Annotated in this window: 46 protein-coding genes and 1 tRNA gene (1 of these 47 cut by a window edge); 27 read left to right on the forward strand and 20 right to left on the reverse strand. The window is 45.6% G+C overall.

Going from position 1 to position 57671, the window contains the following annotated elements:
- The first annotated feature begins 101 nt into the window (after positions 1-101).
- The 6 genes from QUA34_RS05450 (at position 102) to QUA34_RS05475 (ending at position 9301) form a co-directional block, all read left to right on the forward strand.
- Entirely contained in the window at positions 102-2564 is a 2463-nt protein-coding gene (locus QUA34_RS05450; protein WP_333325115.1) for a peptidoglycan DD-metalloendopeptidase family protein, read from the forward strand.
- A gap of 138 nt (positions 2565-2702) precedes the next feature.
- Positions 2703-2775: transfer RNA gene (locus tag QUA34_RS05455), tRNA-Met, on the forward strand.
- Positions 2776-2901: 126 nt separating this feature from the next.
- A complete protein-coding gene (locus QUA34_RS05460; protein WP_015178160.1) occupies positions 2902-3501 on the forward strand; it encodes a peroxiredoxin in 600 nt (199 codons plus the stop codon).
- A 105-nt stretch (positions 3502-3606) separates the two neighbouring features.
- Entirely contained in the window at positions 3607-4146 is a 540-nt protein-coding gene (locus tag QUA34_RS05465) for a redoxin domain-containing protein (protein ID WP_333325118.1), read from the forward strand.
- Between the two features lie 214 nt (positions 4147-4360).
- Positions 4361-8410 carry a hypothetical protein gene (locus QUA34_RS05470; protein WP_333384650.1) on the forward strand — a complete coding sequence of 1350 codons (4050 nt, stop codon included), beginning with the start codon at positions 4361-4363 and terminating at the stop codon, positions 8408-8410.
- Between the two features lie 330 nt (positions 8411-8740).
- The gene (locus QUA34_RS05475) at positions 8741-9301 is read left to right on the forward strand and encodes a Uma2 family endonuclease (RefSeq protein WP_333325234.1); all 561 of its coding nucleotides are present in this window, start codon (positions 8741-8743) and stop codon (positions 9299-9301) included.
- Positions 9302-9478: 177 nt separating this feature from the next.
- Here QUA34_RS05475 and QUA34_RS05480 read toward each other — a convergent pair whose 3' ends face one another.
- Positions 9479-11947 (reverse strand): ATP-dependent Clp protease ATP-binding subunit, encoded by a 2469-nt coding sequence (locus QUA34_RS05480; RefSeq protein WP_333325123.1) that lies wholly within the window; start codon positions 11945-11947, stop codon positions 9479-9481.
- A gap of 436 nt (positions 11948-12383) precedes the next feature.
- Between QUA34_RS05480 and QUA34_RS05485 the strand changes: the two genes are divergently transcribed.
- The gene (locus QUA34_RS05485) at positions 12384-17729 is read left to right on the forward strand and encodes an AAA family ATPase (RefSeq protein WP_333384652.1); all 5346 of its coding nucleotides are present in this window, start codon (positions 12384-12386) and stop codon (positions 17727-17729) included.
- Positions 17730-17733: 4 nt separating this feature from the next.
- Here QUA34_RS05485 and QUA34_RS05490 read toward each other — a convergent pair whose 3' ends face one another.
- Complete coding sequence (locus tag QUA34_RS05490; protein WP_333210154.1) at positions 17734-18300, reverse strand: hypothetical protein; 567 nt, start codon at positions 18298-18300, stop codon at positions 17734-17736.
- Between the two features lie 122 nt (positions 18301-18422).
- Here QUA34_RS05490 and QUA34_RS05495 point away from each other — a divergent pair, with 122 nt between their 5' ends.
- The 3 genes from QUA34_RS05495 to QUA34_RS05505 all read left to right on the forward strand — a co-directional run bounded on the left by QUA34_RS05495 (position 18423) and on the right by QUA34_RS05505 (position 21214).
- Positions 18423-19436 carry a hypothetical protein gene (locus tag QUA34_RS05495; protein WP_333325129.1) on the forward strand — a complete coding sequence of 338 codons (1014 nt, stop codon included), beginning with the start codon at positions 18423-18425 and terminating at the stop codon, positions 19434-19436.
- A 157-nt stretch (positions 19437-19593) separates the two neighbouring features.
- Complete coding sequence (locus QUA34_RS05500) at positions 19594-20694, forward strand: glycosyl transferase (protein ID WP_333325131.1); 1101 nt, start codon at positions 19594-19596, stop codon at positions 20692-20694.
- A 103-nt stretch (positions 20695-20797) separates the two neighbouring features.
- Positions 20798-21214: a secondary thiamine-phosphate synthase enzyme YjbQ gene (locus QUA34_RS05505; protein ID WP_333325134.1), complete on the forward strand. Its 417-nt coding sequence runs from the start codon at positions 20798-20800 to the stop codon at positions 21212-21214.
- Here QUA34_RS05505 and QUA34_RS05510 read toward each other — a convergent pair.
- Positions 21201-21716, reverse strand: coding sequence for a heme-binding protein (locus QUA34_RS05510; protein ID WP_333384656.1), 516 nt, complete (start codon positions 21714-21716; stop codon positions 21201-21203). The two genes, QUA34_RS05505 and QUA34_RS05510, sit on opposite strands and share 14 nt — an antisense overlap.
- 421 nt (positions 21717-22137) lie before the next feature.
- Here QUA34_RS05510 and QUA34_RS05515 point away from each other — a divergent pair, with 421 nt between their 5' ends.
- Positions 22138-23340 (forward strand): EAL domain-containing response regulator, encoded by a 1203-nt coding sequence (locus QUA34_RS05515; RefSeq protein WP_333384659.1) that lies wholly within the window; start codon positions 22138-22140, stop codon positions 23338-23340.
- Positions 23341-23393: 53 nt separating this feature from the next.
- Positions 23394-24245, forward strand: a complete 852-nt coding sequence (locus QUA34_RS05520) for a prohibitin family protein (protein WP_333384661.1) — start codon at positions 23394-23396, stop codon at positions 24243-24245.
- A 360-nt stretch (positions 24246-24605) separates the two neighbouring features.
- Here QUA34_RS05520 and QUA34_RS05525 read toward each other — a convergent pair whose 3' ends face one another.
- Positions 24606-25559 (reverse strand): LysR family transcriptional regulator, encoded by a 954-nt coding sequence (locus QUA34_RS05525; protein ID WP_333384663.1) that lies wholly within the window; start codon positions 25557-25559, stop codon positions 24606-24608.
- 351 nt (positions 25560-25910) lie between these two features.
- Between QUA34_RS05525 and QUA34_RS05530 the strand changes: the two genes are divergently transcribed.
- The 9 genes from QUA34_RS05530 (at position 25911) to QUA34_RS05570 (ending at position 33280) form a co-directional block, all read left to right on the forward strand.
- Complete coding sequence (locus QUA34_RS05530) at positions 25911-27413, forward strand: APC family permease (RefSeq protein ID WP_333384666.1); 1503 nt, start codon at positions 25911-25913, stop codon at positions 27411-27413.
- A 214-nt stretch (positions 27414-27627) separates the two neighbouring features.
- On the forward strand, positions 27628-28332 hold the full coding sequence (locus QUA34_RS05535) for a cadmium resistance transporter (protein WP_333384668.1): 705 nt from the start codon (positions 27628-27630) through the stop codon (positions 28330-28332).
- 20 nt (positions 28333-28352) lie between these two features.
- The gene (locus QUA34_RS05540) at positions 28353-29015 is read left to right on the forward strand and encodes a cadmium resistance transporter (RefSeq protein ID WP_333384671.1); all 663 of its coding nucleotides are present in this window, start codon (positions 28353-28355) and stop codon (positions 29013-29015) included.
- Positions 29016-29555: 540 nt separating this feature from the next.
- A complete protein-coding gene (locus tag QUA34_RS05545) occupies positions 29556-30221 on the forward strand; it encodes a hypothetical protein (protein WP_333083968.1) in 666 nt (221 codons plus the stop codon).
- Positions 30222-30367: 146 nt separating this feature from the next.
- On the forward strand, positions 30368-30790 hold the full coding sequence (locus tag QUA34_RS05550) for a DUF202 domain-containing protein (RefSeq protein WP_333325157.1): 423 nt from the start codon (positions 30368-30370) through the stop codon (positions 30788-30790).
- Between the two features lie 15 nt (positions 30791-30805).
- Positions 30806-31252, forward strand: a complete 447-nt coding sequence (locus QUA34_RS05555) for a DUF202 domain-containing protein (RefSeq protein ID WP_333325159.1) — start codon at positions 30806-30808, stop codon at positions 31250-31252.
- A gap of 19 nt (positions 31253-31271) precedes the next feature.
- On the forward strand, positions 31272-31508 hold the full coding sequence (locus tag QUA34_RS05560) for a hypothetical protein (RefSeq protein WP_333325161.1): 237 nt from the start codon (positions 31272-31274) through the stop codon (positions 31506-31508).
- A gap of 172 nt (positions 31509-31680) precedes the next feature.
- Positions 31681-32184 carry a hypothetical protein gene (locus QUA34_RS05565; RefSeq protein WP_333384676.1) on the forward strand — a complete coding sequence of 168 codons (504 nt, stop codon included), beginning with the start codon at positions 31681-31683 and terminating at the stop codon, positions 32182-32184.
- 301 nt (positions 32185-32485) lie between these two features.
- Positions 32486-33280 (forward strand): sulfite exporter TauE/SafE family protein, encoded by a 795-nt coding sequence (locus tag QUA34_RS05570; RefSeq protein ID WP_333325167.1) that lies wholly within the window; start codon positions 32486-32488, stop codon positions 33278-33280.
- 229 nt (positions 33281-33509) lie between these two features.
- Here the strand turns inward: QUA34_RS05570 and cysK are convergent, their stop codons facing one another.
- The 9 genes from cysK to QUA34_RS05615 all read right to left on the reverse strand — a co-directional run bounded on the left by cysK (position 33510) and on the right by QUA34_RS05615 (position 44513).
- The gene (cysK, locus tag QUA34_RS05575) at positions 33510-34490 is read right to left on the reverse strand and encodes a cysteine synthase A (protein ID WP_333384679.1); all 981 of its coding nucleotides are present in this window, start codon (positions 34488-34490) and stop codon (positions 33510-33512) included.
- Between the two features lie 18 nt (positions 34491-34508).
- A complete protein-coding gene (locus QUA34_RS05580; RefSeq protein ID WP_333325173.1) occupies positions 34509-34946 on the reverse strand; it encodes an Rrf2 family transcriptional regulator in 438 nt (145 codons plus the stop codon).
- Between the two features lie 564 nt (positions 34947-35510).
- Positions 35511-36635, reverse strand: a complete 1125-nt coding sequence (locus QUA34_RS05585) for a sulfate ABC transporter substrate-binding protein (protein WP_333384682.1) — start codon at positions 36633-36635, stop codon at positions 35511-35513.
- Between the two features lie 380 nt (positions 36636-37015).
- Positions 37016-38326, reverse strand: a complete 1311-nt coding sequence (locus QUA34_RS05590; RefSeq protein WP_333384685.1) for a YeeE/YedE family protein — start codon at positions 38324-38326, stop codon at positions 37016-37018.
- Positions 38327-38508: 182 nt separating this feature from the next.
- On the reverse strand, positions 38509-39465 hold the full coding sequence (locus tag QUA34_RS05595) for a sulfurtransferase (protein ID WP_333384688.1): 957 nt from the start codon (positions 39463-39465) through the stop codon (positions 38509-38511).
- Positions 39466-39757: 292 nt separating this feature from the next.
- Entirely contained in the window at positions 39758-40342 is a 585-nt protein-coding gene (locus QUA34_RS05600) for a Crp/Fnr family transcriptional regulator (RefSeq protein WP_333083957.1), read from the reverse strand.
- A gap of 87 nt (positions 40343-40429) precedes the next feature.
- The gene (cysE, locus tag QUA34_RS05605) at positions 40430-41161 is read right to left on the reverse strand and encodes a serine O-acetyltransferase (protein WP_333325183.1); all 732 of its coding nucleotides are present in this window, start codon (positions 41159-41161) and stop codon (positions 40430-40432) included.
- Between the two features lie 156 nt (positions 41162-41317).
- Positions 41318-43261, reverse strand: coding sequence for an ATP-binding protein (locus QUA34_RS05610; protein ID WP_333325186.1), 1944 nt, complete (start codon positions 43259-43261; stop codon positions 41318-41320).
- Positions 43262-43481: 220 nt separating this feature from the next.
- Positions 43482-44513 carry a sulfate ABC transporter ATP-binding protein gene (locus QUA34_RS05615; RefSeq protein WP_333325188.1) on the reverse strand — a complete coding sequence of 344 codons (1032 nt, stop codon included), beginning with the start codon at positions 44511-44513 and terminating at the stop codon, positions 43482-43484.
- A 521-nt stretch (positions 44514-45034) separates the two neighbouring features.
- Between QUA34_RS05615 and gltD the strand changes: the two genes are divergently transcribed.
- Positions 45035-46519 (forward strand): glutamate synthase small subunit, encoded by a 1485-nt coding sequence (gltD, locus tag QUA34_RS05620; RefSeq protein WP_333253831.1) that lies wholly within the window; start codon positions 45035-45037, stop codon positions 46517-46519.
- Positions 46520-46809: 290 nt separating this feature from the next.
- Complete coding sequence (locus tag QUA34_RS05625) at positions 46810-47190, forward strand: tetratricopeptide repeat protein (protein WP_333384691.1); 381 nt, start codon at positions 46810-46812, stop codon at positions 47188-47190.
- 53 nt (positions 47191-47243) lie between these two features.
- Here QUA34_RS05625 and QUA34_RS05630 read toward each other — a convergent pair whose 3' ends face one another.
- From QUA34_RS05630 to QUA34_RS05645, 4 genes are all read right to left on the reverse strand, one after another.
- Positions 47244-47657 (reverse strand): transcriptional regulator, encoded by a 414-nt coding sequence (locus QUA34_RS05630; RefSeq protein ID WP_333325193.1) that lies wholly within the window; start codon positions 47655-47657, stop codon positions 47244-47246.
- Positions 47632-47940: a type II toxin-antitoxin system HigB family toxin gene (locus QUA34_RS05635; RefSeq protein WP_333310847.1), complete on the reverse strand. Its 309-nt coding sequence runs from the start codon at positions 47938-47940 to the stop codon at positions 47632-47634. Before QUA34_RS05635 ends, QUA34_RS05630 begins: the two co-directional genes overlap by 26 nt.
- Before the next feature lie 120 nt (positions 47941-48060).
- Positions 48061-50622 carry a primosomal protein N' gene (priA, locus tag QUA34_RS05640; protein ID WP_333384695.1) on the reverse strand — a complete coding sequence of 854 codons (2562 nt, stop codon included), beginning with the start codon at positions 50620-50622 and terminating at the stop codon, positions 48061-48063.
- A 79-nt stretch (positions 50623-50701) separates the two neighbouring features.
- A complete protein-coding gene (locus QUA34_RS05645) occupies positions 50702-51058 on the reverse strand; it encodes a sensor histidine kinase (RefSeq protein WP_445242802.1) in 357 nt (118 codons plus the stop codon).
- A 339-nt stretch (positions 51059-51397) separates the two neighbouring features.
- Here QUA34_RS05645 and QUA34_RS05650 point away from each other — a divergent pair, with 339 nt between their 5' ends.
- From QUA34_RS05650 to QUA34_RS05660, 3 genes are read left to right on the forward strand one after another with little or no spacing between them, the layout of a single operon-like run.
- Complete coding sequence (locus QUA34_RS05650) at positions 51398-51667, forward strand: hypothetical protein (protein WP_333325199.1); 270 nt, start codon at positions 51398-51400, stop codon at positions 51665-51667.
- Complete coding sequence (locus tag QUA34_RS05655; protein WP_333325201.1) at positions 51657-52601, forward strand: fused MFS/spermidine synthase; 945 nt, start codon at positions 51657-51659, stop codon at positions 52599-52601. Before QUA34_RS05650 ends, QUA34_RS05655 begins: the two co-directional genes overlap by 11 nt.
- A gap of 39 nt (positions 52602-52640) precedes the next feature.
- Positions 52641-52811, forward strand: coding sequence for a YqaE/Pmp3 family membrane protein (locus QUA34_RS05660; protein WP_333384698.1), 171 nt, complete (start codon positions 52641-52643; stop codon positions 52809-52811).
- Positions 52812-52953: 142 nt separating this feature from the next.
- Here the strand turns inward: QUA34_RS05660 and QUA34_RS05665 are convergent, their stop codons facing one another.
- Positions 52954-54234: a lipid-A-disaccharide synthase gene (locus QUA34_RS05665; protein WP_333384701.1), complete on the reverse strand. Its 1281-nt coding sequence runs from the start codon at positions 54232-54234 to the stop codon at positions 52954-52956.
- Between the two features lie 36 nt (positions 54235-54270).
- Between QUA34_RS05665 and QUA34_RS05670 the strand changes: the two genes are divergently transcribed.
- Positions 54271-54747, forward strand: a complete 477-nt coding sequence (locus QUA34_RS05670; protein WP_333384704.1) for an ankyrin repeat domain-containing protein — start codon at positions 54271-54273, stop codon at positions 54745-54747.
- A gap of 71 nt (positions 54748-54818) precedes the next feature.
- On the opposite strand, the gene QUA34_RS05675 is transcribed toward QUA34_RS05670, so the two are convergent.
- Together QUA34_RS05675 and QUA34_RS05680 are read right to left on the reverse strand one after the other, a co-directional pair.
- Positions 54819-56393 (reverse strand): hypothetical protein, encoded by a 1575-nt coding sequence (locus QUA34_RS05675; protein ID WP_333384707.1) that lies wholly within the window; start codon positions 56391-56393, stop codon positions 54819-54821.
- A gap of 208 nt (positions 56394-56601) precedes the next feature.
- A protein-coding gene (locus tag QUA34_RS05680; RefSeq protein ID WP_333325211.1) for a calcium-binding protein crosses the window boundary here: on the reverse strand, positions 56602-57671 show its 3' portion. Its footprint extends 1 nt past the window's final position; only the last 1070 of its 1071 coding nucleotides appear in the window; only part of the start codon is in view: it crosses the right edge, with 2 bases visible at positions 57670-57671; its stop codon occupies positions 56602-56604.

Genomic DNA, 57671 nt, shown 5'->3' on the forward strand with positions numbered 1-57671 from the left:
ACAATCAGAATATTTTTGCTTGTTGATTTAAACTCAGCGTCATGCGATCCCCTTGAGTGTTTCCAAGGACAGTTAGCGCTTCTCAGTAGGAGGTCGTTTTTTTGAAACGAACATATCCCCAAATTAAGCCTGTTCAGGCTAGTGAAATCGACAGAGACGGTTCTGCGGAACCATCCAAACAGACAACGCTCAGCACAGGCAGAGTTCGCTCTCTCGCCACGATCGGGCTGGCAATATCGGTAGGTGCTTCTGGCATCCTGCTACCGAGAAATGGAGACAGCGCTCGCGCGTCTGAACTCGCACCGACATCAGAATCCACCGCTGAAGTACAGCCAGTATCGGCCAACGGGCCCGCTACGTCGGCACAAGTTGACGGTTCCAGGGCCGAACAGCCCGGGTCACCTTATGAACCCGCGACGGTTAAGGTGCAGGAGGGGCAAAGCCTTTGGGAGCTTTCTCGGGATTATGAAGTTGAACCGTTGGCACTAGCAACTGCCAACGACATCCAACCCGATACCATACTCCAAGTTGGCCAACAGCTCAGAATTCCGACTGCGACGGAAGCCACACCACAACAGAACGCCGGCTATAGCACATCGGCTTCGCTAGATCGCGCAGCGACGGTCAATCCCGAACAAGAGTTAAATCTGACTGGCTCCGAGCCATTGGATAGTGCAGCCATGACAGCGCTGCCATCACCCGCAGCGACCCCGCTGGTCACGACGGTACCGGAACAAAGTTTGATCGAGATCCCGAATGCAGACGGGGCGATCGACAGTTTGAAAAAACAGGAAAACCGCACCACAGAATCGGGTCGAACTATGTTCGGGTCGGAAGGGGGAGCAAATTTATCTACACCTGCGGCATTTTTGCCGGAGTCAGCACCGACGCTGACCTCCCCCGGATATGCAACTGGGACAAATATTCCTGACCTCGATGCCACATCTGTAATTCCCAATTCCGGGGGAGGTCAAGCAGCATCGCCAGATCGAGCATTCGAGTCAATTGAACAGTCTTTGGCAACACCCACTGTGCTAGTCCCCCCTGCGGGAAGTACCGCCGCGCCGGCTGAGGTTCTCTACAGCGTGCGTCCGGGAGATACGCTAGATGCGATCGCCAAAGGTCACGGCGTATCGCCCACAGATCTGATCTCCGTTAACAAGCTCGGCAACCCCAACTTGCTGAATGTCAATCAACGGCTGAAAATTCCCCAAGTTGGGTTTAAAAATCCAGGGGTGCAGGCGGCAGCCTCTTATTCTGCCTCCAACTCTACATCTGTCTGGGCGGCGAGTTCGGTTCCCGCATCTTTGAACCCCAGCTCGTCTACCTCGGAAATAGCCGGTGCTGGCGTTGCAGCACCCGCGCCCAAAGTGCCTGTTGTCTCTCCCCTGGAGAACCTGGAAGGTCTGAACAATATTTCAGCGCCGATGGTTCCCCAAATTAACAGCATTCCGCTGACTCAAGTTTCCCAAACCATTAGCGATCCACGGAAGCTGGATCTTCAAGGCGAACCAACATTTACAGGTGCAGTTGACACCAGTGCCCTGCCCTCGCCAGCCAGTGCAACTGCTACCGCCATCGCTACGGGAGAATACCCGCAGCCGATCAGCTTCGTGGCAAATACTAGCGCCCAGGGTTCAAATGCGGAGCCAACTAGCGCTGTACCAGAGTCGAAATCGGAGCCTCTCCCTACCGCAGAATCTCTCAACCCTTATTCCGAACGCTTGAGGGCAGAAGTTGTCAGGCTGCGAGAGGAATATCGTGCCTCGCGCAATTCGATCGGCGCCAATGCGGTGTCCCTGGCTCCAAATGACGGGCCCTCGGTCAACCCGTCTGAGGATATGCCAAGTGCCAATCCCTATCTCTACACCCCCGACTATACTGAGGCGGTGCAGAATGAAATCAGCAGACCGCCATCGAGAGCCTGGTCTGAGCAGGTTCAGAAGCAGCAGCAAGAGCGTTTAGACCCCGCTCGCGCAGCGGAACTGCAACCGATCAACCTGACGCCGAACTCTGCTGGGCAGCGGCCTGTGGTAGCAACTGCTCCTTTGGGAGCCGACGGTTACGATCCCCTAAGCAACCCGTCTTTGGGACGCATGGTTTCTCCAGAACTGCCTCCGCTTTCGAGCCCTGATACTTATCTGCCTAACGGCAAACAACAGTCGGCTAACCGGTTTATTTGGCCGTCTAAGGGCGTTCTGACTTCTGGCTACGGTTGGCGCTGGGGACGGATGCACAGGGGAATTGATATTGCAGGGCCGATCGGCACGCCAATTGTGGCAGCATCAGACGGGGTGGTTACCTATGCTCAGTGGAACGACGGCGGCTACGGGTACCTGGTGGAAATTACCCATCCTGACGGCACTGAGACTGTCTATGCCCACAACAGCCGAATTTTGGTCCAAAAGGGTCAGAGAGTCGCTCAAGGGGAACAGATTTCAGAAATGGGCAGCACTGGATTCAGTACCGGGCCGCACTTGCACTTTGAAATTCATCCCGCCGGACAGGGTGCTATCAACCCAATGGCTTTACTGCCCGACGATGCCTCCAGCGCTTCTCGGTAACGACTGGTCGAAAGTTATGGGTTTTGAATGATTACCAAAACTCATAACTTTTACTGGAAGTCATTAGAAATAGTGTTGCTTGAAAAGAAGACATAGCTAGCCCTACCGTGCTACGATAGTAAATCGTGAAGTAGATTTGGCTCAGTGGCGCAGTGGTTAGCGCAGGGGACTCATAAGCCCAAGGTCGCAGGTTCAAATCCCGCCTGAGCCATTATTTAATCCAAAAAATTGCGCTCTCAAATTTGAGAGCGTTTTTTTTTGATTTCTCTAGAACATACTTGTAGTCGTTATGAGTATGATATATTTGTAACAGTTCGTAAAAAAGGAAACAAAATCTATGACCAGTGAATGCCTCCGGGTTGGTCAAGCTGCACCCGATTTCGCAGCAACAGCCGTAGTGGATCAGGAATTCAAGACAGTTAAACTGTCCGACTATAAAGGCAAAAAGTATGTAGTCCTGTTCTTCTACCCCTTGGACTTCACCTTTGTGTGCCCGACTGAGATTACAGCATTTAGCGATCGCTTCGAGGACTTCAAGAAAATCGATACCGAAATCCTCGGCGTATCCGTTGACAGTGAATTCTCTCACCTCGCTTGGATACAAACAGACCGCAAATCTGGCGGTGTTGGCGACCTCAACTATCCCTTAGTTGCTGACCTCAAAAAAACAATTAGTTCGGCCTACAACGTCCTCGACCCAGAAGCAGGTATTGCCCTCCGAGGTCTGTTCATCATCGACAAAGAAGGCATCATCCAACACTCTACTATCAACAATCTTGCCTTCGGCCGCAACGTGGACGAAACTCTCCGTACTCTGCAAGCTATCCAACACGTCCAGTCTCACCCCGATGAAGTTTGTCCAGCCGGCTGGCAGCCCGGTGACAAGACCATGACTCCCGATCCTGTCAAGTCTAAGGTATTCTTTGCTGCGGTTTAAGCAGATTATATTTGTACGGACACGGCAGTGTCGTGTCCGTACCTGCACGGGCATTCATTTAACCGGATTTTTAATTAGCAATTAGCAATTACCCAATTAGGAAATATGCTGACTTCTACTAATTTTAGCGGCTTGTTAAATCAGCGGTTTTTCCAAAATCTATTGCCTGTTCCGGCGACTAATGTTCTTAACCTGGAACAGAGAACGCCAGATTTTGAATTGCCGGATATTAATAATGGCAAATTAGTGCGGCTATCGAATTATCGGGGCGATAAGCCGGTAATTCTAGCTTTTACACGGATTTTTACAGAAAAGCAATATTGCCCTTTCTGTTTTCCTCACATTAAAGCTTTGAATGAAAACTGGGAAAAATTTGCCGATCGCAATATAGAATTATTGATGGTTGCCAGTACCGACGATCGCCAAAGCCAAATTGTAGTTAGAGATTTAGGCTTGAAAATGCCTCTGCTTTCTGATCCAGGCTGTCAAGTTTTTCGGGCTTATCAAGTCGGTCAGGCTTTAGGTGCTCCTTTGCCTGCTCAGTTTGTTTTGGATGCAGATGGAAAACTCCTCTTCAAACATTTGTTTTCTTTCATAGACCACAATGCTAGTGTGGACACTTTGTTGAAATATGTCGATCGGTAAGGACACCGCTGCTGTGTCCTAATTGGGAGTTTTTCACCGCTGATGCACGCTGGTGTAGGCCCATCAGCGGGATTTTTTCACCGGTTGACACTAGCTGCGACAGGTCTTTAGTAATAAATACTTATTGTGCCAATTTCGATGGCGGAATGTTGCCATGTTCGATCGACATTAATCTAGGCTATAGCTTGAAGGTACTTAGTACAAGTTTAAGCCAATGTCGTCTCCCAAAGATCGATCGAGCAAAATTGAATTGAGCGTCTTAGCGTCGCATCCTGAGTTGTTGACAGGTTTAGATGCGTGGCTGCGGCTAGGTTTACTTTCGCCCGCTGAGGTTGAGCAATTGTGCCGACAGTATTTAGTCTGCCCAATCAGAGAGCCCGCTGTAGATTTTTCTGAAATTGAGGAACCGCGAGCTCCTATTGGCGATCCAAAAGTACCTGCCTTATCAACGCCTCAAGCATTACCTAGCAGCAGAGAAAGCGTTGCTAGGCCCACAGAAACTACTCAAACCCCTAATTTTATCGCTCAAATTTTGCACTCGCTAATGGCCGAAATTAGCGTGGTGTGGCTGTTGTTTTTAGGGGTGTTCATGGTAGTTGTCTCCTCTGGAGTCTTAGCTGCCAGTCAGTGGGAAAGATTTCCTGCCGCCGGACAATACGGAGTTTTGTTAGCTTATACTTTAACTTTTTGGGCGATTAGCAGTTGGGCCAACAGACAGGTTAATTTGCACTTGACTGCTCAAACTTTGCAAGAAGTGACACTGTTGCTAGTGCCGATCAATTTTTGGGCAATGGATACTTTTGGATTGTGGCGGTATCCTTGGGATTGGGCGGTAGCAATCGCAGCGGCACTTATTTTGACTTGGATAACTGCCCGGATTATCAAATATCAATATCAAAGCTTATCAGGAAAAAACATCACTCGCTCGATCGCCCTAAATCACTTGGGATTGAGTTATTTGCACTGGGGGTGGGCATTGACCGGCTTTTCCCTGGCTGCGGTTTATGTGGGTACAGTGGGAACTGCTGCTACTACAGTTTATCAAGTTCAGCAACAACGATTGCAATCTATCCAACTTGGGGGAAATACTGAAACATGCCCCGCTGCTTTCAGTTTGAGCAGAGATTTTTTGACTTACAAAAAAGCGGCTTTAGTAGCTTATTCGTTAGGAATTTTACTGGGTCGAGCGATATTTGTCAAGGATGTAAATATCGCTGAAATGGGTTTAGCTTTGGCGATTTGTGGCGTGCTTTTAGCATGGCTAGATTGGCAGCAACCCCGGCCATCTGGGACTATTGAAAACAATATATCCGACCAGCCAAATCCCAGCAACTTTTTTAAATGGCAATTAGCGGGAATGGGTTTGTTGGGTTTGGGGTGGCTGGTTTGTTTTCGCGACATTCCGCTACAGGCGATCGCAGTTAGCGGATTGGCTGTTTGGTTTTTTTATAACCGTTTAGTGCGGTTTGGGCAAGAGTTTGATTTGCTAATGCTTGAGGCGGTGGGACTTCAAAGTATTTGGCTGTTTTGGCGACTGCTTCCTTTAGGGATTAAAACACAAGTTGTGGCATTTTTAACTCAGCTTACAAACTCTCAGGAAACTCCTTGGGCTTTTTGGAGTGTTCTGCTATTGCCTTATTTAATTTTAATGGTAAGTGCGGCCGAGTGGCTCTACCGCAAGCGAAAGTTTCAACTTGCCAGTTTTGGCGAAAACGTTGCTCTCGGTTTGGGGAGTTTTTTAACTGTTATTAGTTTTGTCAATCCGTTTTGGCGATCGCTCAATTTATTAGTCTCTACTTTAATTGTAGGTTGGATAACTTGGAAATACGTAATTCCCGATAATTACCGGCGAGTTTCGAGGCCGGCTTCTGCTGTTGAAGAACAGGGACATCCGGCAATTTTGGTTCCCATAACTCACATTATGGGTTTAGGCGCGATCGCTTCGGCAATTGACTTATTTTTTCCCAACCAGCAACCAAATATTTGGTCGGCAATATTATTGATTTTTATGGTGGCTGAGTGGGGATTTTTTGTCTGGATGAAAGCGGCGAATTTCCGAGAAACTTCTGCGTTTTTCCGCTGGCATCCTGCATGGTTCCAAAGTTCCTGGTATCTGGGCTTAGTGTTAGCAGGATTCAGCTTTATATTGTTGCAAAATTATGTAATTGCCGGTACTGCCACTCATCGCCCTCAGTGGAGTTTGCTCTGGCTGGCGACTCCTTTGGCTTTGACTGCTGTTGCTAAATATACTGAGGTTCCTCACAAACGAGTTGCCAGTAACTTTAGTACGATAGCCTTAATATTCGCACAATTTCTAATTTTTACTTTTCCGGGATATCGGTTAATTGGTTTGGGGGTTGCCACCGGATTAATGTTGGTCAATACTTACTATTTAGTCGAGCTACCAGCGGCTGCGATTGGAGTGGGGTTTGGCTTGAGTTTCGTAGCTGCGGTGATTGATCAATTAGGTTTTGTGTCTGGTTGGCTTTGGGGAATTGCCGGGGCGATCGCTCTTTTGTCTCTGTGGTTGCTTCGCAGCATAATAGTTCGTTTTTCCAGCCGTTTGCCTGAGTCTTCTCAATTAGCTGAAATTTACGAGCGAGCTTTAGATGGGTGGGCCATCTTACTGGCAAGCTTGCTGTTAACAACTATTACTTTTTATTCCTTTGACTTCTACGCAGGCAGGACATTGATTTCCCCGCCCTCTGCTGAAGTTTTGGCTGCTATTTTGGTGATAATGGCTGCGATTATTTTCCGAAGTTTACGCCAAATTTCCCCTCTGGCAATTTATGCCTTGGCTTGGAGTTTGGAGTTGTTGACAGCAGTCGGTTTGAGTTTTGTCGATCGCACTACGATTAATTTGGCAGTGGCTAATATCGCTCTCGGATTGTTTACTCAATTATTGGGTGATGTGTGGCGGCGCCGCCACCCCGATCCAACAATTTTACCTAGCATTCATATTATACCTTTGGTTTACGGGGTATTGGGTTTAACTTTCCGATCGCACACTTTTGCGAATTGGACTGGTTTAACTGTCTTGGGGGCGTCTTTAATTGCGATCGGCATTGGTAGGCGGGAGCCAGAATTCAAACCTTTGGTTTATTTAGGATTAATTGGCGTGTCCGTTGCTGCTTACGAATCGCTACTATATCAACTTTTTCAAACACCGGGAGGAGCTTTTGGCGACGGCTTAATTGTCCTGGCAACTCTCGGCACAACTTTAACATATATCTATCGCATTTTATCTCCTTGGCTCAGTAATTATTTACATTTAACTAATGCAGAGTTAAAATTATTTGCTCACCTGCACTGGGTTTTGAGCAGTTTGCTCCTGATTTGGGCTTCTGCCGATGATATTAAGTCCGGCCTAAGTTTAGGATTAGTCACTGGTGCTTTATTAGTTCAATACGCTTTCTTGCAAGGGCGAAATAATCTCGATCGCCAATGGGCTGAAATTTGGATTTACTTGGGCTGGCTAGAAGCCTTTGGCATCCGGCTTTATTGGATCAATACGCCTTTAGTTAAGTATATTTCCGGGTCGCTGGGACCTTGGAAAGTTGCCCTCGCTTCTCTATTAGCCTATTTTCTTTACATTTTGCCTTGGGACAACTGGGGTTGGTCAAAAAAACCTTGGCAGGTAATTGCTTCGCTGATTCCAATAGTTACTATTTTGGAAAGTCCGGCTAAGTTTTATCCGATTAGCTTGCTGATAGCTGCCGCCTTCTATGTTTTCCTAGCTTGGGAAAGGCAGGAAGTCCGTTTTACCTATGTGAGTGTGGCGATAATTGATTGGATAATGCTGCGGTGGTTTGGGGAAATAGGATTGACTCAGCCGGAGTGGTTTTTTACTCCTTTGGGGCTTTCTTTCCTTTATATTACTCAGTTCGATCGCACTCTCAAATTACCCGCACAAAAACCGCTACGCCACACTCTGCGAATGCTCGCAACTGCGCTGATTTGCGGGATGCCTCTTTTGACTCAGCAAAGTCACGGTTTAGTTGCGGCAGCTTTTAGTTTACTGGCGATTGCCGCGGGTTTGGCGCTGCGAGTTCGGGCGTTTTTGTTTGTGGGAACGGGATTTTTTTTAATCAACGTTTTCTATCAGTTGGTGGTTCTAATCTTCGATTATCCGCTGATTAAATGGGCGATTGGTCTGGCTTTTGGGATTGCGTTTATCTGGATTGCTGCTAGTTTTGAAACGCGGCGTGATCGCATTTCTGCTTTGGTGCAGCATTGGGTTGTGCAATTGCAATCGTGGGATTAAATTTTCCCTTAATCAACTTTTGTTGGGTGGTTAGGGTGGGTTTACCAAAACCCTAACCCTATGATTATTTGTTGATGAAGTTTTGAAAAATCGCCCTTTTTTTTTGGGTAAAAAGCTTGACACTGTTAGCTTGACAATGTATTATTTAATAATGGGAATATTGGCAATTTTAAAACTTAACTCACTACTTCCATTATCTAAAATATACCTTAAAAGCAAACTAAGATCAATAGGTAAAAATTCCTTTTTTTGCGCCGCGATTTGAGATTGTGAAAGCAGCAAAGGCGATGAAACAGAAAAAGGGCAACTAAAAGGAGCGCCAAATAAATGATGACAACTCAGTTAATCAAGCGCCTGTTCACAGTAAAAGAATATCATCAGATGATTAAATCTGGCATCTTGACAAAAGATGATAAAGTTGAATTGATTCGAGGAGAAATCGTTCAAATGGCCGCCGTCGGTAGAAGGCATACATCTCATGTCAAGCGTCTGACAGAGTTATTTTATACCCGCTTATTATCGAGAGTAACCATTGGAGTTCAAGATCCGGTAGAATTGGACGATCGCTCGGAACCTGAACCGGATATTTCCTTACTGCGACGGCGCGATGATTTTTACGAATCGGGACATCCTCAGTCTGAGGATATTTTACTCATTGTGGAAGTAGCGGATGCAACCGCTGAAACTGACAGAAATATCAAAATTCCTCTTTATGCCGAAGACAATATTGTAGAAGTTTGGCTGGTAGATATTAACGAGCAATGTGTAGTAGTTTATCGCGAACCTTCTCCATCGGGATACCAAAATATTCAAAGATTCCAGCGGGGTCAGACTTTATCTATTCTAGCTTTTCCAGATGTAGAAATTGCTGTAGATAATGTGTTGGGATAAAAGAGCCAAAACTCATACGATTTTAGATTTTAGATTTGAGATTGGGGAATGACTTATATAAGGATTTGGAGCTTGCCTAAAGTTGCTTTTTTTTAACTGGTTTTATTTAATTAAAAACCCGGTTTCTCTAAGAAACCGGGTTTTTAATCAACAGTATTTATCCGTTTTTAGAGCCGATTAATGGCTCAATGCAAATTCGGGCAATTTCGGCTCAGATGAACCATCGGGCACTACCTTAACCTGACCGTTTTCATCCACATCCACGATCGCCTTTTGGCCGTCTTTCAGCTTGCCAGACAGCATTTCCTCAGCCAGTACATCTTCCAACAACCGCATGATGGCGCGGCGCAAAGGTCGAGCACCGTAGCTGGGATTGTAGCCTTCTGTAACTAACAAGTCCTTGAACCGTTCTGTCACCGACAAAGTAATACCCTGTTCGGTTAAGCGGCTGAAGACTTGCTGCAACATAATGTCCGCAATCTGCTTGACTTCTTCCCTGTTCAACTGGCGGAACACGATAATCTCATCCAAGCGGTTGATAAATTCGGGACGGAAAAACTGTTTCAGTTCTTCGTTTACCAAGCTGCGAACGCGGTTGTACTGCGCGTCTGCGGCACTTTCAGTAAACTCGAAACCAAGACCGCCACCACCTTTTTCAATCACTCGCGAACCGATGTTGGAGGTCATGATCAGCAGTGTATTCTTAAAGTCTACTGTCCGACCTTTAGCATCCGTCAAGCGGCCGTCTTCTAAGATTTGCAGCATCATGTTGAAGACATCCGGGTGAGCTTTTTCGATTTCGTCGAACAAGATGACCGTGTAAGGACGGCGCCGGACTGCTTCTGTTAGTTGGCCGCCTTCATCGTAGCCGACGTAACCGGGAGGCGAACCGATGAGTTTGGAAACCGTGTGGCGTTCCATGAATTCGGACATATCTAACCGAATCATGGCTTCTTCGGAACCGAAGAAATAAGTTGCTAGGGCTTTTGTAAGTTCCGTTTTGCCGACGCCGGTGGGGCCGGAAAAGATGAAACTGGCGATCGGGCGATTCGGATTTTTCAAGCCTACCCGCGCGCGGCGGATGGCCCGAGAAACTGCGGTGACAGCTTCTTCTTGACCGATCAAGCGCTGGTGCAGGGTGTCTTCCATGTGCAGCAGCAATTCCGATTCGGATTCTGTCAGCTTGCTGACTGGTACTCCCGTCCAATTAGCCACGATGTGGGCGATGTCTTCTTCGGTGACGACAGGAGAGGTTTTGAGTTGGCTTTTGTTGATCGTAGCTTCGGCGATTTCGGCTTCAATTTCTAATTCGCGATCGCGCAATTTTCCAGCTTTGTCGAAGTCTTGCTCGCGCACTGCTGCATCTTTTTCTTTTGTTACTGCTGGCAGTTGCTTTTTGAGTTCTTTAACTTCGGGCGGGGTTTGTGAATTCATCACGCGGACGCGGGAACCTGCTTCGTCAATTAAGTCGATCGCCTTGTCTGGCAAAAACCGATCATTAATGTATCTGTCTGACAGTGTTGCTGCTGCTTCTAAAGCTGCGTCGGAAATTGTCAGTCTGTGATGCTGTTCATAAGCCGATCGCAACCCGTACAATATTTCTATTGTTTCAGCCACACTCGGTTCACCGACTTTGATCGGTTGGAACCGGCGTTCTAAGGCAGCGTCACGCTCGATGTGCTTACGATATTCGTCCAAGGTAGTGGCGCCGACACACTGCAATTCGCCTCTAGCAAGGGCGGGTTTGAGCATATTGGAGGCGTCCATGCTGCCTTGAATTGCGCCTGCACCGACTAAGGTGTGAATTTCATCAATTACCAGAATGATGTTGCCGGCAGCGCGAATTTCGGCCATGATTTTCGTCAGCCGTTCTTCAAATTCGCCTCGGAACTTTGTACCAGCAATCAGCGAACCCATATCGAGGCTGATTACTTGTTTGTCTTCTAAAATTTCCGGGACGTTTCTATTAACAATCCGCTGGGCTAGGCCTTCGGCGAGGGCTGTTTTGCCGACTCCCGGTTCGCCTACTAATACTGGATTGTTCTTCGTGCGGCGGCCGAGAACTTGGATCACGCGCTCGATTTCATTTTCGCGACCCACCACGGGATCGAGTTTGCCTGCTGCGGCTAACTTGGTCAAGTTTGTGCCAAATTCTTCTAAAGTCGGGATTTTACGATCGCCACTATCTCCCCTACCTCCGGGTACCGCCGCCACTTCTCCTACGGCACGAATTACCTGCGTGCGGACTCTCTGGCGATCGATTCCCAAGTTTTGCAGCACCTTCGCCGCCACCCCTTCATCGTCCTGAATCAGCCCCAGCAGGATGTGTTCGGTGCCGATGTAATTGTGGCCTAACTGCCGCGCTTCGTTCAGCGCCGTCTCAAAAATGCGCTTGACGCGGGGGGTAAAAGGAATTTCCGGCGGGAGGAACCCAGAACCTCTACCGATGATATTTTCGATTTCATTGCGCGCCTCTTTCAAGTTGAGGCCCATATCCAGTAATACTTTTGCAGCGATGCCAGTGCCTTCGCCGACGAGCCCCAGAAGAATTTGCTCGGTGCCTACAAAATTGTGACCGAGGCGTCGCGCTTCCTCTTGGGCTAGCATGATTGCTTTAATGGCTTGTTCTGTAAAGCGTTCAAACATATTTTTTCTATCCTACTGTCTTGGCGAGGGCTGTATCGCTGCTGGTGAGGAGCGATTTGGAACACTACACAAATTATAGATGTAAATTTTTGTGTATTTCCTTCTCTAACAATGTATCTTGCTAAAGGGGTAGGGACAGTGGGGAGAGCCGAATAGTAGGGGTGTGGTTGCCGTCCGCCACCAACGACTATTAATTGAGAATAATAGTAGCAAAATGGCTTTGTTGCATAGATACTATAATTTCTTATATATCAAAATTTTATACCCGTAAATAAAATTGATTTTTTTACTTTAAGTAGACCATTTAACTAAGCTAAGCATATAACGGTTGCCCTGTCAAGACTTTTGACGATTGACGGTGGTCGTGCCGTCAGCCAACAGTCAACAGCGAACAGCGACTCGAATCAAATATATTTCCAACTCAGAGGAGAACTCCATGCAATTTCTCTCGCAATACCAAATCTACTCCACTCTCCACGAAGGTATCGAAACGATTATTTATCGAGGAAAAATCCCCACCCACCAGGATACAACCGTACTCAAAATCCTGAAAGCTGAATATCCCACCCTCGATGCAATTACCCGCATCAAGCACGAGTATCGCATTCGCCAACATTTAGACCATCCGGGCCTAGTTAAAGTCATTAGCCTAGAAACATTTGACAACCGTCTGGGCTTGCTTTTAGAAGACTTTGAGGGCGAATCTATCGATCGCCTCATGTCCAGACAAAAGCTCGAAGTCACCACCTGTTTGAGGTTTGGCATCCAACTTATAAAAACCTTAGAATATCTACACCTTCAAAAAATTATTCATAAAGATATTAAGCCTAGCAATATCATCATCAACAGCCAAACAGGAATTATTAAGCTGACAGATTTCGGGATTGCTTCACGATTGTCCAAAGAAAATCCCCAAATTAATAATATTAACTCGATCGTCGGTACTTTTGCTTATATGTCTCCCGAACAAACCGGGAGAATGAACCGCACCCTTGACTACCGCACCGACTTTTATTCTCTCGGAATTACTTTATATGAAATGCTGACAGGTCAACTGCCATTTATGAGCAACGACCCGTTAGAGATAGTTTACAGCCACATAGCTTGTCAAGCAATTTTACCCCATCACATTAATTCAGACATTCCACCAGCAATCTCACAAATTGTGATGAAATTGATGGCCAAAAATGCCGAACAGAGATATCAAAGCGCAGGCGGATTGTTGGCAGATTTAGAAATTTGTTTAAATCAGTTAGAAACTACAGGCAAGATAGTAGATTTTACGCCGGGAAACTTAGATATATTGAGTCAGTTGTTGATTCCTCAAAAATTGTACGGTCGGGAAACACAAGTCAGCGAACTATTGGCAGCATTTGAACGTGTAGCTAATCCTCGCGAGGAAAATTCTTCCCCTTCCCAAATTGAACTGATCCTAGTGTCGGGTTATGCAGGTATAGGCAAATCTGCCGTAGTTAGCGAAATCCAAAAACCCATCACCAGACAGCGGGGTTATTTTATTTCAGGTAAATTTGACCAATTCAAGCGGAATATACCTTACGCATCTTTAATTCAAGCTTTTCAATCTTTGATCCAGCAGTTACTTGCCGAAAATAACAAAAAATTACAAGATTGGCAACATAAACTTTTAGCCGCACTAGGCGATGCCGGACAAGTAATTATTGACGTGATTCCCGAACTAGAATTGGTAATAGGCAAACAGCCTGCCGTTGCGGAACTTGCCCCCACAGAAGCACAAAACCGCTTTAACAGGCTATTCAAAGAATTTATCCACGTATTCGCGCAAAAAGAGCATCCATTAGTCATCTTTCTTGATGACTTGCAGTGGTCAGATTCAGCAACCTTGAAATTAATGGAATTGCTGGCGACTGACCCCGATAGCAAATATTTACTATTAATTGGAGCCTATCGAGACCATGAAGTTAGCTCTACACATCCTTTAAGGCAAACAGTAGAGTACCTTCAACAAACGGGTATTATTATCAACAATTTAGTGCTGGAACCTCTTTCTTTAGCCCAGGTTACTGAGTTAATTTCGGAGACATTGAATGACTCAGACCGAATTCAACCTTTAGCGGAGTTAATTTGGAATAAGACTGGTGGGAATCCTTTTTTCTTGACGCAATTGCTCAACACTCTTTATCAAGAAAAACTTTTGAGATTTGACTTTACCAAGCTGCTGTCTCCCGCAAGAAGAGGGGAGTGGCAGTGGAACATTGAGGAGATTCAGGCTATTGGCATCACAGATAAGAGTGTAGTTGAACTGGTAGCCAGTCGGATTCAACAACTGCCAGAGAGTACACAAGAAATTTTGAAATTGGCGGCTTGTGTTGGGGACAAATTCACTTTAGATGTTCTCTCTACTGTCAACGCAAAATCTCCATCAGTCACTGCGACTGAACTCTGGGATGCTTTGCAAGCAGGGTTAATACTTCCTTTGAATGAGAGTTACCTCATTCCTTTATTTTTAGATGGAGAAGGAGGAGCTAATTTAACTTTCGATTCTTCGCGAATCAGCTATAAATTTTTGCACGATCGCGTCCAGCAAGCTGCATATTCGCTGATTCCTGATGATGAAAAGAAAGTCACTCATCTTAGCATCGGTAAATTGCTGTTTGAAAATACGCCCGCCGATAAAGTAGAAGAGAAAATTTTTGATATTATCAACCAGTTGAATGTAGGAATTGATTGTCTGCTCCTGCAATCAGAAAAAGATGAATTAGCAGGATTAAATTTAATTGCTGGACATAAGGCAAAAGTAGCTAATGCTTACGAACCCGCTGTTAAGTATTTAAATGCCGGAATGTCGTTATTAGCACCTGATAGCTGGGATCGCAACTATAGCATGACGCTGCGGTTGTATGTAGAGACGCTGGAAGCGGAATATTTAAACACCAACTTCGATCAAGCAGAAAATTTGGCGGAAGTGGTTTTGCGATCGGCTAAAAACCAGCTTGACATAGTGAAAGTGTATCAGCTCAAGATCCTATTTTATCAGGCTCAAAGCCAGATGCTAAAAGCTGTTGAAACAGGTCTAGAAGTGCTGGAAATGCTGGGACTCAACCTATTAGACAACGAAACCATTGCAGTGCCAAAATTGCCACGAATTGAGGAATTAGAAAACCTGCCAGTTATGACAGATCCATATCTACTGGCAGCTATGGAAATCCTGACAGCCCTCTATCCTCCTGCTTATATTGCCAAACCTGAAATTGTGTCCTCCCTCGTCTTGACTATGGTCAATCTTTGTATCGATCACGGTCATTCAGCATTAGCTACTTTTCCCTATACTCTTTATGGAATGATTCTGTGCGGCATCGAAGGCGACATCGAAGCAGGCTACTACGCTGGATTAATCGCTTTAAAGCTACTAGAACAATTTAATGCTAGCCAACAGAAAGCTAAGGTTTATGTAATGTTTAATGCTCATATAAGAATCTGGAAAGAGTCTAGTAAAAATACACTTAATTCATTTCTAGAAGGGATGAAATCTGGTGTAGAAAATGGTGATTTAGAATGGGCGGTTTATAATTTTATGCACTATATTACTAATTTAGTGTTAGTGGGAGAACAGTTAGAATATGTCGAAGAAAAACAAAGCGTTTGTATGGAGTTTTTGCAAAAAAATAAACACGAATTTGCCATGGGTTATGCTCAAATTTGGCAAGTAACTGCTTCAAGCTTAAGAAGCAAAACATCAGAGCAAGTACGATTAGTTAGCGGCAGGTTGGATGAACCTGCTGTGATGTCCCGTTGGCAGAAAGAAAATAATCGAATGTCGCTGTTTGCAGCTTATGTTGCTAAATTGATGCTGCTTTATTTATTGAAAGATTATGCTGCGGCTGTGGCCAGCGGTAAATTAGCGGTAGAATACGCAGATGGGGCGATCGGCTTAATCACTGTTGGGATACACAATTTCTACTATTCGCTGGCTCTCCTCGCTCACTATCCTGACAGTGACAATCAAGAAGCATACCTAGCTATTGTTAACTCTAATCAGCAAATTATGAAAAAGTGGGCCTGCCATGCACCCATGAATTATCAGCATAAGTACGAGTTAGTCGAAGCAGAAAAAGCGCGAGTTGTCAACGATAAACTTGCCGCAATGGATTATTATGACTTAGCTATTAAAGGAGCTGCTGCTAACGGTTACATCCACGAAGAAGCATTAGCTTATGAATTAGCGGGAGAGTTTTATCTATCTTTGGATAAAGAGATAAGTGCTCGAGCTTATCTGACCAAAGCTTATTATGCTTACATCCGCTGGGGATCTACAGCCAAAGTTAAAGACTTAGAATCCCGTTATCATTATTTAGTTGAGCGCCATCAAGACCCAATACATAAAAATGTTATCAGCACTGCCCAAACTACTATGAACAATAGTTTGGTGCTGGATTTTTCAACAGTTGTCAAAGCATCACAAGCTGTTTCGAGCGAAATTATTCTCAGCCGATTGCTAGAGAAACTCGTACAGCTTGTAAAGGAAAACGCAGGCGCTCAAAAAGTATTATTTCTTGCCAAGACAGGTAATCAATTATTCATAGAAGCTGGACTTACCGATCAGTTTAATGATCTAACCGTGTTACCATCTCTCCCGATTGCCGAATCGGATATCCTCCCAATTTCCTTGATTAACTATGTAGAAAGAACCCAAAAATACTTGGTTTTAGATGATGCTACCCGATCCGAGCAATTCCAATTTGACCCTTATATTGCGGTCAATCAACCCCTATCTATCCTAGTATTGCCAATTATCCATCAAGGCAACCTTACGGGAATTTTTTACTTAGAAAATAATTTAACCAAAGGTGCTTTTACTAGCGACAGGCTAGAAATTTTGGGAATCCTGTCTGCACAAGCCGCTATTTCTCTAGAAAATGCTCGTTTTTATAGTATTCTGGAAACGCGAGTAGCCCAAAGAACTGAGAATTTGCATACTGCATTAGAAGAACTTCGCCACACTCAATTGCAGCTAATTCAAAGTGAAAAAATGTCCAGTTTAGGGCAAGTTGTCGGGGGAGTGGCTCACGAAATTAATAACCCGATTAACTTTATTTATGGAAATTTATATTACACCAATGAATACGCTGAAAACTTACTAAATATACTACGTTTATACCAAAAAAATTACCCCAATCCCGTGCTAGAAATAGTAAATGAAACAGAGCAAATAGATTTAGATTTTTTAATGAATGATTTCACTAAAATGATAGATTCAATGAGAGTGGGCGCTGCGAGAGTTCGCGATATTGTGCTGTCGCTGCGAAACTTTTCTCGGCTAGATGAATCTGATAGAAAATGGGTTAATATCCACGAAGGTATGGACAGCACCTTGATGATTTTGGATCACAAATTACTTAATATTCAAGTGATCAAGAAGTACGACAATTTGCCTTTAGTTAACTGCTATCCGGGAGAAGTTAATCAGGTATTTATGAATGTCCTGACCAATGCGATTGATGCTTTTTGTCGCGAAAGAGGGAGTGAAGTTGACTCGAAACACACTCCTACAATTCAGATTTGCACTGAAGTCGCGGAAGGAAATCAAGTAGCGATTCGCATTGTTGATAATGGTGTGGGGATGAATTCGGAGGTGCGGGGTAAAATATTCGATCCGTTTTTTACTACTAAACCGATAGGTAAGGGGACTGGTTTAGGATTGTCTATCAGTTATCAAATTGTGGTAGAACAGCATGGAGGAAAGTTAATTTGCAAGTCGGAACCTGGAGAGGGCAGCGAGTTTACTATACTGCTGCCGTATTGATTAATTAAAGCCATCGTGACAGCAACTGCTCAAATACTTCCACAAAGCCGATCGCAAGTTGAATCAATGGCCAACCCACCAGACAAATTAACACCGCCCAGCGAGTTTGAATATCCAAACCTTGCCGAACCGCGACAATTACAGCTAGCAAACTCCAGACAACTAATATGCGCTCTATTCCTTCTCCCAGCAAGGGAATTAAGGTTAAGAAACTCAGAACTTGGGGGGCGTAGGCAAATCCGATTGGAACCAGCAGCTCCCGATAAGTTACGTGACCCGGTTTCAGCCACTCCCCGATTTTAAAGATAGTGAAAGTCCAAAAATAATAACCCCCCGCGACTGCCAAACCCTCTATGAAAAGTCCTAGAAATAATATTGATAGCTCAGTTCGGTTGATTAACAAGATGACAGAACTGCCCAACACGCGGGACAGCGCAGCTAAAATTACAATTGTTAAAGCTATTCGCTTAGTTCTGCGAGTGTAGGGAGTTTTTTCGTAAAAGTTGCCGTTCAAAGAAAGTGCGTTCCAAAGCGTTGCGCCCAAACCTGCAATTGAATCTTCTCCCTTCACGTTGAACTCCTGCTCCTCAAGATAGTTGACAACTTGTACAAAATAAGCTCTAATACAGCAGAATCACCGAACTATTTCTAGGTAATTAAGTAATTAATTGGCATTCTACCAGATTTTATTAAATGCTAAGATTGATTTTACGGATACTTGCATGGCTGCGCGGGGGAAGTTTAAACTTGTTGCTGATCGCAGGTGTAATTTTGATAATTTGGGGCATTCTTTCGCCGGTGGGGACTGTTATATGGTGGCTGAATCAAAGTGCCGAAACTTTTGGTATCAAGAAAAATCCACCGGAGATATTGCCATCTAAGAAGGGCAATCTAGAAGCGCGTAAGTCTTCGCAGATAAATTGTTATATCATTTTTTTACCGGGAGTTGGCGATTTTTCGGGGGACGAATTAACCCCTGGTGAAGAGTTGTTTCTCAAGCGTTTAGTTAAAAGTCACCCGCAGTGCGTAGCAGTGGGCGATGTTTTTCCTTACTCAGTTTCTAACAAAAGTTTAGGAGGAGAGCGCTGGCTAGCTCCTTTTTGGCGGTTTGCAGAACAGGCAAAAAAAGGGCCGATTGCGGGGAATATATTCATTAAAATTCGCAATCTCTGGAGGTTTGCAATTTCTCTAGATTATCGCTACGGCTTTGCATACAATCAGGGAATAGCTAATGTAATTATCGAGAGGATGAATGCTCAATCTCCCTTTTCAGTTAAGTCTCAACAACCGGTGAAAGTTATTTTAATTGGCACTAGCGGCGGCGCACAAGTTGCTTTGGGTGCTACTCGCTATCTTAAAGAATGGCTGAAGGCAGAAATTACGGTTGTTTCGGTTGGGGGGGTTTTTTCGGGAGAAAATGGTTTTGCAGAAGCCGATCGCATTTTCCACTTTCGCGGCACTCGCGATTCAATTGAGGATATCGGCGGCATAGTTTTTCCCAGTCGCTGGTACTGGTACGCGACTTCTCCTTTCAACCAAGCTCGTTTGCAAGGCCGCTATGCAGAAGCTGTGAGCGGCCCTCACAAGCACGACGGCGATGAGGGATATTTTGGGGAAAATCTAGCAGCGGATGGTAAAAAGTATGTAGATATAACGCTGGACAAAATTAATCAATTGCCTGTTTGGTCTGAGGGCGCGCGCGATTGATGAGTTCTTGCATATTCGATAGTCATTAGTTATTAATTGTGTCATTGTTGGTTGTGCGTCGCTTGAAGCTGGGCCTTGTTGACTTCCAGTCTCTACCTCCAATTCGCAATTCCCGATGCCCAATTCCCCATTCCCCATTCCCCATTCCCTATTATAAATGTCTCGACCAACATTATATATTGCCATCACAAATCACGGATTCGGCCACGCTGTCCGAGTCTCCTCCGTAGCTGCAAAAATTCAAGAATTAAATCCAGAGATTTTACTAATTATCACAACAACAGCTCCTCGCTGGCTGCTAGAATCTTATATTAGTGGCGACTTTATCCACCGTCCCCGTGCTTTTGATGTGGGTGTGGTGCAAGCTGACAGTTTGAATATGGATAAAGACGCGACACTGCAAAAATTACGGGAAATTCGGAAAAAGCAAAATTCCCTAATTGCCAGCGAAGTTAATTTTATTAAGCAAAATCGGGTGGGTTTGGTGCTGGCAGATATTCCTCCTTTGGCAACGCGAATGGCGGCAGCGGCTGGGGTTCCTTGCTGGATGATGAGCAATTTTGGGTGGGATTTTATCTATCGCGATTGGGGCGGGGAATTTGCAGAAATGGCAGATTGGATTGGTGAGTGTTTCGGAATGTGCGATCGGCTTTTTCGTCTTCCTTTGCACGAACCGATGGCAGCTTTCCCAAATATTCAAGATGTGGGCTTGACTGGTGGCAATCCTCGCTACAGTAACGAAAAAATTCGGGAAGTATTCGGCATCGAAGCACCGCTGGAAAAAACTGTATTGCTGACTTTCGGCGGATTGGGTTTAGAGGAAATTCCTTATCAAAATTTACAGCAATTTAGCGACTGGCAATTTATTACTTTTGATGCGGGATCTCCCGATTTGCCGAATTTGATTAAAGTCAAAAATCAGGAGTTTGCAAAATCTCTCCCGATTTTACCGCGTCCGGTTGATATTATGCCTGTCTGCGGGCTGTTAGTTTCTAAACCGGGATACAGCACTTTTGCGGAAGCTTTGCGCTTGGAAATACCTGTTGTTTCTATAATGAGAGAAGGTTTTGCAGAAGCTGCGGTGTTGCTGGAAGGGATTCAAAATTATGCGGAACATCAAATTTTGACGGCGACGGAGTTTTTTGAGGGGGATTGGGAGTTTTTGCGACAACCGCTGCATCCGCCCTGTTTGTCGGATAAATTGCATAAAAATGGTACGGAGGATATCGCCCAAGCTGTTGTAGACTATTTTTCATAAGTGCGATTAGAAATCGATCTTATACAAACAAAGTCTACCTCCGCCAACAGAAGAGTTTGGCATCAGTCTCATCCAAAATCTAAAATCTAAAATCTAAAATCGAATGAATCACTATCAACAGATACTCAAGATTCAAACTACAGGGAAATCTTTGGGCAAAATCACTCCTAAGATAGAAGATGTGGTGGCGAATTCAGGTATTAAAACGGGACTTTGTAGTTTATTTTTGCGCCATACTTCTGCTAGTTTGGTGATTCAAGAAAATGCTGACCCGGATGTACTTAAGGATTTGGCTAACTTTTTGGCTAAACTGGTACCGGAGGACGATCGCTACATTCACGATGCGGAAGGCCCAGACGATATGCCGGCGCATATTCGCACTGCGCTGACTCATACTTCTGAACAAATCCCGATCGACCGCGGCAGGTTGCTGTTAGGAACTTGGCAGGGAATTTACCTGTGGGAACATCGCCAGCGGGGTCACATTCGCGAATTAGTTGTTCACGTCAGCGGCACTTGATCGGAATTTGTACCTCGCTGATTTTAGTTGCTTCCGGCGTCATCGGGGAATTGTAAAAAAAGCGGCGCGGCGGCCCGACTATTTCGTATTCAGGATGTTCTTGAAGCCAATCTTTGAGTTTCTGGAGGTTATTTTCGTAGCTTTCCCAAGTGTAGGCCCCGCCCACGCCGATGCTGACAACCATCATGGGCGAAGTATCCGTAACTTCTACAGCGGAGTTAACGCTGCTGGGGGCGATATTTGGTGCGGGATAGAGGAACGAAACTTCAGCTTGAGGAACTGCATCGATTTGCCCGGAAGTTTCCGTGTAGCGCGCTTCTACTGGCGTTGTCATCGCAATTTGGTTGTTGCTGATGTGTTGAAATAAGGGATTGAAGGCGATGCCAGTTGCTTGTCGCAAATCGCCCGTGTGGGTGTAGGTGACAGCGCGGTAGTGAGGATATTGCTTAACTTCTATGACCCCAATCTGTGCGGGTTCAGGGAATCCAGTAGGTAATACCATTTGAGATTTAAAAGTTGAGATTTTACATTGAAAAATGGGGGAAGACTGACTCCGCAAGGGTTTGGAACTTGCTTGCAGTTGCATGGTTTTTGGCAACTGGTATAAATAGGCTGAGATTGTTTGCAGACAATCGTTCAGGTGGCACAATTAGTTTAGCAGTTATTTAAGGCGCTGCTAACTATCGATCGCCTAGAATTAGTTGAGAGATTATTAATTAACCTCGTAATAATACGGACGGCACTGAGTAAGCACAGAAACATTAATCTAGTTGTGCTTGAAAAATTAGCGTTTTTCAGGTGTTTGCTATTTGTGTCGGAAAATATTCCGCTTTTGGGCCGATCGAGGTGTGTGTTCTCAGTTATTGGGACGCTTATCGCATTCAGTAACGCCTATCAATTATACCGCTTTCAGGGAATGACGTATGAAAAAGATTCTAGTGATTGAGGACGAGCAAGTAATTCGCGAGAATATTCTCAAACTCCTTAAAGCTGAAGGTTTCGACGTGACTGGTGCAGAAAATGGAGCACAAGGTTTATCTGCGGCGGTGTCAAATGTTCCCGACGTGATTATTTGCGACGTGATGATGCCAGAACTTGACGGGTATGGGGTGCTGGTGGCCTTGCGATCTAATCCGGTTACTGCTACAGTACCTTTTGTTTTTCTGACCGGTAAAGCCGATCGCTCTGAAATGCGGCAAGGTATGGAATTGGGAGCAGATGATTACCTGACTAAACCCTTTAGTAAAGCTGAACTTGTGGGCGCGATATCGAGCCGCTTGAAAAAACAAGAAGCTGTCGCCGAACAGTACAATACTTTGCGATCGCAAAGCAGCGAATTTATTCAAAATACTGCTGACAAATTAGAGCAGATCAAAACTTGTTTGTGCAACGCACTGGAACGAGAAGAATTCCAAGTTTACTATCAGCCGCAAGTCAATGTCCAGACAGGTAAGATTATGAGCGCCGAAGCTTTAGTGCGCTGGGTACATCCAGAAAAAGGGCTGATTTCGCCCGCAGAATTTATTCCTCATGCCGAAGAAACTGGCTTCATTGTACAGTTAGGGGAGTGGGTTTTGCACACAGCTTGCAAGCAAATGCAAGTTTGGCAAAATGCTGGTTTTTCGCTTCGGATAGCGGTGAATCTGTCGCCGCGCCAATTTCACCAACCGGATCTCAGCAGCAGAGTTGCCCAAATTTTAGCAGAAACTGGTTTGGAAGCGAGCAGTTTGGAATTAGAGCTGACAGAAAGTTTGATGGTAGAAGATGCCGAAAGTGCGATCGCGACTTTGCAACACTTGAAAAATTTGGGAGTTTGTATCTCTCTTGACGATTTCGGAACTGGGTATTCTTCTTTAAGCTATCTCACACAATACCCCTTCGATACTTTAAAAATAGACCGCTGTTTTATCACCAACATCACTGATGGTTGCACAAATGCAGCGATTGTGAAAGCTATTATTGAAATGGCGCACAGTCTCTGTCTTGAGGTAATTGCCGAAGGAGTTGAGACGGAAGCAGAAAAAGATTTTCTCTGGCGCTATAAGTGCGATATAATGCAAGGATATTTGTTCAGTCCTCCTTTGGCGGCAGCGGATTTTGAACAGTTGTTGGTGGCAGGTAAATAAAATATCTATTAAGTCAATATTGAGCAGAGAATTAAGTGCGATCGGGGTGGAATATGGTTTTAGAATCCAGCAGTAACGTTGACTCACTCAAATCAAGCCATAAAAAAAATAAGGATTTTTACCTAGCTGTTCAAATAGCTATAGTGATAGTGTTTTTAGCTATTTTGTCCAAATTTTTTATCATAGTCAACGCTGGAGAACGGGGCGTACTGATGCAGTTTGGTAAAGTGCAAGAACAGGTACTCGGAGAAGGACTTCACGTAATATTCCCCACAGTTTATAGTGTAAAAAAGTTGAGCGTCCGGGTACAAAAACAGGAAAGTTCCGCTGAAGCTTCCTCAAAAGATTTGCAAGATGTTTTCACGGATGTAGCGCTCAACTGGCATATTATCCCAGAAGAAGCCAATGCTATTTTTCAACAAATAGGTGACGAGAAAGAAGTCGTGACTCGCATTATCGAGCCGGCTGTTGAAGAAGTATTAAAAGCAGTTATGGCTAAATACACCGCTGAAGAAATTATTACTAAACGGGGAGAAGTTAAAGCCGCAGTTGATGATTCTTTGACCTTGAGGCTGGTTACATATCACATTGCCGTTGACGATATTTCTTTAGTACACGTTCACTTTTCTGAGCGGTTTAGCGAGGCGGTGGAGGCGAAACAAATTGCCGAACAGGAGGCAAAAAGAGGGGAGTTTTTAGCGCTGAAAGCAGCAAAACAGGCGGACGCTAAGGTGAATTTAGCCAAGGGAGAAGCCGAAGTGCAAAGGTTGCTGCGGGACAATTTGACTCCGGAACTTTTGGAAAGGCAGGCTATAGAAAAATGGGATGGGAAATTGCCGCTGATTGTTGGTGATGGGGGTAAAAATTTATTGGATTTGAGGAAACTATTGAACAGCGGTCATTAAGGTAATTAGATATCTCCCATAATTCTTGTGGAACAGGCAGGATGCCTGTTCAAAACTTGCTTTTGAGGAGATGTCTATTAAGTAGGGACACGGCACCGTGCCTTTCGTTGTGTCCCTACTTAACGTACAACCAATAGTCCGGCAAGGCAAGGGTTGAAACCCCTGCCTCAAAGCTAAAGTCGTCTGAAGACGACTAATGAGTTCTTCAGTCCTCTTTGAGAGGACTTTAGCTATTAGACAGGGGTTTCAACCCCTGGCGGACTGACGGGCGGACGGAAGGACTGGGCGGACTGACAGCTTAACTTGACACTAATCGGCTCTTGGAGTGTCCCTACTGGGGTCTTACCAATTACCAGCACCTTAAGTTAATATCTGTTCAAAAGCTTTAGTAATTCCAGTTTGAAAACGCTGTCGGTGCTTCAGTTTTAAAACGGGTTTAATTATTTCCAAACATACATTAGAACTTGGTTGGCTATCTATAATTTTAATCGCTCGTAGTGTAGATAGCTGCAATTCTTTTTTTACCATCAATTCAGGAATAGCCGCTGCATTTGTGCCACTTTCCACCACTGCTTTTACCATTTCACTGCTGTTCAAAACTAAAGTTACATTCAATTCATCGGGATTAACGCCCCAACTTTGCAAAGCTTGTTCCAACATTTGCTGAACTCCAGAACCAGCTTCTCGCATCACCCAATCCGTTTTCGCAATTTCCGTTAAACTCACTTCTGCACGTTCAAACCAAGGGTGAGATTGGCCAACTACAATCAGCAAGCGTTCGCTGCCTACAACTTCTTCCTCTAGAGTGCTCTTAAGCGAAGCTTTAATGTCTCCCGTCACTAAACCCAAATCAAATGTTCCCGTCGCCGTCCCCGCACAAATTTCTTCGGCATTTGCCAGAGTACAATTCACGGAAATACCAGGATATTGCTGTTTAAACTTGCTAAGTTTATCCGGCAACCAATAATTGCCAATGGTCAGACTGCAACCCAAGTTTAATTCGCCTCGCTGCAAGTCATTCAACTCCCGCAAACCTCTCTCAGTCAAAGCAACTTGGTCGAGAATTTTCTGTGTTTCAACTTGCAGCAACTTCCCAGCATCTGTGATTTCGATCCGGCGGCCGATGCGGTGAAATAGTTTTACTCCGTATTGCGCCTCTAAGCTTTGGATTGTCGCGCTGACAGCGGGTTGGGTGATGTAAAGTTCCTCCGCTGCGCGGCTGAAGTGCAGGTGTTCCGCCACAGCTAGAAAAACTCGCAGTTGGTCAAGTGTCATTCCGGCCATGCGGAGTACCTTTTTACTAAATACAGACATTTTTTTTTGGAAATAAAAATCTTTGGCGGCTAAACTTTGACCTGAACTTTTCGAGTCTCTGGTACAGGCTGGAATTCCCCAAAAAGCACGGTTGTCAGCCGCTATTTAATTTTCCTTTTAACATCAAGGGTTTGGGCTGGTGGCGACAGATAGGTCTCGTCTTCCAACAGTTCTTTTGCCACGGCACTGCATCACTTGTATTTATTAATTCGATAAACAACACCATTTGATTCTACCTGTCAAGAGCCTTAAGGTAATACTTAAGCTTCTAATGCAGGGTCCAATGCGGAAGCAGCACCAACAAGTTTAAGCCGATCGCCAAAAGTCGATCGACAAAAAGAGAGAAGATAAATGACCAAGAAAACGCCAAAAAATCAGAGTGCACACGGCTTAAAGCCGGACTGCCTCTCCTTCGGGGAGGTTTTAGCTCAATCCTTTGCCGTCATTGCACCTACAACTATCCCAGCATCTAATATAGGGTTAATTGTCGCTCTTTCGGGTAAGGGGGCTTGGCTGAGCTTTCTCATCGGCTTGATAGGCCTAGTATTTGTCAGCATCAATATCAACCAATTTGCAAGTCGATCGGCTTCTGCAGGTTCTCTTTATTCTTATATTGTTAAAGGACTAGGCCCGACTGCCGGCGTAATTTGCGGCTGGAGTTTGGTACTCGCTTATCTATTTACTGCGATGGCCGTTTTGTGTGGTTTTGCCAACTTTACGGGTATTTTCATCGGTCATTTAGGCATCCATCCGTCACCGATTACCCTGTTATCGATCGGGGCTGGCGTTGCTTGGTATGCAGGTTATAAAGATATCCAGCTTTCAGCTATGGCGATGCTGTGGCTGGAGGGAGCATCAGTGGCGGCGATTGCACTTTTAGGAATCATCATCTGGGCGCACAAAGGTTTTGCCTTAGATATGTCCCAACTGACTTTGGAAGGCGTAACTCCGGGGAACATAGCGACGGGACTTGTCTTAGTAATGTTTGGTTTCTCTGGTTTTGAAAGTGCTACATCTCTGGGTGACGAAGCGAAAAAACCCTTAAAAAATATCCCCAGGGCTGTCATGGGCAGCGCTGTGATGGCAGGCTTATTCTTCATTTTGATGACCTATATTGAGGTTTTGGGTTTTAGCGGTACTGGAGTTTCTATTACTAATACTGAAGAACCTCTGAGTTTTCTGGCGCAACAAGTGGGCATGGGTTGGCTGGGAGAGTTAGTGGCTTTCGGCGCTTTATTTAGCTTTTTTGCTTGCGTACTCGGCAGCATCAATCCAGCGGCGAGAGTGTTTTTTATGATGGCGCGCCACGGTTTGTTTCACTCTTCATTAGGTGTAGCGCATTCGTCTAATAAAACTCCCCACGTTGCAGTAACCCTGTGTACATTTCTGACATTTTTGGTGCCGGCTGTGATGTCTATGTTTAACATCAAACTGTTCGATTGTATGGGTTATTTGGGGGCAATTTGCAGCTACGGATTTTTAACCGTTTACGTCTTAATTTCGATCGCCGCCCCGGTGTACCTGCACAAAATTGGTAAATTGCGTGTGCGAGATGTGCTGTTCTCTGTGGTGGCGATCGCATTTATGATGATTCCGATTGCGGGCAGCGTGGGCATTCCCGGCAGCACTATGTTCCCACCTCCAGAACCTCCTTACGATGCGTTTCCTTACTTGTTCTTGATGTACTTGGTGGTTACTTGCGGATGGTTTTTCTGGCAGCGCCTGCGTTCTCCTGAACTCGCGGGATCGATGCAGCAGGGTATTGACGCAATTCATGCCAAGTTCGAGGAAGAAAATGCAATTTACGGCGGTGTTCGATTGAAAGCCGTCCCCTTTGACAGTGAGCGTTTTTGATTAGCAGTTACCAGTTCGCTGTTCGGAGAAAGAGTTTTTAAGCAACTGGGTTTTTACTGAGATATTGCAGAATTGTCAATCAGCATTTCAAGGGCGTTGATCAGCTCAACAGCCCACAATAAAATTTAATTTTTGTGGAACGGGCCTGAGAACCCGTTCCGAAGATACGATCCCAGCAAGTACAACGAAATAAAAAATCTGAGGAGACACAGAAATGAATGAATTACTAACAGCAATTTCTACGGCAATGACAGCTTTTACGGCTACGAATCTAGACGATATTCTGATTCTGCTGCTGTTTTTCTCGCAGGTGAATGCAGTATTTCGGCGCAGGCATATCGTCTTCGGTCAGTTTCTGGGCTTTACTGCACTGGTTTTGGTTAGCCTTCCCGGGTTTTTTGGCAGCTTAATATTTCCGCCTGATTGGATCGGAATGCTGGGTTTGCTGCCAATTGCGATCGGGCTTAGCCGCTTGCTGAATCCAGAAACTGATGATTCGGAAGTTGAGGCAGAATTACAGCAATCTGAGAAATCTTTTTTTAGAAGTTTTTTGTCTCCTCAAACTTACAGCGTAGCAGCGGTGACGGTGGCAAATGGGGGCGACAATATCGGGATATATGTGCCGCTTTTTGCTAGCAATACTTTAGAAAGTTTGGCGGTTGTTCTCACTGTATTCTTCGGGATGGTGGGCGTTTGGTGCTACGCTGCTTATCGGTTAATTCAGATGCGGACGATCGCAGATACTTTGACTCGCTACGGCAATCAGCTTGTGCCTTTTGTTTTGATTGGATTGGGAATGGCGATTCTGGTGAAAAGCGGCACTCTGGCAAGCCCAACTTTAAGTATAATATCTTTAGTGGGTTGCGCTTTCTGTTTGATAACTATGAGCAGAGGTAACGCCCGGGAAACTGAAGTCTAGAAAAATTGCAGGGACAGCACATGAATTGGATTGCAGCAGCGATTATTGCCGGGATTACATCTTTTGCCGCAACCAATATCGACGATATGGTGATTTCGATGCTGTTCTTCGCCCAGGTAAATGATACTTTCCGCCCCCGGCATATCTTTGTCGGTAAGTACCTCGGATTTGCAGCACTCATCGCTGCTAGTTTGCCCGGTTTTTTTGGCGGTTTAATTGTGCCGAAAGCTTGGATTGGCTTGCTGGGTTTGGTTCCGATCGCGATCGGCCTCAGTCACTTAGTCAAGAGAGAAAATGAGGAAAATGACGTACAAGCCGTATCGGGCGAATTTAACCGTCAATCTAACTCATCTCTGCTGTCAAAACTAGCAAATCTTTTCAATCCCCAAACTTTGAATGTGGCTGCGGTAACAGTGGCGAACGGGGGAGACAACATCGGCATTTATTTGCCACTGTTTGCTAGCAGCGATTTGCCGAGCTTGATGGTGATTTTGGCGGTTTTCTCGGTGATGGTAGGTGTTTGGTCTTATGCCGCTTACTGGTTAACTCGCCACAGGGCGATCGCCCCTATTTTGACTCGCTATACCAAGGCTGTTGTCCCTTTTGTATTGATTGGCTTGGGAATATTCATTCTGATTGAAAGCGGTACTTATCGCCTGCTCCCGGCATTTCAATTTAACTAAGAATTAGCCTCGGTTCCGCTACTTAGATCCCTCTCTAGGTAGATAATTTTTTCGATGTTCATGATTTATAACTCATCATTTTTACCTTACAAATTGTTTTCTTAAAATGGTGTCTAAATTACTTGCCATATATCACCAAATATGCTAAGTTAATAATGAACTAATTAACCGAGCTAAAAGCAGCTTCAAACTAATTTAGCCTCGAATTTGTACGAAAGTTCAAGCCATTTTGTGAGCTAGCAAGTTGCCAGACTTAGGCAAGAATATACCTGTCATTTCACTAAATCCTGTAGTGGTGAATCCAACTCAGCTAAAAACTTGAGGAGGAATCCTTAAAATATCGCCCGCACACTTTGCCACTACCCCACACCGATCGACTTTGACAATAGGTCTCATCCTAAAAAACCAGATTTTTCGATTCTGCCAAATTTGGTTTCTCAGGCCAACCTGTTAAAGAGAGTTCGTTTTTGCCTAAGTCTTAAGATAGCAAGCAAACAGAAAGTTGAAAAAAACCTGACAATCTAGAAAAGGACAAAAATTGTGAAAATCTTCAAATTTGTTTTAGTGCTCTTGGTAATGACCGCCAATTTAGTATTCGTTCCCCCCTCCTGGGCCGACGCTCCAAAAACGCCGAAATATGCGAGCAATCCCGACTACATAGAGGTGACTCAAGCTCTAAACACTCTCAGGACAGCGAAAGATGCACCCGATACCGCCCAGACTTATACCCCTGAGCAACTTCAGCAAAAAATCGCTCAATTGGAGTTTCAAAAATACACTTTAGAAACGGGAAAACCTTGGGGTCAGTGCCGCAACGAGACAGGAAAAACCCTGGCTGTCTACGGCCCGAAAGGCAAAAAAGCCGCTTCTTCTACTTACGAGAATGCCCTTTATTTTCTAGCTGACGGCCAAACAACTGAACATAAATGGGATTGCGATGGAATTTATCTACCCAGCGATATCAAAGCAACCGATTTAAGAACTACCGATCAACCTTCAGAAGAATTGACGGGCGGTATAGCTGTTAAGATAGTTGACGGAACTCAAGTTGTAGCCAGAGCTAATCCCGATACGGGGGCTGTAGAATTCAACGTTCCTACTGCTAAGGTTTTCCAGCCTGGGGATGCGAATTGGTTTGTTCCTGATGTGACTCAGGCTTACATAGATACACAAGTTCCCAACGCACCAACTGAGGAAAATGATTAGTTTTGGTGAAGTTGTAATGCGATCGGCTGTGTAAAGCCTGTTCCAACGCAACAACCCGCCGGGGATCGATCCCCGGCGGATAATCGTCCCAGCGGAAATATATCAGTTTACCTTCATATTTGGAGTTAATCTTAAAAGGCTAATCTATGCTATTAAATTGGAAATCCACGAAAGTAAATACAGAAAAGATTAGGCGACCAAATCCGTCGCGGGTGCGGGATCACTTGGCAAACGAGCGCACTTATTTAGCATGGATGCGGACAGCAATATCGCTGATGGGTTTTGGCGTAGTTATCGTCCGCCTTCGCACCTTTCACCCCCCTCTACTCCCAACTCCCGGCAATGGCTGGAAGTTGGGTTTGCTTTTTTCAGCAGTGGGTTTGCTGACGGTGTTATTCTCAACTAAGCACTACTTTGGTGTCCGTCACGATATCGATTACGATACTTATGAACCTACCGATCGCTGGGTAATTCTTTTCAGCCTCGCGATCGCCATCCTAGGGGCTGGGGTAATTTATTATATGTTCACCGTTCCTTCTAGCTCATTTGGTTTGATGGCACCTGAATAATGGTGGCGGTTTAATATGAATATTCAAGAGTTCGATCGCGTGCAATTATCGTTCAAACCGATGCAAGTAGATGATGAGAAACCAAAGCAGCAAAATCTGTCGCGGGCGATCGATCGATCGGCAAATGAGCGCACATTCTTAGCCTGGATGCGGGCCGCGATCGCCCTCATGGCTTTTGGCGTCGTCATCATCCGACTTCGCGTCGTGCAAATGCCCGTACATTACCGTCAGGCGATGGGGTGGAAGTTGGGTTTAATCTTCTCTCTAATAGGTTGGGTGACAGTCTTAATCTCAACTAAGCACTACTTCACCGTTCGCCACCAAATTGACCACGATACCTACAATCCCCCAGACGCCATGGTTTTATTTTTCAGTTTTGCTGTGGGCTTATTGGGAATTGGAGTAATTTATTCGATTTTGGCAGCCGCCCTGGGCCCAAGTAGTTTTGTAATACCCGATTGATTGTCAACAGGAGTTAATCATGAACAGCGATACAGTTGCCACGATCGCTTCCATTATCATCTTAGCGGCTGCTATCTGGGCAGCCTTCGTAGTGCTGGAAACTGTCGCGAAAATAGTCCCTAAATTGCTGGGCGTGACAGTCGCGATCGGGATTTTGCTCGTTTACCTGCAATTTTACTGGGGTATCGATGTTGCATATCTTTGGCTAACTGTCAAGCATTTGCCTGAAGCTTTCAATTTCTCGATCGCAGCCTAAACCGACACCAGGCAGCATTCTCAACACCCTCTCCCGGATAGATATTTTTCTACCGGAAACAAAGTATATTCAGCCGATCGCCAACAAAATACGGTAAATCGATTGACTTACTAGACATAACTCAGCTTTGCTGTTAAACTACGGTAAGTCGATCGAGTAACGAGCTATTAACGTGGAAAACGCTAAAAAAGTCATTGAAGAGTACCAGCTTGCCGGACAACTGACCCAACAGTTGCCAGCAGCTAAGGGCTTGAAGGAAGTCTGGTTTAAAAAAATCCGAGGCGGGTTGCTTATGGCAATTGGATATTTGCTATCACCGCTGTGTTGGTGGAACGACATATTTTTCAATCTGCCAATTGCCTACGCCTTTGGGTATATCTTTAGTTGGCTTTCCCCAGATTTACTGTTTCCTTGCACAATTGTCGGCTACTGGCTTTCCAATATTGCGGGAATTCTGTTGATGCAGCTAGGAACTTTAGATGTTTTGACAGACAAACCCAAGGAAAAAAACCTCAAAAAAGAGTTATTGACGGGTTTAGTTTCCTCAACCGTCTTCACTGTTGTCATTGTGGCATTGATTCATTTTAATGTTCTCGATACTCCTGATTTATTTGCCGGCAAGCAGTCGGTTAACCTCAGCTCTACTTTACCTATGACGATCGTCACTTCCAGGTAGAAAGCAGAATCTAAACCCTCAATAAATCTAGAATTTTCAATCAGTTACACAGGTAGATTTAAGAAAATCAGGGAGCTTTTACACTACAATTTTTGTAGCTTTATTTATTTGCATTTAATTACTGTTACCAAGAATTTTGTATCTGAACGCGCGGAAAAGTCAAGCGTTGAAAAGCAAAATTTATAGCGGTAAATATTGAAATGCGAGTGATCTTTTGCCTGTGTAGCTGTGTTGCAGGAGCCACCCAAGTTATCTATTTGTTGGTTGCCAGCGCTTAAATACACAGTTTTTGGGCATAACCGTGAACTACTTATTACTATCCTTTCTCAGCTTTTTTGTGGGCATTATCGTTGGTTTGACCGGAGTTGGCGGAGCCTCGCTCATCACCCCAATGTTAATTTTTGTTTTCCAAATTCCAGCATCAATTGCTATTAGTTCGGATGTCGTAGCTGCCACATTAATGAAAGTTGTTGGCGGCTTCAAACACTGGCAGCAAAAGACCCTCGACTTGCAAGTAGTTAAGTGGCTGGCTGTGGGCAGCGTGCCGGGTTCGCTGACTGGCGTGTGGATTTTACACTGCATCAAATCCAGCGGAAATCAAAACTTAGACAGCATATTACTGCGGTTTCTGGGAGTAGCGATCGCCCTAATTGTCGCTTTATCGTTGACCCAATTAGTGGTCAAAACATTTTTCCCTAATTTTAAATTACCTTCGCCCCCTGAATGGGACTTAAATACTAATTATGGTCGTTTTTGTACTGTGGGTGCAGCAGCAATTTTAGGCTGCATAGTGGGAATCACTAGCGTTTCTTCCGGTTCGATGTTTGCACTGTTGCTGATTGCTTTTTTCCGCCTGGATACTTCTAAATTGGTGGGTACAGATATTTCGCAGGCGGCAATTTTGTTGATGTTTACATCTCTGGGACACCTCAGCCTCGGAACAGTAGACTGGAGTTTAGTTTTGCCAATTTGGTTTGGTTCGGTGCCGGGAGTTTTGGTAGGCGCTAAATTCTGCCAAATTATGCCTCAACGCCCGCTAAAGTTTGTGATTTACGGAATGTTGGCGATGGCGAGTTGGAAGTTGTATCAAGTCTGAAAATTAGGGGTAGTGCCGGGCCCATTGGTGTCAACAAAGATGCGCTTTCGGTGCAGTCCGGCAGGGGTTTAAACCCCTGCCTCAAAGCTGAAGTCCTCTGAAGAGGACTATTAACTCATTAGTCCTCTTCAGAGGACTTTCGCTTTGAGCCAGGGAATTAATTCCCTGGCGGTCTTTCGGGTTAAGCTGATAGCAATGTCGCAGTAATGACGCTCGCCCCTACTACAATTTAATACTTGCTGACTAATGCTTCAAGTTCGCTGACCGTGGGCAATTCTAAATCTTTGAACAAGACTGTGCTGAGGTAGCGTTCGCCATAAGAAGGCTGCACAAAAACTATCAGTTTTCCAGCATTTTCGGGACGCTTGCCGACTTGAATTGCAGCAAACAAAGCCGCGCCTGCTGAGATTCCTGACAATAATCCTTCTTCTCTGGCGAGTCGGCGGCTGTAGGCGATCGCATCTTCGTCGCTAACTGTAATCACCTCATCAATTAACTCTGGTTTCAACACTTCCGGGATGAATCCTGCGCCAATCCCTTGAATTTTGTGAGCACCAGATTTACCTCCAGAAAGCACGGGGCTGGTGGCGGGTTCAACTGCGATCGTCCGAAAACTCGGTTTCCGCTGTTTAATTACCTCAGCAACTCCAGTAATCGTACCGCCGGTGCCAACTCCAGCAACTAAAAAATCTACTTTACCTTCTGTATCTTCCCAAATTTCCTCGGCCGTGGTTTCCCGGTGAATTTTCGGATTAGCGGGGTTGCGAAACTGTTGCAGCATGAAAGCGTCGGGGGTTTCTTCTACAATTTCTTCCGCACGGGCGATCGCGCTTAACATCCCTTCATGTCCGGGAGTTAATTCCAACTGAGCTCCGTAAGCTTTCAGCATCGATCGGCGCTCTAAACTCATCGTATCCGGCATTGTTAAAATCAGACTGTACCCTTTCGCCGCCGCGATCATTGCCAAAGCAATTCCAGTATTTCCTGAAGTCGGTTCAACTAAAATAGTTTTCCCCGGTTGAATTAACCCTGCATCTTCTGCAGCCTGAATCATGCTCGCTGCAATCCGATCTTTCACCGAAGCAGCCGGATTCATCCCTTCCAATTTGGCCACAATTTGAGCAACTACTCCTTCGGCTTGGGGAATTTTGTTGAGCTGAACTAAAGGAGTTCTGCCAATTATTCCTGTAACATCCTTAGCAATTTTCATGGCTTAATTTTTCTCCAATTAAATGTAGTACATGGGATGTGCTTGTTTGCGAACATCCCGCTGTTCGCACAAATCTTGTAATGTGTATTTGCCCAAAACAGCCCAAGATGCCTGTTGAGCTTCCTGCCAGATTTCTAGCACCGCAGTTTTTTCTATTGTTACAGATTCCGAAACTTTTTGGATCTTGCCACTCCCTTCGCCTTCGAGACTCGAAAACACCTCTAGCAAAGTAATCTGCCAAGGCTCTTTCGCCAGCAAATAACCGCCTTTAGCGCCCCGCAGACTCTGGACAATACTTGCACGCCGCAGCACGGCAAGAATTTGGTCTAAATAGCGTTCCGGTATCTCTTGAGAAGCAGTAAGTTCGTTCACTGTTAGGGGCGAATCCTTCGGGTGGTGACTCGCCAATTCCAAGAGCGCTAACAGGGCATATTCTACTCTAGAAGATAGTTCCACATTCCCCACTGGCGATCGAGTTTAAATTGTACATTATATAATAGTACACAATTCCGGTAGGTGTACAGGTGTTAGTATATTTTTATTACAAAAACGGTTGGAGAAATCCCGTGAGCAACGTAAATGTAGGTTTAAGCTGTCGGCACTGTCGGTTTTACGAGCAGCACGGGCACAGGGGCGGAAACTGCCTGATGCTCGGCGTGGGGGTACAGGGTGGGTGGAAAGCTTGCTCCTTCTTGGTTCCACCCTTTGCACCGTCTTGGGAACACCCCGAAGCGGGTAGAGCCCGAAAGTGTCAAATGTTGCAGGGAGCGAGTATTGTAGAGGCAATACCCCCCCCTTAAAGTAACTGCTAAGTAGGTAAGCGGATATATGGTGTGTCATCGTTAAGTTTATTCAGACTCACCTACTTAACCGCAGTCAACAGGTGCGAGATATCGCATCTGTTGACAGTGAGAAGAAAGAAATCAACACAAAGAAAAAAGCAAGTGCGACGATCGCACTTGCTTTTGAACTTATTGACGAGTCGATGAGAAAATTTAATTAACGCAATTTCGCTCCAGATTATCTCCGGCCCAGAGCATTCTCAATTTGATCGAACATCGCATTGTCAGCGAAGAATTTCTGTTGCACCGCATTCCAACCGCCTACATCGGCGACAGTAAACAGTTTGCCAATTCTGGGAAACTTACTGTTAAATTCTCCGGCTACCGTCGAGTTAACAGGTCGAAAACCCGCTTTAGCAAATTCTCGCTGAGCTTCCGGCGTGTAAAGATATTTCACAAAAGCCTCCGCCACCTTAGTAGTTCCGTGTTTGGCTGCGTATTTATCAACTACAGCCACGGGGTTGTCAATGGAAATATTCACTTGGGGGATGATGAAAGGTTCAGCTTCGCCCTGTGTTTTCGCCAAGAGAATTTCGTTTTCGTAGTTGATCAGTACATCGCCTTGGTTTTGTTTGTAGAAGGTATCAGATGCTTCGCGGGCATCTTTGGGAAGCACTGGCACGTTTTTGTAAACCTGGCTGACAAAGGTGCGGGCTGCTTGTTCGTTTCCTCCGTTTCGAGTTACGGAACCCCACAAAGCTAAGAAGTTCCAGCGCGCGACACCAGAGGTTTTGGGATTAGCAGTAATTACTTTGATACCGGGTTTGGCTAAATCGGCCCAGCCTTGGATTTTTTTGGGATTTCCGGCCCGCATTACTAATGCTGCAACTGATTTGCTAACAATTCCGTTATTGGGTACTTCTCGCTCCCAACCCTGTTTAATTAGACCGGCTTCTTGGATGCGCTCGGTATCATAAGCTAAGGCTAAGTGTACGACATCGGCTTCCAAACCGCTAATCACAGCGCGGGTTTGGGAACCTGAACCGCCGTAGCTTTGGCTGATAGTGACATTCTGGTTGTTTTCTCGTTTCCACTTCGCTACAAAGCCGGGAACAATCTTGTCGTAGGCGGATTTGGTAACAGCAAAGGAAACTAAGGTGAGTTCGACATCTTTTGGTTTTGCCTGGCTGATTGCAGGCTGAGGGATTAACCAGCTCAAGCCTAAACCTACTGCAAAAAAGAAAGTAAAAGCTTTGAACAGGGACGATTTTAACAGAGCGGCTGATTTAAGAGAAAAAACTGACCAACCAGTTTTTTTCTTTAATGGCTGCAAGACATTATCTGGGAGATCATGATACCGCATTGATGCTGCTTAGTTCCTCTTATTTCTTCTCAGGTGGATTTAGCGCAAAATTAAGTGTAATGCGCTGGATATAGAGCAAATGCAGCCTGATGAGATTTGCCCGGATAATCTATAAGATTTCGCGGCTGTGGCAATTCTTGTTAATGGCAACAGTGGCAAGATTGAGAGACTGTTTTGCTAGCAGTTGGGCGATCAATCTTTGAGTGCGCTCGCCACCTCTCTCTACTTAATCTAATACATTACACTATTAAATACTTAATGTCTATATGCAAACAGTAGTTTATTGTTTTAGGCGCGCTTGGCGGGAAAACGCGACCTCTGTAGGGACAAAGGCTTTGCCTTTGTCCCTACAGAGGTCGATCGCCTATTCATGTTGGAAATTAATTCTCAAGTCGGAAGAGCGATCGCAATTTAATTCCCGCAACGCTGCCCAACATAGCAGTCGCAATCCACAGCCAACCGTGCAAACTGGTAGAAGCAATACCGCTAAAAAAAGCGCCGACATTGCAGCCAAAAGCCAGCAGCGCTCCGTAACCCATCATGAAACCGCCGCTCAAAACGGCTGTAACTTTGGGTAACGAAAGGTTTGTTTTGACGGTGAATTTGCCAGCCAAAGCCGCCGCTAAAACTGCTCCCAAAACAATGCCAAAATTCATCACGGAAGTAACATCAGCAAAAATGCCTTTTTGCAAGGATTCCAACTTGTCGGGAGTATTCCAAAACGGGTTATTTGCGGGATTCCAGCCGAAAGCAGTAGCAATTTCTGCGGCCCACAAAGTAAACCCCCAAGTCACTCCCCAAGGCCTGCCGTCAATTAACAGTTTTACCCAGTTGAGAAAGGCAAGGGCAAAGGCTCCGGCAGCGAGAGACCAAGGCCCGTAAAGCCATTGATTCTTGATGTGAGATTGAGGCGTTTTAATGATAAAATCTGCTGTTAAGGGTTGCTTGCCATTGGTGCGATTCCACTGCCAGAGGGCGATCGCAATTAACAGAAATACGCTTAGCTGCAAGATGACTGCGGGCATCCATCCCAAAGTTTTTCCTAAAGATATCGGCGGCAGCGAGGGCAAATGCCACAAATGTCTGGTCAAACTTCCTGCAAATGAACCGATGCAAAAAGTCAGCAGCGTTAACAGCATTGACGTGCTGCCGCCGCCAATTGTCCAAAGCGTGCCGCAAGCGCAGCCGCTGCCCAATTGCATTCCAATTCCGAATAGAAAAGCGCCGATCGCATTTTGCCAGCCCACAGGCGCAACAGCCCCGGCTATTTTGTGTCCGAATGCCTCTCCTGATGCAAGTACGGGAGCAAAAAGTACAGTAGCAATTCCTAACATCAGCAAGTGCGCTAAAACACCTGTAATATCGCGATCGGCAAATAATTTGCGGTAAGCAGAAGCAAAGCCAAAACTTGCATGATACAAACTCGCGCCCAGCAAGCCTCCAATCAGAAATAAAACGCTCTGCCGCCAGCCGTAGGCGCTCAAACCGGCCGCACCAGCAGCAAATAGCGTCAGTATCAGAGCTAAAATCGGACGCTGCGATCGGGGCTGTGAAGTTTTTGTCAGCGGTGAAAGAGCAATTTCTGCGGTGTTATTCACAATAAAATACTTGACTCCAAAAACAACTGTAAAGCGAGGCAGAGCCTCCATTTTAGCGCTAAGTTTTTCGCGGCGAAGTATCCGATTTTTCATCGGGTTGTTCGCTAGGAGTGCAAGCAACGGAATTATCTGCTTGTCGGTGCTCAGCTATTGTTGATAAACCCAAGCCAATCGCGCTGATTATTCCGAGCATTGATATCGAGATAATTGCTGTTTTCATTCTACCTATTCGGTCAATTTTTAGCCAAAATTGCTGTTAACTACAGATTTGTTTTCTACACTGCTTGTTCCGGACCAGTTTCTACAGGTAAATTAGTCTGACTGTATTCAGTCCAAGAACCTTCGTAGATTCTGACTTTCGGATAGGTCAGCAAGTGTTTCAAAACTACATATTGCAGCGTTGCTTCCCGCCCCGTACTGCAAGTAACGATGATGTCGCTGTTGCGATCGATCTTTTTAGCTGCCAAAATCTGCTTGATTTCGTCGAGAGACTTCAACTTGTGCGGGTTTTCAGCATCGGTAAAAGTCGGCCAGGGAATGTTGCGAGCGCCGGGAATGTGTCCGTTGCGCGTCCAGATTTTTTCTTCCCCTTGAAATAGTTTTTCCGGTCTGGGATCGATGAATGTGACGCCTGCTTTGCCAATTAAATTTTTGACTTCATCCAGGGCGACACGAATTGATTTGTTGTCGCGCACAGTCAGTGTACCAGCCACGTATTTTGGAAACTCTTTCGTCACAGTTTGAGCTGCTTTGTAACCCGCATAACCTCCGTCGATAACGGCGATATCCGAGTGTCCCAATCGCTCCAATACGTAAGCAACCATTGTCGCGCCTAGAATGTCTCTGCCGTCGGAATAAACTAAGACGCGGCTGTTGTCTTTTACTCCTGCCCGCGACAGTAATTGCCCCAGTTTATCCGGCGTTAGATACTGTACTGGCAAACCGCTGTCCGGCCCGCGCAAGGTGTTGTCGGCGATGTTGACTGCGTTGGGAAGATGCCCGATAAAGTAGTCCATTGGATTGGTGCGGACATCGAGAATTCGCAGGTTTTTGTCGCTGGCGTTTTGGGCAACCCACGCGGGGGAAACGAATTGAATTTTACTTTTTGATTCCGCTGCTTGGGTTGGGAAAAATGGGAACAGAGGAATTGCGATCGCCAGCACCGCTAGGAGGGCAATTAATGCCCCTATTTTGTTTCTTTTAAATCGAGCTTTCAGGGATTGAGTTTTCATTTTCTTTCCTCTTGCATTGTCTCTGTCGAAAAGCACAAAAAGCTCCTCGCTGCTAGAGAGCCTATCGCTCCCTCCAGTAATCACCTTAAATTTGATTGATTTACCGTATATTATAGGTATAGCCGTTGATTGTTGCACAGACAGTCTCAGAAAGTCAATAGTTTTTTTTAGTAGCGAAGGATACAGGAATTTTGGGGCGATTCCCTCCGGAATAGCTTCGCACGCGCGTGCGAATTTGCCCGTGTCAGCAACGGGATCGCGAGCACGCGCGTGCGAGACATTGATTCTACCCTTAGATTTCGTAGTGCCACACCTCGGAAGGTTGCAGAATAATCCGGTGGAGCGGCAGACGATCGATCAAGCCTTGCTGCTCAAAATGACCGAGGGTGCGAGTGACTGTTACGCGACTTGTGCCGATGATTTCTGCAATGTCCTGATGCGTTAAAATCATATCTATCAGATGTCCTTGCTCTACCTCAGAACCAAACCTCTTAGCCAGCCAAGTTAATAGTTGATAGAGCATAAAATCAACTCTTTTGTAACCTCGCATTACCATAAAAGCTTCAGCCTGCTGAATGTGAGTGAGCAAAATATCTCTATTTAGCCAGCGATCGCCAGATAATAGAATTGCCTCGACTTTAGTGAGGCATTCAATTTGAAAAGGATCGCATTTTGATATCGGTTTGCCGATCGTATCACCAGGCCCCCACAATCCCAAGGTGATAATTGTGCCATCTTCAAGCCACGTTACAGTTCGCACTACTCCAGTTTCAATTCGCCACAAAGCATTGCTTCTGTTCGGCAAGTGCGAGCGGCGAGAGAATATATGTCTGCTCGTTTCATCAAATGTTTTAGTGGAAAGAGAAGCAATAGTCATAGCCAGTTACTGAATAAATTAAAGTTAGTTTGTACCAGGGTAGCAGGATAGTCTTGTCGGCCAAAATCTATATAAATTAAAATTTAACTAGATTCCTGCACCGTCTAAAAAATCTGTAATGAATAAATTAGAATACATAAATAATTCATGTTTTTCGGCCTCTTTTTGCTCTAATCCAGTTGGTGTTAGCGGAGATAATTGAGATTTCAAAAAAGCAACCTGCTCTTCTAAATTCTTAATTCTATCGAACAAAGCTCGAATCGCTTGAGCTTCCAAATCCGGTAGACCTTGAGAATTTTGAGCATCTTCCACCTGCTTTTTCCGAGAGATGATGCGGCCGGGGATTCCCACAACTGTGCAATCGCTAGGGACATCCCGCAGCACTACCGAACCCGCACCAATCCGAACATTATTGCCAATTTGAATATTGCCTAAAACTTTAGCACCTGCTCCTACCACTACATTTTCTCCCAGCGTTGGATGCCGTTTTCCTATTTCTTTACCCGTGCCGCCAATGGTCGCTCCTTGATAAATTACAGCATAATCTCCAACGATCGCCGTTTCGCCAATGACCACCCCCATACCGTGGTCGATAAACACCCCCCTACCAATTTTTGCTCCTGGGTGAATCTCAATACCTGTTAAAAAGCGACTCAGTTGGGAAATCAAGCGCGGTATAAACGGCAGGCCAGCCGAATAAAGCCAGTGTGCTATCCGGTGCAAAAAAAGTGCTTGCAGTCCGGGATAGCAAAATAATACTTCCAGCCAGTTACGCGCCGCAGGGTCGCGTTCGTAAATAATTTGCAAGTCACTGAACATATTTACTCTCGCCGTGTTTTGGTTATACAGTATCGGCCGTGCCGACGGTTTAAGCTGCTTAAAGCAGTATTGGTTTTGGCATTATTACATATAATACTGTAATCCGACCAAATTACAGTAGTTAATGAGAAAAAATTTTTTCTTTCACAGCCCCTGCTAAGCTGCCTCCGATATTTTCCGCGAAACAAACGGTAGTGCTTGTCTGACTTCTTGTCGCAGCGGAATCTCGATCGAGAATTCCGTCCCCAATCCCGGTGTCGAATCGCAGCGCAGCGTACCTTTGTGCTTTTCGACGACAATTTTATAGCTGATGGACAGTCCCAATCCTGTCCCTTTTCCGACCGGTTTCGTCGTAAAGAAGGGGTCAAACAGCCGTTCTTTGACATTTTCTGCCATACCGGGGCCGTTGTCAGATATCCGCACAATTATTTTGTCGGGGAGCGAATATTCTGTGGTTATGGCGATCGCGATCGGATTGGCTTTCGGTGCTGTGGGCCCGCGATCGAGGTTGTAACTCTCAAGGGCGTCGATCGCATTAGCCAGAATATTCATAAACACCTGATTTAATTGTCCGGCATAGCACTCTACTAAAGGTAAGTGGCTGTAGTTTTTAACAATCTCGATCGCCGGGCGATCGGCTGTAGCTTTCAGGCGACTTTGCAGAATTAGCAGAGTGCTGTCAATGCCTTCATGGATATTGACAGGTTTCATTTCGCTTTCGTCTAAGCGAGAGAAATTCCGCAAAGATTGAACAATTTGAACAATGCGATCGGCTCCTATTTTCATCGAAGACAACAGTTGGGGCAAATCTTTGTTGAGAAAGTCAAAGTCAATATTTTGTAAATATTCGGAAATTTCCGACTGAGGGTATAAAGAGTGTTTTTGGTAAAGTTTTACCAACTCTAACAAATCGGTAGTATATGCCCTGACGTGGTGGATATTGCCATAAATAAAATTTATAGGATTGTTAACTTCGTGGGCTACACCAGCAACTAATAAACCCAAACTAGACATTTTTTCCTGCTGAATCAGTTGAGCTTGAGTTTGTTGCAACTCTTGCAAAGTTTGCTCTAGTTGTTTAGATTTAGCCGTGCGTTCTGCTGCTATTTTTTCAATTTTTTCGGTATAATTTAACAAACTCATTAGATAAAGTGTCGCCACCAAAGTTAAGATTATCCCCAAAATCAAAACAGTCAAAGAACGCCAAAACTTTAGAGGATTAATGTACTCGGGCGTTAGCCGTAATTGCAGCAACCACCTGCGATTTTCAATATTGAGAATTCGGGTGCAACTGCTGCCGTCCGGGCAGTAAGCTCTTTCCCCAATTTGGATGTTATTTTTAATGTTTTCATCGGTAATTATCCTTTTTGTCTTGGCTTCATAAAAAGCTAGAAATCTTTCGGCTTCAGGAGCCATAGCATCTTGAAGATAAACGTTAACAAAGTTGAGGTTAGTTTCCTGTAAAGCCGATTTGACAATAGCATCAACCAGCAAAACGCCAAAAGTAAAACCTTTCAAAATTTCTGGTGAGCGAGCAGGTAAATTTGGCTGCAATTCTGCGCCATCGTCAGCAGAATTTTGAGTAAAAATTGGCATGAAGACGAAGACGGTGGGTTGATTTTGGGAAGACCATTTTTGGCGATCAGTCGCGGTAATTTCTTGTCTTTTTGTGGCGTTTTCTAACGCTATCCGATTGGCCTTTAAATCTAAACCTAAATCTATTTCATCTGTTAGGAATTCGGGAGAGTCAGAAACACGGGGCAGCCAAGCGATCGCCTTCAGGCTAGGATGGCGGTAGAGGGCAGGCCCAACAAATGTCTTCACTTCTGGTTTTTTAACGCCGTCAAATACGCTGTAAAATGCTCCAGCAGCCCGAATTATTTCTAAATTACCGCTAACATCTCTCTGAATGTCTGTAGCTATTTTGTCCAGGCGGTCTTGCAGTTCGGCTTGCATGGATTTGTATTCCCAATTGTACGCAACTGAAGAGGCGATCGCAGACAGTCCCAATCCTGCACAAAGTGTTAATCCTGCCTGGATGTGGCGGCGATAAGCAAGTAAAGTGCTAGTTGCTAAATTCTTGAATTTGTTAGCAGTCATATTCTTCACCTATCTTGTTTCTAGTTCTCCGTCCCAGGCTCTGCCTGAGATTTCTCGTTTTTCTCGTTCCCAGGCAGAGCCTGGGAATGAATTTCAGGAGGCTCTGTCTCCGATTTAGAGCCACGAGACAGCATTACCAGGCACGAGCCTGGTAACGATGTGAGAGGAGTGTTTTGTAAAAGCTCCCCGATAGTATTTTGAGTAAGATGCCGCCGCTGATTTAAATTGAATAAACAGGGAAAGTCATCGCGTGTTTGGGCTTGACGTAAACCTGCTGATCTCGCGTTAACTGTAGAGAATCGAAGCGCTCGCGACTCACGTAAGCTGTTACTACCTGCTGCGATTCTAACAGTAACTCGGTTTGTATTTCCCGCCCTAAATGAATGATGCGGCTGACTTTTGCTAATGCAAAACCAGACTGCGGCTTAGTTTGAATTTCCACATCGTGGGGGCGCAAAAACACTACTTCAGAATGAGCTGCTCCGTTCTTGTGAGCCGTTGTGCCGTTGCTGGCGAACAAACCCGCAGCATTCGACAGCACATTGACCGGCCCAATAAAACTCATCACAAAAGCTGATGCCGGTTTGTCATAAATTTCAGCAGGAGTGCCAACTTGTTCGACTCTACCTTTGTTCATCACCACAATTTCATCGGCTACTTCCATAGCTTCTTCTTGGTCGTGAGTCACAAAAACTGTGGTGATATTAACTTCTTTGTGAAGGTTGTGCAGCCACGATCGCAATTCTTTGCGGACTTTAGCATCTAATGCTCCAAAAGGTTCGTCTAGCAGCAGCACTTTCGGTTGAACTGCGAGAGCTCTTGCCAAAGCAACCCGCTGCCGCTGCCCGCCGGAAAGTTGCGAAGGATAGCGATCGCCCAAACCTGTCAACTGCACTAAATCCAAAAGTTCATCAACCCGCCTGCGAATAGAGTCTTTAGGAACTTTGCGAATTTCCATCGCAAAAGCAATATTTTTCCGAATACTCATGTGTTTGAACAAAGCATAGTGCTGAAACACAAAACCAATATGCCGTTCCTGCACCGACTGCTGGGTAGCATCCTCCCCGATCAGGTAAATCTGACCGCTATCCGGCGGTTCGAGTCCCGCAATCATCCTCAGCAGAGTCGATTTCCCCGAACCGGAAGGCCCTAAAAGCGCGACTAGAGAGCCGTTTTTTATTTTCAAACTCACGTTGTCAATGGCGTGGAAGGAGCCGAAGTGTTTCGATACGTTCTCAATTGTAATGCTCATGACTTTGTGTACCTATTTTAGGAGTTGACGATATTAACTCCATATATCTGACCGATTTACAGTAGTATATCCTGAAATTAATATTTGGCAAGGCCTGTAACTTTTTGTATTGTATTTCGAGCTCTGCTGATGGGGACGGCACTGGAAAGTTGACGCTGGCGGGTCGTCCGAGTTAACCCGCGAGGGTTTCCAGATGTGGGATTATCGGTAAATGCGATCGTCGGAGAATAAGCCAATGCTGAAATTACGTAGAAACCGGGTTTGATGGACGAAAATACTGCCTCATAACCTTTAAAACCTTTAATCCCCGTAAAAAACCCGGTTTCTTTGCTGTCGATCTATCTATATTTTACCGCTGCCGACAATTCCCCGACTCCCGGCGATATTAAAGATTTCATGTACAAATTGCTCAATCAGAGGTGCGATCGCACACAATTTAGATCACAATAGTTAATTCAGAAGCGCGCCAGCTTCACCTTTGACAAACTACCAGAATAGTAAATTCTAACCAGAACACCACTATGGGAAAACCAACCGGCTTTATCGAATTCTTGCGCGAATTGCCCTCCGAACTCTCACCAGTCGAGAGAGTCCACAACTGGGACGAATTTCACCTGCCGATGGAAGAGGACAAACTCCGCACCCAAGGCGCGCGCTGCATGGATTGCGGCATTCCGTTTTGCCACACGGGCACAATTATCAGCGGCATGGCAAGCGGCTGCCCGATTAACAACCTCATCCCCGAATGGAACGACCTCGTATATCGCGGACTGTGGAAAGAAGCCCTAGACAGACTCCACAAAACTAACAACTTCCCTGAATTCACCGGCAGAGTCTGTCCCGCACCCTGCGAAGGCGCTTGCGTGCTCGGCATCAACAACCCGCCAGTCACGATTAAAAACATCGAAGCCGCAATTATCGATAAAGGCTGGGATGAAGGCTGGATTACCGCCGAACCACCCGCCAAACGCACCGGCAAAAAAATCGCCGTCATCGGTTCCGGGCCCGCAGGTTTGTCCGCCGCCGCGCAACTCAACAAAGCCGGTCATTGGGTAACAGTATACGAAAGAGCCGATCGACCAGGCGGCCTGCTAATGTATGGCATCCCCAACATGAAGCTAGACAAAGAACAAGTCGTAATGCGCCGCCTGAAAGTCCTCGAAGACGAAGGCGTGACATTCGTCTGCAACACCGAAGTCGGCAAAGACTTGCCAGCGGAACAACTGCTAAAAGAATACGACTCCGTTGTGCTCTGTACCGGCGCCACCAAACCCCGCGACTTGGGCATCCCCGGCCGGGAATTAAAAGGCATCCACTTCGCAATGGACTTCCTGACTGCGAACACCAAAGCAGTTTTAGACAAGAGCACCAACGATAACTTCATCTCCGCCGAAGGCAAAGATATCGTGATTATCGGCGGCGGCGACACCGGCACCGACTGCGTGGGCACCTCCATCCGCCACGGCTGCAAAAGCCTGGTACAGCTTGAAATCCTGCCCAAACCTCCTTCAGAACGCGCCGCCAACAATCCCTGGCCCGAATGGCCGAAAGTCTACCGCCTCGACTACGGCCAAGAAGAAGCAGCAGCCAAATTCGGCGACGACCCCCGTGGCTATCTCACCACGGCGACCAAGTTCGAGGGCGACGAAAACGGCAATGTCAAAGCCGTGCACACCGTTGAGGTGGAGTGGGCGAAAAACGAGAAAGGGCAGTTTATTCCGAATCACATCCCGGGCACGGAAAAAGTTTTGCCGGCACAGCTTGTCTTGCTAGCGATGGGCTTCCTCGGCCCCGAACAGCCCTTGCTGGATGCGCTGGGATTGGAACGCGACGCGCGCAGCAATGTGAAAGCCGAGCACGAAAAATATACAACCAGCATTCCGGGAGTTTTCGCGGCTGGTGACTGTCGCCGGGGACAAAGTTTGGTGGTTTGGGCGATTAACGAAGGGCGCGGCGTGGCCCGGGAGTGCGACCTTTATCTGATGGGGAGCACTGATTTGCCTTAAGACTTGACCTGTGAAATGCCGTAGGGACACGGCTGCCGTGTCCTTGACTTGTGAAATGATGTGTCCTTGGCCTGTGAAGTATGTGTCCTTGACTTGTGAAATTAACGCGCTTGTTGACAAGATAAAGGACACGGCAGTGCCGTTTCCCTATCTTGATTTGACGGATAGAGGACACGGCAGTGTTGTTTCCCTACCTTGAATGGACTGAAAACCGCTATTTTATCCATTGGTTTGTAGACTTCCTTCCCTGCGGGTTTAACGCGATTGTTGACAAGATAAAGAACCCGGTAGTGCCGTTTATCTACCTTGACTCGACTGAAAACCGCTATTTTACCGATTTGGGCGATCGCTCTGGTAGGGCAAGTAGTTGGGGAGTATGGGGAGATATCGAGGGAAATCGCGGCAATTGGGATGAATTAGAAGTTGAGACAGATGTGGGCGATCGCTCTGGTATGGCAGCTTCGATCAATTGTTTGGGAGAAAATGAACTCGGTAGAGGCAATCTAGATGCAGCAGAACCGCTTTTACAAGAAGCTTTAGCGAAATTACAAGAACTGGGAGAATCTGCAAAAATTGCCGAGGCTAACTACGGTTTAGCACAACTTGAACGCAAACCTAACAACCCAGAACTTGCCCAACAACATTACAATAGTGCCCATCAAATATTTTAACAATTGGGAACCGCCAAAGACTTAGAAAGAATCGAGCGAGAGTGGGAATCCGATTAATTTTCATCAAGAAATGCCGCAGGCGATAGGTGGAAAAACTCAGCTAATTTCTGAATTTGACTCACCGTCAGTTCTCTGTTACCATTCAACACCTCAGCCACCCGAGACTCAGTAGCAAAAATATCAACCAAGTCTTTTTCTGAAACCTCAGCTTCCACCATCAAAGCCTTCAGCAATTTAATCCCTTTCAGCACAGGCATTGGCTCATGTTTTTGTTCGTAATCATAGACAAGAATACCCAGCACATTTAAGTAATCTCGGTCATCTTGCGTCAGTTTTCGGCGATCCAAAATATAATTAATCCGATTTTGGGTAGCAATTAACTCAGCTTCACAACTAATCGGGCGCGGGGGAAAAGCTACGATTAGCTCAATGTAATCGCTACTAGGAGTTTTCAAACCAATCGTCATTTTTCCAATTCTCCTTGTCGTATTCTGAATGAATTAATACACTGCGGACGAATACTATTTGGTATTCATAATCAATAAAACAGATTAGTCGGTAATTATTGCCACCAATATTAAAGACTGTAAAATTACCTACTAAGTCAGCGGAGGGAAAGACTTGGCGTACCTCGACAAAATTTTGCCATTCAGCCTCAGAAGTACGCTGATACCATATTAATAAACTTGGTTCAGCATTGGGGTGTTTTTCCCAAAATTCTCTCAGTGGTTTTCGGCTGATGACACGCATTAGATAATTATTTTATTCCTTGCTTGATAAGTATCATAGCTTTTAAGGTGCGTCAGCTTGGAGGTTTTAGATTATGGATACAATTGTCGAAGCTGACACACCCTACGATTACACCACCAATCAACCAAAATTCAACGGATCGACATCAATAGTTAAACTAACAGAACGCGGCGTGCGATCGCGCAATCCGATCAAATCCGACAAATCCACCGACTCATCCAAAGGCAACTTCAGCAAAATCTGCCACCGATAGCGATTTGCCACCCGCATAATCGCCGCCGGTGCAGGCCCCAACAACTCACATCCCGGTACAGACAATCGCTGAATATACTCGTGACAAACAGACGCTAATTGTACGGCCGTCACCGCCACTTCCGCCGCATCTACACTGCTCAATCGCAACAAAATCAGCCGCCCCGAAGGTGGATAATTCAGCGCCGCTCTTTCTGCTAATTCTGTTTCCACAAAATCTGCATATTCGTGCCGCCTAACTGCTTGAATTACCCGATGTTCGGGAGTGTAAGTTTGAATAATTACCCGCCCCGGATCGTCACCTCTGCCTGCACGGCCGGCGACTTGAGTTAATGTTTGAAAAGCTCGTTCGCTGGCCCGATAGTCAGATAAGTTCAGCAACCCATCAGCAGACACAACTCCCACCAATGTGACTCCCGCTAAATCTAACCCTTTCGTCAGCATTTGCGTACCCAACAAAATATCAGCTTCCCCATTAGCAAATTGCGTTAACAATCTGCGGTGATCGCCCTTATTTCTAGTTGTATCGCTGTCAAATCGAATTGCCCGCAATTCGGGAAATAATCTCGTTAATTCCTGTTCGACTCGCTGAGTGCCACTACCAAAGTTTTTGAAGTAAGGAGAACGGCATTCGGGGCAGTTTTGGGGGTGTCGTTCCGTGTGGTTGCAGTAGTGACAGCGCAATATTTCTGCTGTTGCTTCGCCTACGTGGTGATAAGACAGGGAAACATCGCAATTCGGGCATTCCATCACATAGCCGCAACTCCGGCAAGACACAAAGGTACTGTGTCCTCTTCTGTGAATAAACAGGATACCTTGCTGTTGTCTGGCTTGCAATTGTTCCAGGGCATTTTGCAGGGAAGCACTAAAAATTGAGCGATTCCCTTGTCGCAATTCTTGGCGCATATCGACTATTTCCACAGGCGGCATCGGACGGGAATAAATGCGATCGGGCAATGATAAATAATGGATATTTGGTAACGAGTAATAATCTCGGCGCGTCCCCACCCAAGTCTCTAATGCTGGCGTTGCAGAACCTAAAATTAAGGGACAATTTTCTAATTCGGCGCGCCATTTGGCAACGGTGCGGGTGTGGTAGCAGGGGGCTGGTTGGTCTTGTTTGAAGCTGCTGTCGTGTTCTTCATCGAGGATAATTAAGCCGAGGTGAGGTAAAGGTGCGAAAATGGCCGATCGCGTGCCAATGACAATTTGCGGGGTTCCAGTCAGCATCTGACGCCATGTATCGTAACGTTCGCCGTCGGATAGGGCGCTGTGGTAGACGCAAATTTGCTCGCCAAAACGGGCGCGGAATCTGTCTGTAAGTTGCGGTGTAAGGCCTATTTCGGGAACGAGTACAAGGGCGGATTTGCCGCTGGCTAAGATTGGGGCGATCGCCTGCAAATACACTTCAGTTTTCCCGGAACCTGTAACGCCGTGCAGCAGCACTTGACGGAATCCCGAAAAAGAGTTAATAAACGCTAAGGCTTGAGCTTGAAAATGAGTTAAAGTTTTGGGTGCATCGGGCAATTGAGAAATTCCGCGATCGCCTCTGAGAACTTCCCTTTGGTCAATTACAACGCTACCTTTTTGCTCCAAAGCTTTGACAACCGAAGAACTCGCGCTGCAAATTCTCAACAAATCATTCAGCCACATTTCACCGCCACCGCGCCGCAAAACTTCCAATACTTCTTGTTGTCGCTTGGTTAAATCTGTGACAAATGCATTAGCAATTAATGTCACTGCCGGTTTGAGTTGTGGTTTGGGAGGATTGGGCGGTTCTAAATAACTTTCTACCCAACCGCGTTTCAATAAATCTTTCAATCCCCGATAACTTCCCTTCACTTGGCGCTGGAGGTATTGCCAAGTGTAATCGCCGTTTTTTTGAGCTTGCAGCAATTGCAAGATTTGACTAGCGGCGGGATTGAGAAATGTTTCGGCATTCGGAGAAATTGCCTCCTTAATTAAGCGAATTCGGCGCACAGAACGGCTTAACAAACCGGGCGGCAGCGAGGTTCTAATTACTTGAATTAATGGTGTACAATAATAGGTGGCAGTGCGATCGAGCAATTCCCAGTAAGTCGGTGGGAAAAAACCAGCACTGACAACATCTTCGACCTCTTTAACCCTTGTGGGATCTAAGTCGGGCGGCAGTTGAGAAATGAACCGAATCGCGATCGCGCCTACCTGTTGACTGCCAAAGGGTACACTCAAGATATCCCCTGGTTGCACGGTAAGTTCCGCAGGTAAACGATAGGTAAATAACTTATTTTCCTCCCCAGGAGAGTCCCCCGCAACCCTGAAAGGAGAGTCCACCAATACCTCGATCCACTCTGCTTGCACGGTGGGGCGCTGTGGCGGTTCGCTGCTGCCGTAGGATGCCCCGGCCTCTGCCGCTATAGGGGTTGACAAACCAAAAGTGACAGTAGACATAGGGTTGCACATCAAACTAGGAGGAGCCGCGGTCAAAGGGAGTTTTCATTATCCCTCAGTTTAGCTCGATCGATCGATCTTAGCTGCGGGATTTGGCGATCGGAATCTCGATCGCCAATTCAGTCCCTTCTCCAATTGCGGAGATACACTCCAACCTCCCGCCGTGTTTGTCCACAATAATTTGATAGCTAATTGACAGTCCCAAACCCGTCCCGTGACCAACTGGTTTGGTGGTAAAAAACGGATCGAAAATTTTCGATTTGACAGCTTCATTCATCCCGATACCATTATCTTTGATGCTGATTATTGCCCAATTTTCGCAAATAATAGAAGTAGTAATAATCATCATCTGGATAGGGTTGGCTTCTATCTCGTTCAGTGAAGACTTTTGCTCTCGCTCCCGCAGGGCATCAACAGCATTATTAATTATGTTCATAAACACCTGATTTAATTGCCCAGCATAACACTCTACCTGGGGCAAAAAACCATAATTTTTAATGAATTTTATAGCGGAACTACCGTTTTTTTTAGTTAAGTATTAAGATTTCATTTGTATTGGTGGATTGAAAAATTCTATCTAAGATACATTCAAAATGTCAAGTTATTAATAACAAATCTGGTTAAAACCGCTCGCTACTTTTATTCCATGCTCTCGCATTGGCGGGGTTTTTATCGGATTATTGATAAATAAGCAGGCCGATCGCAAACTTATAATGGTCGGCCCAGCGCGAAAAATTGCCCGATTCAGACAACCTTTGTACAAAACCCGCCGGCAATGCAAAGCGGAAATATTAAATGTGAGTGCGATCGACCGGGGGCGATGGGAAAAGTGCGATCGACTTGGCGCGCGATCGCCCACAAGCAATCTCAAGTACCAAGCCACTTGCGAGTTCCCAGAACGCAATCACACTATACCATTCCTCCGAAATCTCACTTTAATGTGTCGATCGTACTCACACACCCGCACCATTTTGTGTTAAGAACTACTACTTGTGACAACATCGACACAGCAGTTTATATTTGGAGAGTAATTGATGTCAGGTAGCGAAGTTCGTGCAGACTTTTGGATGAGCGAGTACATTACCCCCTGGGATATTTACGTTCACGGCGTCATCGCGGTGCTTGCTTACAAGAAAACAGCCTATCAAGAAATGTACGTAGTTCAGACCGGTACTTACGGCAAAGGCTTAGTTTTGGACGGTAAGTGGCAATCTTGTACAGGCGACGAGTTTCTGTACCACGAACCCTTGGTACACCCAGCCATGATTTGTCACGGTAGCCCCAAAAAAGTTCTCGTTCTCGGCGGCGGAGAAGGAGCTACAATTAGAGAAGTGCTGCGCTGGAAAACAGTTGAAAAAGTCGTGATGATCGACATTGACGGCGAAGTAGTAGAAGCTTGCCGCGAACACCTCCCAGAAATGCACCAAAACGCCTTTGACGACCCCCGCTGCGAAGTAGTAATCGGCGATGCTTTGGACTATTTAGATAAAACTGACAATGATTGGGATATTGTCATTTCTGACTTGTCCGATCCAATTGAAGAAGGCCCATCTTTCCAGTTGTTTACCAAGGAGTATTTTGAGAAAGTTCGCAGCGTAATGTCGCCTAACGGCTATTTCGTAGTGCAAGCGGGCCCCGTTTCTCCGGCAGAAATGAAAATGCACGCTCGCATCGTAAATACCCTGAAATCTGTTTTCTCCAATGTTCAATCCTGCACCAGCTTTATTTCTACTTACGGAGCTCCTTGGGGTTTCGCCATAGCTTCTAATCAAGAAATAAATACGCGGCCCGAACCCACAGTTACTGACAAATTACTCGCCGAGAAAACAACTGGCGGGTTGCGGATGTTCGACGGAATTACACTATTGGGGTTGATGCAGCTTCCCGGTCACTTGCGGCAGGTAATCGCCGCTGAAACCGAAGTTTACACTATGGCAGCACCGCCTAAGTTTTTCGGGAAAGGTTCGGTTGGTCAGTGAAGTTAAATTGGAAGAGAAAACTCGTTTGGAGTAACTGAGATGAGCAATTTAATTCGCATACTCGCTGCAATTTTTGTTCCCCCTCTGGGCGTATTTATGACTGTCGGCATCGGCCGAGATTTTTGGATTAACCTGGTTCTAAGCTGTTTTTTCTTGTTTCCGGGTACAATCCACGCTGTTTGGGTGATTGCTAAGCACGATCGCGGTTAACTTGAAAGCAAATCCGGTTTTGGGATAATAAACAGGCAAGAGAAAATAAACTTTCTTTTGCCTGTTTTGACTAATTAATCTGGATTAAATCTGCGTTCATCCGCGTTTATCTGCCGACATCTGCGGTTAAAAATAAAAAAATCTAATTCTTATGACAATTAGATTGCACCTCAATTTCTTCACAAACCAATTCAGCAATTTTTTTCGCCGCCCCGGATTTTCCTCGAACCGCACGCAAACGATCGCCCATCTGTGCTAATTTTTCAGGATGGCTCAGATAGTCGATCGCCAATTGAGCAATTACTTCCGGTTCCAGCTTCCCAATGAACTCCGGCACAATCTCCTCCTGTGCCCAAATATTCGGCCAAGCATAAAGCTTTCCCTTTCCCAATTGCCAGATTAGCCAATTAATCGCCGTAGCAAAAACTGAACCGACTAACGGCAAATTTGCCAGCAAGCCCGGCAATCCATCCCAAGCTTTCATCGCATCCAATTGCTGCGTCGGAATCAAAACAATCATCGGTACAGCTAACGAACCCAATTCGGCAGTATTCGCTCCCACAGTAGTTAAACACAGGCTGCATTCTGATAGCAAGTCGTAGGCGGGCCTCTGCGTCCAAAGTTCTATTTGTAAGCCATTGGCTGTGTGCAAAAACGGCGATTCTGTTAACTGAAGTTCGGCGCTAGCGTTCTCAAATAAATGCAGGCAAGGATTTTGTTCTGGGTCGGCAAAACGTGCTAGAGTTTGCACATCTATGGTAGGAGCAACAGGAATTACAAAGCGAGTTTCAGGGCGGAGGCGATGGATGGATTGGGCGATCGACAAACATAACGGTACACCTAAAGCTAATTTGGCGGCTTTAGAACCGGGCAACAATCCAATTAATTCTATTTTCCGTAGGGGCGGTGTTCCCGTGTCCGCCCTGCCCGATTTCCCGTTCCCTACTTCGGCGATCAAATCTCCGACAACTGTAAATTTATTAGCATATTTTTGGGGAATTTTAGCAAAAACTTCTGGTTTCATCGCCGCAAATTTATCAATCCAGCGATACCACCGGGCGTCCCATTCAGCATAAATAACAGTGCGATATTTGAGCCTTTTGCCAATAACAACCGTAAAAAATTGATCGCCACCTAAAAATAAAACAACTCCTGTTTCGTGCCAATCCCAATTTTCAGCAGTTTTGCCCGAGAATAAGAATGGAAAAAAATGCTCCGGTGCTTGCACTCTGTCAACTTCTGGGTAGGAAGATGCGATTTGCGCTTCTTTCCCCGTGGCGTGGGGACAGGGGGACAGCACCACAGAGATGCGGGCTTGAGTCCCCGCGTTTGGCAATTTCTCGCGCAAAGCTTGCACGGCGGGACGCACCCAAGTTGCCAATTCTCCGGGGCCGTTGGAGAGGATTAAAATATCTACTGCCATAGGATTTAAGATTTGAAAGGATGCAACGGAGATTTTATGACAGATTTAATTAAGGCCGTCAAGACGGGTGATGTTGCGGCTGTAGAAAGTGCTATCGAACAGCGTGCAGATATCAATGCCAAAGATGAGGAAGGTGCGACTGCTTTGACGGCTGCGGCTGAAGCTGGCAATTCGGCGATCGTCAAAAAATTGCTGGCGGCAGGTGCCGGGCCCAACAGTCAGGATAATGACGGGTGGACGCCGTTAATGAGTGCCGCTGCTGCGGGACATACGGAGATTGTACAGCTTTTGCTGGAGGCGGGGGCGGATGTGAATGCTAAAACTAATTTTGGTTTGACGGCTTTGATGAGTGCAGCAGGTAGCGGGCGCACTCAAGTTGTGGAATTTTTAATCGATAAGGGAGCTGATATCAAAGCGTATGATAATAATACTTGGACTGCGTTAATTTGGGCGTCTTCGGAAGGTCACAAAGATGCGGTTGAGCTTTTGAAGCTAGCGCGCGATCGGGCTTAATTGTCGGGCTAAATTTTTGAGAAACCCGGTTGCTTGGTTCGTTCGGGTTTCTCATTGAGATTAATAGCTTTCTACCCTAGCAAGAAAGGATTGATATTCCCAAAATCAGCGTTAGGAAATGTCAGTTGTCTCAAATTTAAGTCCGCACCTCCCTCAAGAATTGCAATTCTATCTCCTCGTAGTGAGATGACTAAATCTGCACCCACTGGAGATATTTGATAGTAATCCAGTTTTCCTGCTAGCTGAAGAGTATCTCCCTGATCGGGGTTGAAGTCACGAATGCGAGCCTCCCCCGGACCATAATACAATACATCACTTATGTCAGTGTAGCTACCAGCGCTCGGTCGCGAAAGAATGTTATGAGCCAAAATAAAAGTATCAGCACCTTCGCTGCCAATCAAGGTATCAAATTCATTGCTGCCGGAGCTCAAATAACGGCCCTCAAAGTCAACTCCAATAATTGTCGATTTTCCCTTGCCAAAAGCAGTCACAACATCATTCCCAGAAGTCCCCACAAAAGTTGCAGAGCGATTTGTTTCAAATTGCCCAACTTTTGTATACTGATCGAGACCTGAAGCAAAACTTCCTGCTTGAACAGCCGCATCAACATCGGGATATTTTGCTAAATATCCAGCTTCCCAAAAGTTATCCAATACAGAAACTCGATCGAAAATCAAGAAATCAGGTTCCCGATTTTCTAGAAACGGCATATTCGCAACACCCTCGACTTCAGCAATCACTGGGACAACCCTAGAGCTTGGTAGTCCCTCAATCTGAAAATTTCCAGAAGCGTTAAACTGATAGTTGTACCAGCCTCGCGTTCCCGCTAGGCGGATCTTATCGGCTTGCGGGTCAAAGTTTTTAATCGTAGCTGCGCCACTGGCGACGATATACGACCTGTAGAATAGATTCCCCTTCACACCGAGAACGAAAGTATCACTACCTTGACCGCCAATGAGCGTATCGCGATCGTTAGGAAAGGGTCTGTTTTCATAAACTCTATTTCCCGCTGCATCTAAAGATACTTCAACGCCAGTGATTTCAACTTTTCCTACACCAAATCCCGTTACAATGTCAGTGTCTTTAGTCCCGACAAATGTAGCCGATCGCGCTGGCTCAAATTGTCCAAATTTTCGGTAGTGTTCCCCACCTGTTTTGAAAACTCCCGCCTTGACTGCTGCTGCTACATCGGGGTTTTTCAGCAAGTATTCGGGTTCAAAAAAGGTGTTCGCATAAAGACCTTCTTTGGCGCCGAATTTGATAAAGTGTTCCAAACCCGATTTGAAAGTGCCGTTCTGTACAAACGGCACAAGTACGGGGTATCGTTTTAAATAAAATGCTTCGTCGTAGTCAGGCGATACTTGGGTGCGGCCTTCATCGTAACCAAACTGGATAAAGTGGTCTAAACCAGAGGCAAAAGGCGCATTTGGATTGTTTGGGCCGCGAACCAAGCGAGCAATATCTGGATTTTGAGATAGATAAGTATTTTCGTCAAAGTAACGCGATACTTTGGTCAGGCCGCCGGCTTGACCGAACTTTTCAAAGTGTTCTCTGCCGGATTTTATAATTCCTGTATCAATAGCCGATTTCACCCAAGGATATTGCGAAAGGTAGTATGGTTCGTCAAAAATGTCATAGTTAGTCATAAGTTTTTCTCCAAGCTTAGTCTGCTTACTTGTCGGTTAAACTTGATCAACTATAACTAACTCTACTAACTCAGTATGTCAAGTTAATTATTGTTAAGCCTGTTTTATTATTTTCATGGCAAACGCAAAAGTGCGATCGCACTTTTTTTGAAAGAGCGATCGCACTTCTCAGCAGCAATCAGCCAAATTCCCAATAGCTTCGAGATTTCTAGCCAAGTAGAGGTAGAGAACCTCTAGATTCTGGTAAGAGATTCAACTTTAGATTTCCGCCGCCTTCAATAACAGCGATCGTGTCAAAGCTACTAATTCCCGAAGTTCCATCTGGAAAGTAAACGAACAAGCCGTTCGTTTGGATAGCTAAATCTCGATTGTTGTTGATGGGAAATATCAAGAATTTATCTAAAGAAGGTTGGATATCGCTTGTTGCTAGCTGAATGGTATCCTGACCTTGGGTAAAGTTCCGAATTGTAGCAAAACCCGGCCCGATATATAACTTTGTTGGGAAACTGTATCCCTTACCACCAGTACCTTGTACAACGTCTCCGAGCATGAATTTATCGCGGCCGCTACCGCCAGTGAGAGTATCGAATTCATTACTGCCCTCACTTTCATAATTTCGGCCGGGGATGGAAAAAGCACCACCTGTACCTAAACCTACTTCAACTCCAATTAATTCGGTATTCCCCACCCCAGCACCGGTAATGATGTCATTCCCGGAACTTCCGATAAAAGTCGCAGAGCGGCTTGGATCGTTTTTGCCGAAATTGAAGTAGTGCTCCCGACCAGTTTTCAACGCTCCCGATTCGACAAACGACTGAACATCGGAGTATTTGTTTAAGTATTCTTTTTCAAAAAAAGAAGTCCCAAACTGACCGTCTTTGATGCCGAATTGAACGAAATGCTGGTAGCCGTTTTTAAAAGTTCCATTCTGAATAAATGGCTGCAACTGTCGGTTATTTGCTACATAAAACGCTTCGTCATACTCAGGCGATACGCGAGTGCGACCTTCTTCGTAACCATATTGGATAAAGTGGTCTAGGCCAGTCGCAAAAGGTGCATTTGGGTTGTTGGGGGTGCGGACTAAGGCAGCGATATCTGGGTTGCCAGCGAGGTAAGTAGCTTCGTCAAAATACCGCGATACTTTGGTTAAGCCACCGACTTGACCGAATTTTTCAAAGTGTTCTCTTCCAGATTTGATGACTCCTGCATCAATGGCGGGTTTGACCCAAGGATATTGAGCAATGTAGTATTGTTCGTCAAAAATTGCGTAACTAGCCA

This window comes from Microcoleus sp. POL10_C6 (genome assembly GCF_036701585.1).
In the GTDB taxonomy this organism is placed as follows: Bacteria; Cyanobacteriota; Cyanobacteriia; order Cyanobacteriales; family Microcoleaceae; genus Microcoleus.

Coding starts and splice junctions, on each gene's coding strand:
- QUA34_RS05595 (WP_333384688.1), bottom strand. CDS start 39,465: ATGAAAACTCAATCCCTGAAAGCTCGATTTAAAAGAAACAAAATAGGG.
- QUA34_RS05520 (WP_333384661.1), top strand. CDS start 23,394: ATGGTTTTAGAATCCAGCAGTAACGTTGACTCACTCAAATCAAGCCAT.
- QUA34_RS05585 (WP_333384682.1), bottom strand. CDS start 36,635: ATGCGGTATCATGATCTCCCAGATAATGTCTTGCAGCCATTAAAGAAA.
- QUA34_RS05655 (WP_333325201.1), top strand. CDS start 51,657: ATGTCAGGTAGCGAAGTTCGTGCAGACTTTTGGATGAGCGAGTACATT.
- QUA34_RS05650 (WP_333325199.1), top strand. CDS start 51,398: ATGCAAAGCGGAAATATTAAATGTGAGTGCGATCGACCGGGGGCGATG.
- QUA34_RS05555 (WP_333325159.1), top strand. CDS start 30,806: ATGAATATTCAAGAGTTCGATCGCGTGCAATTATCGTTCAAACCGATG.
- QUA34_RS05535 (WP_333384668.1), top strand. CDS start 27,628: ATGAATGAATTACTAACAGCAATTTCTACGGCAATGACAGCTTTTACG.
- QUA34_RS05550 (WP_333325157.1), top strand. CDS start 30,368: ATGCTATTAAATTGGAAATCCACGAAAGTAAATACAGAAAAGATTAGG.
- QUA34_RS05500 (WP_333325131.1), top strand. CDS start 19,594: ATGTCTCGACCAACATTATATATTGCCATCACAAATCACGGATTCGGC.
- QUA34_RS05635 (WP_333310847.1), bottom strand. CDS start 47,940: ATGCGTGTCATCAGCCGAAAACCACTGAGAGAATTTTGGGAAAAACAC.
- QUA34_RS05510 (WP_333384656.1), bottom strand. CDS start 21,716: ATGGTATTACCTACTGGATTCCCTGAACCCGCACAGATTGGGGTCATA.
- priA (WP_333384695.1), bottom strand. CDS start 50,622: ATGTCTACTGTCACTTTTGGTTTGTCAACCCCTATAGCGGCAGAGGCC.
- cysE (WP_333325183.1), bottom strand. CDS start 41,161: ATGTTCAGTGACTTGCAAATTATTTACGAACGCGACCCTGCGGCGCGT.
- QUA34_RS05660 (WP_333384698.1), top strand. CDS start 52,641: ATGAGCAATTTAATTCGCATACTCGCTGCAATTTTTGTTCCCCCTCTG.
- QUA34_RS05630 (WP_333325193.1), bottom strand. CDS start 47,657: ATGACGATTGGTTTGAAAACTCCTAGTAGCGATTACATTGAGCTAATC.
- QUA34_RS05495 (WP_333325129.1), top strand. CDS start 18,423: ATGCTAAGATTGATTTTACGGATACTTGCATGGCTGCGCGGGGGAAGT.
- QUA34_RS05515 (WP_333384659.1), top strand. CDS start 22,138: ATGAAAAAGATTCTAGTGATTGAGGACGAGCAAGTAATTCGCGAGAAT.
- QUA34_RS05600 (WP_333083957.1), bottom strand. CDS start 40,342: ATGACTATTGCTTCTCTTTCCACTAAAACATTTGATGAAACGAGCAGA.
- QUA34_RS05505 (WP_333325134.1), top strand. CDS start 20,798: ATGAATCACTATCAACAGATACTCAAGATTCAAACTACAGGGAAATCT.
- QUA34_RS05465 (WP_333325118.1), top strand. CDS start 3,607: ATGCTGACTTCTACTAATTTTAGCGGCTTGTTAAATCAGCGGTTTTTC.
- QUA34_RS05485 (WP_333384652.1), top strand. CDS start 12,384: ATGCAATTTCTCTCGCAATACCAAATCTACTCCACTCTCCACGAAGGT.
- QUA34_RS05670 (WP_333384704.1), top strand. CDS start 54,271: ATGACAGATTTAATTAAGGCCGTCAAGACGGGTGATGTTGCGGCTGTA.
- QUA34_RS05480 (WP_333325123.1), bottom strand. CDS start 11,947: ATGTTTGAACGCTTTACAGAACAAGCCATTAAAGCAATCATGCTAGCC.
- QUA34_RS05665 (WP_333384701.1), bottom strand. CDS start 54,234: ATGGCAGTAGATATTTTAATCCTCTCCAACGGCCCCGGAGAATTGGCA.
- QUA34_RS05590 (WP_333384685.1), bottom strand. CDS start 38,326: ATGAAAAATCGGATACTTCGCCGCGAAAAACTTAGCGCTAAAATGGAG.
- QUA34_RS05525 (WP_333384663.1), bottom strand. CDS start 25,559: ATGTCTGTATTTAGTAAAAAGGTACTCCGCATGGCCGGAATGACACTT.
- QUA34_RS05475 (WP_333325234.1), top strand. CDS start 8,741: ATGACAACTCAGTTAATCAAGCGCCTGTTCACAGTAAAAGAATATCAT.
- QUA34_RS05610 (WP_333325186.1), bottom strand. CDS start 43,261: ATGACTGCTAACAAATTCAAGAATTTAGCAACTAGCACTTTACTTGCT.
- QUA34_RS05645 (WP_445242802.1), bottom strand. CDS start 51,058: ATGAACATAATTAATAATGCTGTTGATGCCCTGCGGGAGCGAGAGCAA.
- cysK (WP_333384679.1), bottom strand. CDS start 34,490: ATGAAAATTGCTAAGGATGTTACAGGAATAATTGGCAGAACTCCTTTA.
- QUA34_RS05560 (WP_333325161.1), top strand. CDS start 31,272: ATGAACAGCGATACAGTTGCCACGATCGCTTCCATTATCATCTTAGCG.
- QUA34_RS05470 (WP_333384650.1), top strand. CDS start 4,361: ATGTCGTCTCCCAAAGATCGATCGAGCAAAATTGAATTGAGCGTCTTA.
- QUA34_RS05675 (WP_333384707.1), bottom strand. CDS start 56,393: ATGACTAACTATGACATTTTTGACGAACCATACTACCTTTCGCAATAT.
- QUA34_RS05530 (WP_333384666.1), top strand. CDS start 25,911: ATGACCAAGAAAACGCCAAAAAATCAGAGTGCACACGGCTTAAAGCCG.
- QUA34_RS05540 (WP_333384671.1), top strand. CDS start 28,353: ATGAATTGGATTGCAGCAGCGATTATTGCCGGGATTACATCTTTTGCC.
- QUA34_RS05460 (WP_015178160.1), top strand. CDS start 2,902: ATGACCAGTGAATGCCTCCGGGTTGGTCAAGCTGCACCCGATTTCGCA.
- gltD (WP_333253831.1), top strand. CDS start 45,035: ATGGGAAAACCAACCGGCTTTATCGAATTCTTGCGCGAATTGCCCTCC.
- QUA34_RS05615 (WP_333325188.1), bottom strand. CDS start 44,513: ATGAGCATTACAATTGAGAACGTATCGAAACACTTCGGCTCCTTCCAC.